Annotated in this window: 46 protein-coding genes, 1 tRNA gene and 1 pseudogene (1 of these 48 running past the window's edge); 35 read left to right on the top strand and 13 right to left on the bottom strand. The window is 39.8% G+C overall.

Annotated elements, in window-relative coordinates; translation table 11 throughout:
• The 3 genes from CTN07_RS11780 to CTN07_RS11770 all read right to left on the bottom strand — a co-directional run.
• A protein-coding gene (locus CTN07_RS11780) for a DUF8727 domain-containing protein (protein WP_005306373.1) crosses the window boundary here: on the bottom strand, positions 1–1,315 show its 5' portion. The gene continues 1,193 nt to the left of window position 1, outside the view; 1,315 of the gene's 2,508 nt are visible here — the first part of the coding sequence; its start codon is at positions 1,313–1,315; the stop codon falls past the left edge of the window.
• 523 nt (positions 1,316–1,838) lie between these two features.
• Positions 1,839–4,340: a phosphoenolpyruvate--protein phosphotransferase gene (gene ptsP, locus CTN07_RS11775; protein ID WP_005306375.1), complete on the bottom strand. Its 2,502-nt coding sequence runs from the start codon at positions 4,338–4,340 to the stop codon at positions 1,839–1,841.
• 23 nt (positions 4,341–4,363) lie between these two features.
• Complete coding sequence (locus CTN07_RS11770) at positions 4,364–4,681, bottom strand: PTS fructose transporter subunit IIB (RefSeq protein WP_036765909.1); 318 nt, start codon at positions 4,679–4,681, stop codon at positions 4,364–4,366.
• 183 nt (positions 4,682–4,864) lie between these two features.
• Here CTN07_RS11770 and CTN07_RS11765 point away from each other — a divergent pair.
• Together CTN07_RS11765 and CTN07_RS11760 are read left to right on the top strand one after the other, a co-directional pair.
• Positions 4,865–5,066 (top strand): annotated as a pseudogene (locus tag CTN07_RS11765) (DDE-type integrase/transposase/recombinase); the annotation flags it as partial.
• A 142-nt stretch (positions 5,067–5,208) separates the two neighbouring features.
• Positions 5,209–5,700 (top strand): hypothetical protein, encoded by a 492-nt coding sequence (locus CTN07_RS11760; RefSeq protein WP_036765910.1) that lies wholly within the window; start codon positions 5,209–5,211, stop codon positions 5,698–5,700.
• An 87-nt stretch (positions 5,701–5,787) separates the two neighbouring features.
• On the opposite strand, the gene CTN07_RS11755 is transcribed toward CTN07_RS11760, so the two are convergent.
• Complete coding sequence (locus tag CTN07_RS11755; protein WP_005306376.1) at positions 5,788–6,819, bottom strand: LLM class flavin-dependent oxidoreductase; 1,032 nt, start codon at positions 6,817–6,819, stop codon at positions 5,788–5,790.
• A 348-nt stretch (positions 6,820–7,167) separates the two neighbouring features.
• Here CTN07_RS11755 and CTN07_RS11750 point away from each other — a divergent pair, with 348 nt between their 5' ends.
• Positions 7,168–8,019, top strand: a complete 852-nt coding sequence (locus CTN07_RS11750) for an NAD(P)H-binding protein (protein ID WP_005306378.1) — start codon at positions 7,168–7,170, stop codon at positions 8,017–8,019.
• Positions 8,020–8,082: 63 nt separating this feature from the next.
• Here the strand turns inward: CTN07_RS11750 and CTN07_RS11745 are convergent, their stop codons facing one another.
• Positions 8,083–8,670 (bottom strand): uracil-DNA glycosylase family protein, encoded by a 588-nt coding sequence (locus tag CTN07_RS11745; protein WP_005306380.1) that lies wholly within the window; start codon positions 8,668–8,670, stop codon positions 8,083–8,085.
• 383 nt (positions 8,671–9,053) lie between these two features.
• Here CTN07_RS11745 and CTN07_RS11740 point away from each other — a divergent pair, with 383 nt between their 5' ends.
• From CTN07_RS11740 to CTN07_RS11705, 9 genes are all read left to right on the top strand, one after another.
• Positions 9,054–11,567, top strand: coding sequence for a GH92 family glycosyl hydrolase (locus CTN07_RS11740; protein WP_005306382.1), 2,514 nt, complete (start codon positions 9,054–9,056; stop codon positions 11,565–11,567).
• A gap of 152 nt (positions 11,568–11,719) precedes the next feature.
• On the top strand, positions 11,720–14,434 hold the full coding sequence (locus tag CTN07_RS11735; RefSeq protein ID WP_418005908.1) for a GH92 family glycosyl hydrolase: 2,715 nt from the start codon (positions 11,720–11,722) through the stop codon (positions 14,432–14,434).
• 528 nt (positions 14,435–14,962) lie between these two features.
• The gene (locus CTN07_RS11730; RefSeq protein ID WP_036765911.1) at positions 14,963–15,472 is read left to right on the top strand and encodes a GNAT family N-acetyltransferase; all 510 of its coding nucleotides are present in this window, start codon (positions 14,963–14,965) and stop codon (positions 15,470–15,472) included.
• 231 nt (positions 15,473–15,703) lie between these two features.
• Positions 15,704–18,133: a GH92 family glycosyl hydrolase gene (locus CTN07_RS11725; protein ID WP_005306390.1), complete on the top strand. Its 2,430-nt coding sequence runs from the start codon at positions 15,704–15,706 to the stop codon at positions 18,131–18,133.
• 382 nt (positions 18,134–18,515) lie between these two features.
• Entirely contained in the window at positions 18,516–19,115 is a 600-nt protein-coding gene (locus CTN07_RS11720) for a hypothetical protein (protein WP_005306393.1), read from the top strand.
• A 264-nt stretch (positions 19,116–19,379) separates the two neighbouring features.
• Positions 19,380–19,471 (top strand) — tRNA-Sec (locus CTN07_RS22785).
• A 104-nt stretch (positions 19,472–19,575) separates the two neighbouring features.
• Positions 19,576–21,003 carry an L-seryl-tRNA(Sec) selenium transferase gene (selA, locus tag CTN07_RS11715; RefSeq protein ID WP_005306396.1) on the top strand — a complete coding sequence of 476 codons (1,428 nt, stop codon included), beginning with the start codon at positions 19,576–19,578 and terminating at the stop codon, positions 21,001–21,003.
• Positions 21,003–22,826 (top strand): selenocysteine-specific translation elongation factor, encoded by a 1,824-nt coding sequence (gene selB / locus CTN07_RS11710; RefSeq protein WP_005306401.1) that lies wholly within the window; start codon positions 21,003–21,005, stop codon positions 22,824–22,826. The genes selA and selB overlap by 1 nt, the downstream gene beginning before the upstream one ends.
• Positions 22,827–22,986: 160 nt before the next feature.
• On the top strand, positions 22,987–23,385 hold the full coding sequence (locus CTN07_RS11705; protein WP_036765912.1) for a hypothetical protein: 399 nt from the start codon (positions 22,987–22,989) through the stop codon (positions 23,383–23,385).
• A 60-nt stretch (positions 23,386–23,445) separates the two neighbouring features.
• On the opposite strand, the gene CTN07_RS11700 is transcribed toward CTN07_RS11705, so the two are convergent.
• Positions 23,446–24,096: a YoaK family protein gene (locus CTN07_RS11700; protein WP_005306404.1), complete on the bottom strand. Its 651-nt coding sequence runs from the start codon at positions 24,094–24,096 to the stop codon at positions 23,446–23,448.
• Positions 24,097–24,383: 287 nt separating this feature from the next.
• Here CTN07_RS11700 and CTN07_RS11695 point away from each other — a divergent pair, with 287 nt between their 5' ends.
• The 15 genes from CTN07_RS11695 to CTN07_RS11625 all read left to right on the top strand — a co-directional run bounded on the left by CTN07_RS11695 (position 24,384) and on the right by CTN07_RS11625 (position 40,571).
• Positions 24,384–24,992: a 4Fe-4S dicluster domain-containing protein gene (locus tag CTN07_RS11695; protein ID WP_036765914.1), complete on the top strand. Its 609-nt coding sequence runs from the start codon at positions 24,384–24,386 to the stop codon at positions 24,990–24,992.
• Between the two features lie 2 nt (positions 24,993–24,994).
• Positions 24,995–26,911 (top strand): proton-conducting transporter transmembrane domain-containing protein, encoded by a 1,917-nt coding sequence (locus CTN07_RS11690; RefSeq protein WP_107183713.1) that lies wholly within the window; start codon positions 24,995–24,997, stop codon positions 26,909–26,911.
• Positions 26,911–27,864: a respiratory chain complex I subunit 1 family protein gene (locus CTN07_RS11685; protein WP_005303920.1), complete on the top strand. Its 954-nt coding sequence runs from the start codon at positions 26,911–26,913 to the stop codon at positions 27,862–27,864. The genes CTN07_RS11690 and CTN07_RS11685 overlap by 1 nt, the downstream gene beginning before the upstream one ends.
• Before the next feature lie 9 nt (positions 27,865–27,873).
• Positions 27,874–29,619, top strand: a complete 1,746-nt coding sequence (locus CTN07_RS11680; RefSeq protein WP_005303922.1) for a hydrogenase large subunit — start codon at positions 27,874–27,876, stop codon at positions 29,617–29,619.
• 9 nt (positions 29,620–29,628) lie between these two features.
• Positions 29,629–30,177 carry a formate hydrogenlyase complex iron-sulfur subunit gene (locus tag CTN07_RS11675; protein WP_036765353.1) on the top strand — a complete coding sequence of 183 codons (549 nt, stop codon included), beginning with the start codon at positions 29,629–29,631 and terminating at the stop codon, positions 30,175–30,177.
• Positions 30,174–31,037, top strand: coding sequence for an NADH-quinone oxidoreductase subunit B family protein (locus CTN07_RS11670; RefSeq protein ID WP_005303924.1), 864 nt, complete (start codon positions 30,174–30,176; stop codon positions 31,035–31,037). Before CTN07_RS11675 ends, CTN07_RS11670 begins: the two co-directional genes overlap by 4 nt.
• A gap of 9 nt (positions 31,038–31,046) precedes the next feature.
• Positions 31,047–31,538, top strand: coding sequence for a formate hydrogenlyase maturation HycH family protein (locus CTN07_RS11665; RefSeq protein WP_050787805.1), 492 nt, complete (start codon positions 31,047–31,049; stop codon positions 31,536–31,538).
• Positions 31,535–32,074: a hydrogenase maturation peptidase HycI gene (gene hycI, locus CTN07_RS11660; protein ID WP_080551759.1), complete on the top strand. Its 540-nt coding sequence runs from the start codon at positions 31,535–31,537 to the stop codon at positions 32,072–32,074. The genes CTN07_RS11665 and hycI overlap by 4 nt, the downstream gene beginning before the upstream one ends.
• A gap of 262 nt (positions 32,075–32,336) precedes the next feature.
• Positions 32,337–32,882 carry a 4Fe-4S dicluster domain-containing protein gene (locus CTN07_RS11655; protein WP_005303927.1) on the top strand — a complete coding sequence of 182 codons (546 nt, stop codon included), beginning with the start codon at positions 32,337–32,339 and terminating at the stop codon, positions 32,880–32,882.
• A gap of 34 nt (positions 32,883–32,916) precedes the next feature.
• A complete protein-coding gene (fdhF, locus tag CTN07_RS11650) occupies positions 32,917–35,061 on the top strand; it encodes a formate dehydrogenase subunit alpha (protein WP_107183712.1) in 2,145 nt (714 codons plus the stop codon).
• Between the two features lie 240 nt (positions 35,062–35,301).
• Positions 35,302–37,521, top strand: a complete 2,220-nt coding sequence (locus CTN07_RS11645) for a sigma 54-interacting transcriptional regulator (RefSeq protein WP_005303934.1) — start codon at positions 35,302–35,304, stop codon at positions 37,519–37,521.
• Positions 37,522–37,553: 32 nt separating this feature from the next.
• On the top strand, positions 37,554–38,384 hold the full coding sequence (gene fdhD, locus CTN07_RS11640; RefSeq protein WP_005303936.1) for a formate dehydrogenase accessory sulfurtransferase FdhD: 831 nt from the start codon (positions 37,554–37,556) through the stop codon (positions 38,382–38,384).
• Between the two features lie 13 nt (positions 38,385–38,397).
• Positions 38,398–38,739, top strand: coding sequence for a hydrogenase maturation nickel metallochaperone HypA (hypA, locus tag CTN07_RS11635; protein ID WP_036765358.1), 342 nt, complete (start codon positions 38,398–38,400; stop codon positions 38,737–38,739).
• The gene (gene hypB / locus CTN07_RS11630; protein ID WP_107183711.1) at positions 38,740–39,807 is read left to right on the top strand and encodes a hydrogenase nickel incorporation protein HypB; all 1,068 of its coding nucleotides are present in this window, start codon (positions 38,740–38,742) and stop codon (positions 39,805–39,807) included.
• 155 nt (positions 39,808–39,962) lie between these two features.
• Positions 39,963–40,571: an outer membrane protein gene (locus tag CTN07_RS11625; protein ID WP_198137223.1), complete on the top strand. Its 609-nt coding sequence runs from the start codon at positions 39,963–39,965 to the stop codon at positions 40,569–40,571.
• Between the two features lie 95 nt (positions 40,572–40,666).
• Here CTN07_RS11625 and CTN07_RS11620 read toward each other — a convergent pair whose 3' ends face one another.
• A complete protein-coding gene (locus CTN07_RS11620; protein ID WP_005303942.1) occupies positions 40,667–41,527 on the bottom strand; it encodes a hypothetical protein in 861 nt (286 codons plus the stop codon).
• An 81-nt stretch (positions 41,528–41,608) separates the two neighbouring features.
• A complete protein-coding gene (locus CTN07_RS11615; protein ID WP_005303944.1) occupies positions 41,609–43,084 on the bottom strand; it encodes a protein adenylyltransferase SelO in 1,476 nt (491 codons plus the stop codon).
• A 197-nt stretch (positions 43,085–43,281) separates the two neighbouring features.
• Between CTN07_RS11615 and bla the strand changes: the two genes are divergently transcribed.
• From bla to CTN07_RS11585, 6 genes are all read left to right on the top strand, one after another.
• The gene (gene bla, locus CTN07_RS11610) at positions 43,282–44,148 is read left to right on the top strand and encodes a class A beta-lactamase (RefSeq protein WP_107183716.1); all 867 of its coding nucleotides are present in this window, start codon (positions 43,282–43,284) and stop codon (positions 44,146–44,148) included.
• A gap of 187 nt (positions 44,149–44,335) precedes the next feature.
• A complete protein-coding gene (locus CTN07_RS11605; RefSeq protein ID WP_005303950.1) occupies positions 44,336–45,382 on the top strand; it encodes a FecCD family ABC transporter permease in 1,047 nt (348 codons plus the stop codon).
• A gap of 4 nt (positions 45,383–45,386) precedes the next feature.
• The gene (locus CTN07_RS11600; RefSeq protein WP_005303953.1) at positions 45,387–46,181 is read left to right on the top strand and encodes an ABC transporter ATP-binding protein; all 795 of its coding nucleotides are present in this window, start codon (positions 45,387–45,389) and stop codon (positions 46,179–46,181) included.
• Positions 46,178–47,200 carry an ABC transporter substrate-binding protein gene (locus CTN07_RS11595; protein WP_005303955.1) on the top strand — a complete coding sequence of 341 codons (1,023 nt, stop codon included), beginning with the start codon at positions 46,178–46,180 and terminating at the stop codon, positions 47,198–47,200. Before CTN07_RS11600 ends, CTN07_RS11595 begins: the two co-directional genes overlap by 4 nt.
• 150 nt (positions 47,201–47,350) lie before the next feature.
• Positions 47,351–47,731 carry a hypothetical protein gene (locus tag CTN07_RS11590; protein WP_005303958.1) on the top strand — a complete coding sequence of 127 codons (381 nt, stop codon included), beginning with the start codon at positions 47,351–47,353 and terminating at the stop codon, positions 47,729–47,731.
• Between the two features lie 23 nt (positions 47,732–47,754).
• Positions 47,755–48,561, top strand: coding sequence for an ATP adenylyltransferase family protein (locus tag CTN07_RS11585; protein ID WP_005303960.1), 807 nt, complete (start codon positions 47,755–47,757; stop codon positions 48,559–48,561).
• 552 nt (positions 48,562–49,113) lie between these two features.
• Here the strand turns inward: CTN07_RS11585 and CTN07_RS11580 are convergent.
• A complete protein-coding gene (locus CTN07_RS11580; protein WP_005303964.1) occupies positions 49,114–49,716 on the bottom strand; it encodes an arylesterase in 603 nt (200 codons plus the stop codon).
• Here CTN07_RS11580 and CTN07_RS11575 point away from each other — a divergent pair.
• Together CTN07_RS11575 and CTN07_RS11570 are read left to right on the top strand one after the other, a co-directional pair.
• Positions 49,715–50,395, top strand: coding sequence for an ABC transporter ATP-binding protein (locus CTN07_RS11575; protein WP_005303967.1), 681 nt, complete (start codon positions 49,715–49,717; stop codon positions 50,393–50,395). The genes CTN07_RS11580 and CTN07_RS11575 overlap by 2 nt on opposite strands.
• Positions 50,392–52,869: an ABC transporter permease gene (locus tag CTN07_RS11570; protein ID WP_005303970.1), complete on the top strand. Its 2,478-nt coding sequence runs from the start codon at positions 50,392–50,394 to the stop codon at positions 52,867–52,869. The genes CTN07_RS11575 and CTN07_RS11570 overlap by 4 nt, the downstream gene beginning before the upstream one ends.
• 60 nt (positions 52,870–52,929) lie before the next feature.
• On the opposite strand, the gene CTN07_RS11565 is transcribed toward CTN07_RS11570, so the two are convergent.
• The 4 genes from CTN07_RS11565 to CTN07_RS11550 all read right to left on the bottom strand — a co-directional run bounded on the left by CTN07_RS11565 (position 52,930) and on the right by CTN07_RS11550 (position 56,687).
• Complete coding sequence (locus CTN07_RS11565) at positions 52,930–53,289, bottom strand: hypothetical protein (RefSeq protein WP_036765363.1); 360 nt, start codon at positions 53,287–53,289, stop codon at positions 52,930–52,932.
• Positions 53,290–53,506: 217 nt separating this feature from the next.
• Positions 53,507–54,334, bottom strand: coding sequence for a hypothetical protein (locus CTN07_RS11560; RefSeq protein ID WP_005303973.1), 828 nt, complete (start codon positions 54,332–54,334; stop codon positions 53,507–53,509).
• A 19-nt stretch (positions 54,335–54,353) separates the two neighbouring features.
• Positions 54,354–54,788 (bottom strand): hypothetical protein, encoded by a 435-nt coding sequence (locus tag CTN07_RS11555; protein WP_146154886.1) that lies wholly within the window; start codon positions 54,786–54,788, stop codon positions 54,354–54,356.
• 33 nt (positions 54,789–54,821) lie between these two features.
• Positions 54,822–56,687, bottom strand: coding sequence for a hypothetical protein (locus CTN07_RS11550; RefSeq protein ID WP_005303976.1), 1,866 nt, complete (start codon positions 56,685–56,687; stop codon positions 54,822–54,824).
• Positions 56,688–57,671: the final 984 nt, after the last annotated feature.

Below are 57,671 nucleotides of genomic sequence, written 5' to 3'. Positions count from 1 at the left end.
CTTTTACTGTAGACTCAAGCCTCTTTGAGTGTTTTTCGTAGTAATTACATTCATCTTTGAGTTTTTCAATTTCATTAACTAGCTCTAAATGTTGAACCTTTTCTTTAATTTGCTTCTCTAAAGAGTTTTGCTCATTTTCTAGTGTCGCGATGTTTTCGCTTAGCTCTTGCTGTTTTAACTTAAGGGTTTGTCTGACCTCATCTTCAGTTTCGGCTGCAATACGTTTAATTTCATCTTGCGCTTCTTTACGTTTCAGAGCTACATTTTCTATTATCTGTGTGATTTCTTGCTCTTTAGCTGTGATCTGAGCTTTTTGTTCTTGTAGCTTTTGCTGAATTTTTTTCTCTTCAGCTTTAGCATCAGCTTTAACCTTGTCTATGAAATCACTCAATAAAGTTGACTTGTTAACTTCTACATAATTATTGAGAAACGCTTGACCAGAATTACTATCAAGATAGTTCTTCACTAATTCAAAACCGATATCTGCTTCACTTAAATATCGGTCTAACAAACCTTTAAGACGTTCAAGTCTTTCATCCTGCTTTCCAAACTTGTTTGCTTTTTCACTATCAGCAATAATTTGCTGAAGTCGTTCTGCTTCTTTTTTGCCCAGCCCTTTAGTCTGCTTACCGAAACCAAGTTGATTTACAACTTTTATCAGTTGATCATCGGAAACATAATCAATACTAGTTTTATCTTTACGATGAGATGAGAGTTGTTTAAATGAAGATACATATAGAACTAACTCATCGTTAATTCTTGTCTCAACTAGGCAATTTGTAATGTCGGAAATTGGAAATCTACCAATATAACCTCTACCAAATGATAAGCTTGGGTGAACATAGGGCTCAACAATATATCTATCGTCATCTGTTTGACTACTGGTTAAAGGGCCGTAGAGATGGCCGTTATCTAATATGAAGAATGGGCGAGTTGGAGGAGTAACCCCCGTTGGTAAAATACCATTCTCTTTGCTTGGAAGAGATACGGATAAGATTGGTAGAAGAGTACTTGGTGTTAAATCCGAGAATGCTGACTCATCTCGAGTCCAATAACGAGGTGAACCACTTTGCAGAGTCTTTTCTTCATCTAAATTATGGGATTTAAGAATGAATAGTTCGTTTGATTCATAGTTAGTGTCAATGTATGGGTAGCCTTTTGATACCAGTATGTCTTGCGGATAATCGTGTACAGATATTGGTATGAACTCTTCATTGTCCGAAATGCTTAGTATTGGTGTGATAAAGCCTTGATTTTCATTTAATTGTCCAGACTTTATAACAACTAGCTTATTAAGAGCCTTCTTTTCCTGCATTATATGTACCTAACCAATCGTAGATTTGTTTGAACTAATTCAGGACATTATACACTTCAATGGAAGTGCGAAGCCTAAAATATCATGCATATAAGCTTGTTTTTACTTGTTATTTGACATTTATCATACTCCTCAATATATCATGTCCAATGAGCCTTCTAAGTGTCATTACTTCCAAAGTATGTGACCCATATTCGAAGGACGGAACACTTGACAGTGATCTTTTGATAGAAGAACTTATCCGTATTCATTTAATTTAAGTGATTATCCTAAGAAGATTTTGTCCCCAAATAACTTGTACACGCTAATTATCTTGTGTGCTTGTAAATCATCTGTCTACGAATAATCCCCCCCAAACCGTCCACTGCGGCGGTCTTCTATTAATAGTTTTACTTCCCCCAGCCCAAAAATAAAAAATCCCTCTGTTGGGGGAACAGAGGGAGGTTTTAATGCAGTATCACTCAGGAGCGATACTGCTAAAACAAATGGTAGTACCTACCATACGACGGACAAAGATGTAACTTTACAGCGCAAGCTCCTGCTCAAGAATTCGAATCACTTCGGCTTCATTATCTGCATCACGGAGCATGTCGCGGAAGCTTTGGTGGATCAGTTTACGTGCAAGGCTTGAGAAAATTCGCATGTGTTGATCGCCTTGGTCTTTATTAAGCGTCAGCATAATCACAAAGTCGACATCACCCGAATCTGACTGCCAATCAATCGGCGTTTCTAGATGCGCAATACTGATACTGGAATGACGAATATTTTCTGATTTGGTATGTGGAATCGCAAAACCATGGCCTAGACCGGTTGAGAACACCGCCTCACGAGCCCATACGTCTTCTTCTAGCTTATAAGCATTATCACAGCGACCTTGAACACCCAAGTTACCCACAAGAGCTTGAATCACTTCTTCTTTGCTAGAAAAATCAGCGTGCTTAAAGACACAATCTTGTGATAGCAAAGCTTTACCTGGTTGAGCACTGCTTGCTTGGTTTAATAACTGCTCAACATCAGAGATAGTGCAGCACTGACACGCATCGGCAAAAAGCTGCTGGCAATGGGCAAAATCCAGGGTTGCAAGCGTTGATTTAGTCGCTGCAATCTTAGGTGCGCCCATACTGATTTCATCTAGACCCGCACCAACTAGCAAGGGTAGAACCTTAGCATCGGCACCCAATTCACCACATAAACCAACCCATTTGTTGTGTTGGTGAGCCGTAGTGACCACTTGGTTTAGCATGCGTAAGAACGATGGCGCTAGGCTGTTGTAGAGTTTAGCCACTTGCGCATTATCACGATCGACTGCCAACAAATACTGGGTCATATCGTTTGAGCCGATGCTGAAGAAATCGACTTCTTGGCAGAACTGATCCACGATAAAGGCAACCGCAGGGATCTCTACCATGATACCTAGCTCAAGATGTTCTGAGTAACTCACCCCTTGTGAAGAGAGTTCTGCTTTAACCACTTCCAGTTGTTGTTTTACCCAACGGATCTCTTCAATACTTTGAATCATTGGGATCATCATTTTTGCTTTACCATATTGAGCAGCACGCAAAATCGCTTTGAGCTGAGTATGGAATAGCGTTAAAAATTGTGGATAGATACGAACCGCGCGGTAACCTAAGAACGGGTTATGTTCTTCTGGCAATTGCAGATAATCGATAGGTTTATCACCGCCAATATCCATAGTACGGATGATCACAGGTTTACCGTTAGCAGCTTCTAGCACTTGGCGATAGTGGTTAAACTGCTCTTCTTCATCCGGTGCTTGGCTGCGATCCATAAATAGCATTTCAGTTCTAAATAGGCCGATACCTTCAGCTCCTTGATTAAAGGCACCTTCTGCTTCAATAGAGCATGCGATGTTGGCTGCCACTTCAATGCAATGACCATCTTGTGTGGTGGCTTTTTGTTGAGCAAAACCGTTTTGTTTTTCTTGCTGAGTTTGAGCAAGTTTGATTGCACGATGGAAGTATTGTGCAACTTGTGGGGTGGCATCAACCGCCAATACACCTAAGTTTGCATCAAGATAAACCGTTTGATTAAGCGCTTTAGTACAATCGCTCAGTTCAATACCAGATAGAGTTGGGATACCAAAAGCACGCGCCAAAATTACGGTGTGAGATGTGCTACCAGCATGGGTTAAGACTAAACCTTGCAGATGTTCGCGGTCTAAACCAAGAAACTGACTCGGCGTTAGATCGTTCGCAATAACCACACTTGGCTTATTGAGAGTAAATTCCGTAATCAGATTTTTTTCTGGGTACGCAGCAGTAAGAAGCTGAATTGCCACATCTTTAATATCCAATACTCGTTCACGTAAATAGCTGCTCGATGCATTTCGTAGCTGAGCAGAGACTCGTTCAACTTCGGCTAAAATCGCATTAGCCGTAGAGTGATTAGCCAGATGTTGTTTAATACCAGCGACAAAGGCTGAATCGTTAACGATAGCGAGGTGAGATTCAATGATCTCTTTTTCTTGTGCTGTCGCATTTGCGATTTTTTGGCTAAGAGCATGACAAACTTGCTGGTGGGCTGTTGTAAAGCGAGTCTCTTCTTGCTCGTCTTTGTGCTCGGTTGCAAAGTGTTCTGGCTCTATTTGGCTAAACACACTCAGTTGACCTTGAGCAATACCCGTTGCTAGGCGTTTACCGGAAATCAATGTTGGATTTAAGCGCGTCAAAGACTGGGGCAAAATAATATCGCTCTCATCTGCCAGAGTTTCTAATGCTTCATCACAATGGGGAAATTCTTGCTCAATATAGTGTTGTAGTGCTGCGCAAGCTTGTTCACTATCAACGCCCTCAAAACGCATTTCACACTGATCGTTAAGTAAGGTATCAGTGCCCACTAACGAAAGAACACTTTTAGCATCGCCGCTCTGTTGTGTTCTTAAATTGGTTAGGATGATTTGACATTCAAATTGCTGGCACTGCTTTTCTAAATGCGTTGCTGGACGAGCATGAATACCATTTGGTAGTGGACATTGAAATTGAAATGATTGAATTGGGTGACTCATAGTTATACTGCCTTACTTAACTATTAATGATGAGCTAACAACAACTGTTGGCATTGAGATAAAACATGGCGAGGGTGCTTAAGTGCTTCTTCGATGGAGACTTCAAGACAGCGTCGATTGGCAAAGCGGTCGCTCTGTTCAATATTAATATCAGCGGCCAGTATGACGATATCTGCGCGTTCTACATCCTGCTCAGTAAGGCGGTTTTCGATACCCATTGCTCCTTGGGTTTCCACTTTTATCGTAATACCTAGCTTTTTTGCTGTCTCTGTGAGCTTGTCGGCTGCCATGTAGGTGTGTGCAATTCCAGTAGGGCAAGCGGTGATAGCGACAACTCTCATTGTGAGTCTCCTGTTGTTATTAGTAGTCCTTGTTTCGATAGACTCAATATAGAAAGAACAGACCAGATAAAATAGAAGAGAAAGGACTCTTTTATAGCATTTTTGTAACCATAATATCTAACCGTGATTATGATCCCAGAAACGTATAGCGGTAAAATAGAGCTTTGTTTATTAAAGAGTTACATTAAAGAGCAGTGGTGGTATTACTATCTCGCTGTCGATAAGTACGGTGATATTGTTGATTTTTATCTTAGCCAAACACGAAACGAAAAAGCCGCTCAACCTTTTTATGAAAGGCTATTGGAACTAATAGATTGTCAGGGACGTCGTTATTGATAAAAGCAAAGCCAATACTCAAGCACTTTATAATATAAATATTAAATTATGAAAGAATTATACTATTCACATATTAAATATTTTATTTTAATACCAAATTAGATTAAATGAGTTTACTTTGTGAATCGTATCACAAATTATAATTGAGTATTATGATTTTCTATCCGACACTATTTTGTTGGAACGTTAAAATGAGAAAATATATTAGCTATTTAGTTTTTTTAGTTGGTGTGTCATTTTTAATAACATGGTATGCAAGTAATTATTATTCTGAGCAGATTGAAAATATTTCTTATGAACAATTACAAGGTAAATGGCGGTGTAAACTTGCTATGGGATACCGAAATGGTTCGTTAACGATCGATTATAATTTTCACAAAAACAAGACGTTTGAAGCCATGTACAACATTGTAGTGTTCGGTGATTTAAGTAAAAGATATGAGATTGCTATTTCTGGTAACTATAAGATTTTACAAAATAAAGTTAATTTTGATTCTGAAAAATTCGATCTCATAAAAGATGATGGGACATTCTCAAAAATATTTTCACAATCAGATGAAAATAATGAATCGGATAACAACCAAACTGATTTAACCATTCTTAAATTAACTCATAATAAGCTTATTTACACAACGGATACTGTAGAGAAAAAACTTAAATATGTATGCGACAGAACCCTTTGACGTATGAGTAGAAAACAGAGTGATGCTTTGATACCCAAGTATCTTAACTAACGTTACTTGGGTATGTATTTGCTACTGTTATTTAGCTTATTCGTTTGACTGGAAATGCGGGAGAACATGCTCAATAAATTGCTCAAGAAAGACTTTTTTCGTCTCAAAACTCATGCCATTTGCAATCCAAAGCGCAAACTCATCAACACCTTGCGCTTCATATTGTTTTAATTGCGCTAATACTTCTTGCGCCGTACCAATGAGTAGGTTTTGCGCCAGAGTCTCAACAGTAAACATCTCTCCAATTTCAATATCACCTACTAAATTGCCGTTAGATACCGGGTTACTCTGATTAAACCATGCGGCAAATTCAGCATAAAACGTACTAAACTCAGCCAAAATACGCGCTTTTTCTTCTTCACTATTCACAATAAAGGCATGACGCAGCAACAGCATTTTTGTGTGGTCTGCTTGGTGTTTTTGTACCGCATGCTGATAGGTATTAATGCACTCTTGAACTTTATCTTCACCAAACCACAGCGGTGTCATTTGCACATTGCATCCATGTTCAATAGCGAAATCTATGGTGTAAGGGCTTTGCGCTGCAACCCAAAGTGGAGGATGCGGTAATTGACTTGGTTGCGGTGAGATTGAGGTTTCTGGGAACTGCCAATGTTTACCTTGATGGCTATAATTGCCCTGCCACAGTTTTTGAAGCGCTTGAATACTTTCACGCATCATTTCACCCGCATCATCATTGTTCATGCCTGGTTTTAAGCGATCGTATTCGTAATGAAAAGCACCTTTAGAAAATCCCACTTCAAGACGACCATGACAGATCATATCGGTATAGGCGATCTCGCCAGCTAAACGAATCGGGTGCCAAAAAGGGGCTATCAGTGTTGCCGTACCTAAACGGATAGATTGAGTTTGATGGGCTAAATCGGCAAGGCTTAAGAGAGGGTTAGGGGTGATAGCGAAATCCATTCCATGATGCTCACCTGTCCAAAGTGTATGAAAGCCTGCGCGATCAGCCATTTTACAGAGCGTAATAAATTCGTTATAGGCTTGCTGATAACTGTCGGTGTGTGCGTTTTTTTCAATATGTAAGCATAAGGATATTTTCATAATTCTTTATCACCAATAACACTGACTATGTTTAGAAGTTATTTATTATACCCAAGTGTTTTCAATATGCAGAGTTAAAATGTTAGTAAAAATATTTTTCAACTTGTTTATATATTAATGACTTAAATGAGACTCACCATTAAGCTATTATTGATTTACAAAGCGAATGAGCTGATATCTATATTTTAAGTGTTCTATATATTTTGCCTTTATATTGAAATTTAATATCTAACCTTATGTATTTTAATCTGAAATATGAATGATAAAAATAAATACTCCACCGTATTTGATAGGATTTAAAAAACTGATGTGATATTCCTGAATTATCTTTTCAACGAGGATTACATAATGATTTTAGTAACAGGTGCGAGTGGCCATATTGGTCAGGGTGTTGTAAAAGAGCTTTTAAACAATAATGTGGAATTTGTCGCGGGTGTAAGAAATCCTGAGACTTACCATGGTATTGAGTGTGCTTTAAGAGCTTTTGATTATGATGACACAAGCATGATGCAAGAGGCGTTTCGTGGTGTCGATACGGTTATTTTTATTTCTGGAAATGCAGAAACAGAACGTCGAATTGAACAACATCGTCAAATCATAGATGCAGCTAAACAAGAAAATATTCAGCATATTGTGTATTTGAGTTTTATTACTGTGACCGATCCCAATTCGGTGTTCCCTTTTACTCGTCAGCATATTGATACAGAAAATTATTTAAATCATTCCGGTATTAAACATACGGTTATTCGTAGCAGTTGGTACATGGAAAATCTAGAGTTTGCGGTAAAAGAAGCCCTAGATACCGATATCTTTATTGATGGATCTCAGCGTGGTGCATTGAGTTTTATCTCGCGCCAAGATGTTGCAAAAGGTTTAGCAATGTTAGCGATAAAACCGGAACTGCAAGGTGAGATTTACACGTTTACGGGCTCAAAAGCGTATGCCATGAGAGACGTTGCTGAGCTTATGAACTGTCATTGCGGTAAAGGCATTGAGTTTAAGTCTATTTCAATTGCCGATTATCAACAGTCGCTGATTGATGATGGATTACCTGAGTTTTTGGCCGAATCCATTGCTCTAAATAGTGATGATATTGATAACGGTGATTATGCGATTGTTAGTCAGGATGCCAAATTGGTTAATCAGCAGCAGCCTATAGCTTTAGTGGATTATTTAACCTCAATTTGTGCATTTCATTAATGATTAGTTGTTCATTGTGAGTCAAAAACGCCTCCGATTTAATATAATGGGAGGCGTTTTTGTTTAAATTAATTGCGCTACTTTCTGTTTTAGTTTTGGCAGAATATCTTGCTCAAATTGAGGGTGCTTAGCCAGCCAAATATTATTTCTTGGACTTGGGTGAGGTAGAACAAAAATATTGTCTTTGTGGTGATCTTGATTAAAAACGGCATCGGTTACAGATAATTTTTTCTGTTTAAGATAATACTCGATAGCGTAATTACCCATTAAAATCACCAGCTCTACTTGAGTAAGCTGCGGCAGTAAAATAGGATGCCATGTTGCTCGGCATTCTGGTCTAGGCGGCTTATCACCTGCTCGTTTGCCATTTCGAATAATGGTGCCTGGATAACAAAACCCCATCGGGACAATATTAAAAATATCTGGGTTATAGAAGGTTTCTCTGTCAACTCCTAGCCATGCTCGCAGTCTATCGCCACTGACATCATCAAAGACTCGACCTTTAAAATGGGTTTTCTCCCCTGGAGCCTGACCAATAATTAAAATTTTGGCTTTATCACTGGCTTGAATCAGTGGTTTTGGTGGATAAGGCAGTTTTCCTTTACAAATCTGACATTGACGGATTCGATGAACAAGATTTTCAACAGACATAACACGACCATGTATTGTTAACAGATAAGGATATATACCCAAGTAACTTCAAGCTGTGAGGTTCTACAAGAATAACTTGGGTATATGGAGTTTGTAGGGTAGTGGATTCCCCTTTATTCACAAAACGGTATTTATGATATTTCAACGAAACAGATTGATTACGCAATTTGATGGTTCATCAAAACGTAAAATGTGATCTTCTGTCCAAAAAGTGTCTTTTAAGAATATGTCTAATGTCACAGAGCATAATTCCTGTTACAAAAAGGCAGTGAATGCGAAGTTTATCCTATATATCCCAGATAATTTATTGCTAATAATTTGACCACTAGGTTAACTATTAATAATAAGGCTTGATGATAACTCATTGAGCTAAAGGGATTTTTATGCTTATTAAACGCTTACCTCTCGCCCTTGCTATCTCTTTTGCCCTTATTGGATGTAATTCTGATAATAATACGGTTATAGATAAAACCCATCCAGAAACAGAGCAATCTATTTTAGATTATGTTGATCCGTTAATTGGCACCGATGGATTGGGTAATGTCAATCCAAGCCCTGTAACGCCAGAGGGTATGATCCAACCAAGCCCAGATAATTGGAATCCGAAGAATTGGAATGGAAAAGGATCGCCATCGGATTATCACCATCATTTAACGATGCTCTCAGGTTTTAGTACCACTCATATTTCAGGGGCTGGAAAAGGGGATCTGAACGATTTTGCTTTTCTGCCTTATACCAAATTTAATACTAAGCCTGTCACCATGGATAAGCAGAGCGAAGTCTCAGAGGTGGGCTACTATTCTGTTGATCTGATTGAAACCAAAATCAAAGCGGAATTAACTGCAACTGATCGTGTTGCTTTCCACCGTTATACGTTTCCTCGTAATGAAGATCGTAAGATTCAAATCGATCTTCAACATGAATTATTAGAACAGTACGGTAACCACTCTCGCAGTATTTACTATAAAAAGATCAGTGATCATGCAATTGCTGGAGTTAGAACCAGTAATGAATGGGGCCAGTGGCAAACCGTATATTTTTATGCTGAGTTCTCAGAACCCTTTACCGGACATGGAGTATATGTGGATGGTGAACCTAGCTCGAAAAACGAAGTCGGCTTGGCTGATTATCAAGGTTATGGCGATAAACGTGAGCGGGTACGTGACATTATTACGCACCTGAACTTTGCTAAAGGTGAGCAGCCGATTACGGTTAAAATTGCGATCTCTGGAACGGGCATTGACGGGGCGATGGCAAACCTAAAAGCCGATAATAACGGTTATGATTTTGCGTCTGTGGTTGAGCAAAATAAGCAAAAATGGGCCAATGTTTTAAATAAATTTAGCGTAGAAGGCGGCACAGAAGCCGATAAGACCTTGTTCTATACCTCACTTTATCGCACTTATATCGCGCCATTTGTTTATCAAGATGTCGATGGTAAATACCGCGGTATGGATGGCAAAGTACACCAAGCTAAAGAGGGATTTACCAACTACTCGGTTTATTCCATGTGGGATACTTTCCGCGCTGCCCATCCCCTAAAAACCATTATTGACAAAGATCGCGCCATTGAATATGCCCGTGACTTATTAAATAAGTACCAAACAGGCGGCGTGCTACCTAAGTGGGAGCTGCATTCAGATTATACGGGTGAAATGGTGGGGTATCCTGCGGTTTCTGTGATTGCCGATATTATGGTTAAGCACCCAGAAGCATTTAGCCAGCAAGAGTTCCAGTTAGCACTAAAAGCGGCCGATGTTTCTGCTAATTTTGATTTAGAGCTTACTCATGATTGGGTTCCGTATCGCGACCCGTGGAATGGTGATAAACGCTTTACTGTGATGACGCGCCACGGTCAATATGCCGAGCAACACGGTTATGTACCTGCCGATGTGAAAAAGAAACCTCAGGATGGTGGCTATGCTCAAGATAAATATGATGAGTTAGTTAATGAGTCGGTATCCTATGGTGTTGAGAATGCGTATTACGATTGGTGTATTGCTCAAATCGCTAAATTGGCAGGAAACGAAGCTCAATATCAACGTTATCTAGAGCGCTCTCTCGCTTATAAGCCTTACTTTGATTTCAACCCAACTGAATACGGTAAGTATGGTGCAACGGGCTTTATGCGTCCGAAAAACTATGACGGTTCTTGGGTTAATAACTATCCTTCTTGCGCTATTGATGATGGTGGCAATCCGATCTCTACCTTGCCAGAAGGGTGCGATATTAATGATGCAACAAGTTTTGATATTTTCTGGCCGTATCGAGCTGAACATCGTGGACAAGACTTTACCGAAGGCAATACCTGGCAGTGGACATGGTTTGCACCGCACGATATCTCAGGGCTAAAAGCGGTCATGGGCGGTGAAGCGGGCTTCTTACAAAACTTGGATGCGCTCTTTAATGCCAATTCAGAAGCTGATACATCTCAAGGCGATATGACAGGTTATATCGGTCAATTTATTATGGGGAATGAGCCAGATCACCATGTGCCATATCTTTATAACTGGACTGCTGAACCTTGGAAAACCCAAGAGTATGTAACACAGGCTATGCGCTCTTTCTTCCATCCGACCACCGATGGCCTTATCGGTAATGAAGATGTTGGGCAAATGTCTGCTTGGTACATTATGAGTGCGCTTGGTTTCTATCAAGTTACGCCAGGTCTGCCATCTTATACAATCGGTAAACCATTATTCGATAAAGTGGTTATGGATATCGATGGTGGCCAATTCACCATAACGGCAGAAAATAACAGTCCTGAAAATATCTATGTCGAGTCGGTAACCATTAATGGCAAGCCGCTTGATGCTAACCTCAGTTTTGATCATCGCGAAATTCGCCCTGGGGGCCAATTACATTTCGTTATGACCGATCGCCCCGTTAAATCTTAATACTTCAACCCAAGTAACCTCAAAGCTTGATGTTGCTTGGGAAGATTGGGCTGGCAGAATCTTTTTGTCAGCCTCCATATTCTCTTTCTTTGTTAGCACATGAGGTGTTAGCAAAGGAGATGTGCGCCTTTAAATTGAACATGGAGTTCATTATGTTTAAACCTACGCTAGTTGCTATTTCTATTGCACTCTCACTTGGCCTTGTTGGTTGTAATTCAGATAACGATAATGTTGATGCATCGGGTAAACAACCAATTGTTAATCCTGATATTGATATGGGAGCAAACCCAGCCATCGCTTTTGAGGATATGGATCTAACTCGTTATGTGAACCCATTTATTGGTACAGGTGAGCTGGGTAATACCTATCCAGGTGCAACAACGCCACACGGTATGGTGCAGTTATCACCGAATAATGGTTCGAATGGATGGGAGTATATTTCGGGCTATTTCTATAAAGATGCTCGTATGGTTGGCTTTTCTCATACCCACCTATCAGGCGCAGGAGCAGGCGATCTTAATGACATTCTTGTGATGCCGATTAATACACGCTCAGATTACATGCTTAACGAAGGCTCTGCATCTCTCAATGTTGAAGCGTCGACATTCCAACATAAGAATGAGTCAGCAACGGCTGGTTATTATACGGTTTTACTTGATAGCTATGATATTAAAGCAGAATTGACCGCATCTGATCGCGTAGGGGTTCACCGTTATACGTTCCCGCAAGATGAAAAATCAGAGCTGATTGTAAACCTTGGCTTTAAACTCAATTGGGATTATACCGCCGATTCTTACTTTAAGTGGGATAAAGAAAATAATCGTCTATTAGGTCACCGCTTCTCTGATGGTTGGGCTCCGAGCCAAAAAGAATTCTTTATTATGGAGTTCGACCAGCCGATTAAGAACATTCGTTTTGCCTATTACGATAAAGACGGCAAAGAGTATGTCGACGCTCCTGCTGGTACAACCGAAATTGGCGGAGAAATTCGTGGTAAACACCAATATGCACGAGCCTATGTTGAGTTTGATACGGCACAATCTGAACTGGTTGTAGAGGCTAAATTGGCATTGTCTAATGTCGAAATTGGTGAAAATGGTGAGTCTGGTGCATCACTGAATATGACGGAGGTTGCGGGGAAAGACTTTGATCAAGTACGTAAAGATGCAACTGCCAAGTGGGAAAAAGAGTTAGCAAAAATCAAAGTGGAAGGTGATCATGAGTATAAGCAAACCTTCTATTCTGCGCTTTATCACTCACTATTAGGTCAAACTATTCACTCGGATCTAGATGGTCGTTATCGTGCGGTGACTCGTGGTCGTGGTGCCTATCCAAATGGCGAGTTTGATAACCCAATTCTTCATGATCCGGTTCTTATTGCGGATGCGAACAACGATGGTGTCGGTGATTACACTCGTTATGATACGTTCTCATTATGGGATACCTATCGTTCCGTTCAGCCATTGTCGAGCATTATCGAACCCGACCGCTTAGCAGATGTGGTGCTATCGTTCTTATCATTTGCAGAGTTAAAAGATGAGAGTGGGAATGTTGTCGGTCGTTTACCTGAGTGGACATTTAAAGGTAACGAGACTGGCATGATGATGGGTATGCATTCCACTCCAATTATTGCTGATGTACTGACCAAAGGTTCGTTAGAGAAACGCATGATTGATCTTGGGTTTAGTGAGCGTGAGCGCCAAGATATTAAAGAGCGCCTGATCGATGCCATGATTAAAGATGGTCGTGAAGACAGTGCGGTTGATTCAATCAAAGAGTATGTGACTAAGGGCTATAAATCAGCGAAGTTACGCGAGGGTGAAGGTGATTTATGGGCTCACTCACCATTTGAAAGCAGCTGGACTGCATCTTACTCATTAGAATATGCGTACAATGACTGGTGTATTGCACAAGCGATCAAAGCCGTTCGTGGTGATAAGGTGCCTGAATATCAAGAGTTTGCTGATAGATCCAATAACTGGAAAGCTCAGTTTGACTTTGGTGGGGCTAAATATCAAGGCTGGTTTAAGGCACGTGATACTGAAGGTAAATTCATAGATGCAGGCTGGGTCGATCCTAAAACAGGGAAAGCTGTCGGTAAAGATTGGCGTCCAGATATGTTTAACTACGCCTTTACAGAATCTAACGGTTGGCAGTACTCATTTAGTGTTCAGCACGATATTCATGGCTTGATCAATCATATGACAAAGTTCGATCAAGAGGTTCAAGATCCAAAAGCTCAACGTGGTGATCTCTTTGCAGCTCGTTTGGATGAGTACTTTAGCACCTATCCAGATCGTAATGCTGGTGATAACCAATATCCAATTTTTAATACGGGTAATTTAGGTCAGCACGTACAAGGTAATGAGCCAGATCACCATGTACCGTACTTGTATAACTATGTTGGTCAGCCATGGAAGACGCAAGCTGTTGTCGCTTCGGCTACGAACGTTTGTTACAACAATACTCCAGATGGTATCTGCGGCAATGACGATTTTGGTACCATGTCTTCTTGGTTTGTCTTCCGTGCCTTAGGTTTCTACCCAGTGAGTGCATCTGCCGGGATCTACGAAATTGGTACGCCAATGTTTGAGTCAGCAAACATTGATGTTGGTAATGGTAAAACATTTACAGTGACAACCGATGGTGTAAGTCGTGATGCAATCTTTATCCAATCTGCAACCTTAAACGGTAAAGCGTTTACTCGTACTTACTTGACTCATGATGAAATTATGGCTGGTGGAACATTACACTTTGTTATGGGTGAAAAACCAAACAAAGAGTGGGGTACAGGTAAAGATGATGTACCGCCAAACTTAGGTGTAGGTAGTTTCTTACACGCAAATGAAGTGCAACATACTCAGTAATACAAAAGCGTTTATTTAAACCGTAAAGCGGATGATGTCACCATCCGCTTTTTCTTTTTTAGGGTACATTATTCCGGCCATTAATGCATTACAAAAACTAATCCGAATCTTTATTTTATATCACTTCTCAACCATAAAAAAATACCTATAATTGCGCTCATAGATACAGAGGTGAACCCTGATGTAAAAAGGGTTTGTTTGAATAAAACGCAGGTTTAAATCCACTTAATTAATGAGGCAATAGAGATGACTCGTATCGTTAATAAAATTGTTGCACTATACGTTCCAGTATTCTCTTCTATGTATAAAAGCCAAAACACTGTTAAGTAAGATTTCGGCTGAAGGGATTATCCCGAATGATAAATAGTAAAAGCTCGTAAAGGCTCTGAATGATAAGATTCAGAGCCTTTTCTTTTTGTGCCAAGAATGACTCTGAGATAATGGTCATACAGTCATACTTAAAGGTGAAAGGTTGAATTTAGGCATAACCTAACCTCTATCATGAACGAGTAGGAAGCTCAGACACTTATGCAATATCAATTATCGCAATATCAAACATCACGACTGACGGTTTCTCAGATTCTAGATGCTGATTCATTTACCAATGATAAAGCGAATATTGAGGCCATTCTTGCGGTACTTACTCCCAGTGTTGTTGAACACTTGCCCTCTTATTTTCATCATATTACGACCGCTCAACAGGCAAAAGATTGGTTACAACAACTTACTCAAGAGTCTTTGGTTTTTGCTGTCTACGATAAACAGATGCAACTATTGATTGGCTTTGTTTTCATTTATGTGGATGAAGCAGAACAAGCACACATAGGATACCTATTAAGTGAAACGGTTTGGCGCAGAGGGTATGCTTTTGAATTACTCTCTGGGTTGATTCAACATGCAAAAGAACATACATCATGGAAGTCTTTGATTGCTGGGGTGGCAAGCGATAATCAAGCATCAGCTCACCTATTAGTAAAACTTGGCTTTGTGTTTCAAGTAAAAGAGCAGGATGTGATGTTTTTTAAGTTGGTTTGTTAATAGTCACTCTTTTTGAAAAATAAAGATAAAACACCATAGACGATAAGAGCGTGATCTTGAGTCCAGAATAGGTTGTATCAAGATCCTGCGCGTGGTCACAGAGGTTTTCTTTCGTTACAAAAAGGCAGTGAATGCGAATTATGTCCTATATCTCCCACTGATTTTATTCTCGATAATTTGTTTCTAGAGCAATAACCATAAAAAAGTTTTTAAGGCTAGAGGGAACAAATTATGTCACTAAAACTGCTACCATTAACGGCTGCGATCGCTTTGGTATTAAGCGGCTGTAATTCGGATAATTCGACGTTTGATGGTAAAGATAATATCGAAACTCCGATCGATCAGAGTGTATTGCAATATGTCGATCCGTTAATTGGAACTGCAGATGCAGGGCATACGTTCCCAGGGGCAGTTGTGCCTTCTGGTATGGTGCAATTATCACCAGATACTCAATTAACTGGTTGGCACTCTTCGTCGGGTTATCACGATCCAAGTGATTACACCAAAGGCACGATTATAGATAAGGATCTTCCCTTATATGGATTTAGTCATACCCATCTTTCTGGTACAGGGATTGGCGGTTTAGGTGATATTTCGTTTCTGCCATTTAGCCATGATAACCAAAGTGAAAAAGCTTCGTTTGCTAAAGTGAATGAGGTTGCTCAAGCTGGTTTTTATCAAGTAACACTCGATGAGTCAGACATTAAGGTTGAACTTACCGCTTCAGAACGTGTTGGTTTTCATCGCTACACATTTGCTCCAGACCAACCTCAGCAGCTTAAAGTTGATTTAAATACTACGCTCAATACCGACTGGGGTAGTAAGAGTATGCGTAATAAGATCACCATTATTGATGATTACACCATTATAGGTGAGCGAGATAGTCACGGTTTTGGTGGCTGGTCGATGAATCAGCGCGTGTATTTTTACGCAAAGTTTGACCGCAAAATTAAGTCTATTCAATTAACGGTTGAAGGCGAGCCCGTTAAAGGAAATAGCGCAGAAAGTATTTCCCGCATTGTAACCGATGATGCAGGTAAAAAACGCCGTATCCAAGCCGATGTCACTGCCTTTATTGAGTTTGAACCAAGTAATGAACCTGTTGTTGCAAAAGTTGCACTCTCTCCGGTTAGCACTGAAGGCGCTGAGAAAAACTATCAGCAAGAAGCAAATATCACTTTTGATCAAGCCAAACAGCAAGCTAAGCAGAAGTGGGCTGAATCATTAAATGATATTAAAGTCACAGGTGGTAGTGCAGATCAAAAAGAGATCTTCTATACCGCATTGTATCACACCAAAATAGCACCCATGATTCACCAAGATGTTGATGGGCAATATCGAGGGATGGCCGATGGTACACAAGTTCAGAACTTTACCAATGGTGAAGGAGAGACAAACTATTCGGTCTATTCAATGTGGGATACGTTTCGTTCTTTACACCCATTAAAAACCATTACCGAGCCTGAACGTGCGGTCGAGTACGCTAAGAACTTAATTAAAAAGCAGCAAGAAGGTGGATTACTGCCTAAATGGGAATTACATGGTGATTACAGTGGCACTATGGTGGGATACCCTGCGGTTTCGATCATTGCCGATGCGATGATCAAATATCCAGAATCTTTCAGCGATCAAGAGCGTAAAGATGCACTTGCAGCGGCCCTTGCTAGTTCTAACTATCATCCAGAAGATTTTCAACACTGGCATCAAGGTTTGCTCAATAAGGTTCTAACTCCACATATTAAATATATTGCCGAGTTAGGATTTGCCCCGGCTGTAGAGCGCGATGGTGAAGGCAACTTGATCAATGGCACGACAGAGTCGGTCTCTTATGGTTTAGAAAATGCTTATTATGATTGGTGTATTGCTCAGATGGCTAAGCTGGCCGGAAGCGATGCTATTTATCTTGAATATATGAAGCGCTCAAAGGCTTATAAACGTTATTTTGATCATAATCCAGCACGTTATGCCGAACATAACAGTACTGGTTTTATGCGCCCAATTATGAGTGATGGCAGTTGGAGCACTCCTTTTGACCCTTATAACGCGGTTCATGAAACGGGAAATTATACTGAAGGTAATGCGTGGCAATGGACATGGTTTGTTCCTCATGACATCAATGGTCTGAAATACGTTATGGGGGGAGAAGCGGCGTTTTTAAGCAATCTAGACGCACTATTTAATGCAAAACCTCTAGAAGGTACTGCAGATATGACGGGCTTAATTGGTCAATATGTTCATGGTAATGAGCCTGACCATCACGTAGCGTATTTATATAACTACACATCTGAGCCGTGGAAAACCCAAGAGTATGTCGATTATATCTTAGATACCTTCTATACCACTTTGCCTAATGGCATTATTGGCAATGAAGATGTTGGAGCAATGTCGTCATGGTATGTAATGAGTGCTTTAGGTTTCTATCAAGTGTCACCAGGCAGTACGGTTTATACTATCGGCCGCCCACTGTTTGATGAAGCCGATATTCCTGTCAAAGGCGGCGTCTTTAAAGTGATTGCTGAAAATAATAGTGATGATAATTACTATGTTCAATCGGTTAGTATTAATGGCAAGCCGTTAACGGATGGTGTTTTCTTTAACCACAGTGACATTAAAGCTGGTGGTGAACTACGGTTTGTGATGACAGATCAAAAGCCTAACTAATCCTCTTACCCTATACCCAAGCGACGTTAAGATACACAGTATTGTGAGTGCAACTTAACTTAGTCGCTTGGGTATTACACCACTTTTCAGTTTAAGTGGGATGAGATAACTCACTTAGATTAATCTATATACCGTATTTAAATATCGTTAATTTTGTCATTTATATTTATAAAACAATAATGTCGATCGATTTATTTGTAAGTTAGTGTAAAGATTTAATTGTTATATTTATCATTAAATAATAGTTTATAGGATAATTAATGCATAATTTATAAACGCTGTTAAATATGAGTAAAAAATAGATAGTATAAAATTGACTAATAATATTATGAATTATAATTCCTGCGCAAAATAACAATAAGGTAGCAGTAGGTTATAATTTATGGCTAGAGTTAAAATTACTCCTCATAATTTCAAAGAAAAATTTTTACTTTCCTCAAATACAAAAATGAAGTTGACGAATATTACTATTTATCAACATCGAGTGAATGTTATCAATAATGATAGAACTGCTCTTTTTACGGTAGAAATGTCCAGTTACTATAAAAATTGGATTACGGCCTATGAGTGTTATGGCTTTGATTGTAGTGTTCTTGATTTTATTGATGATATTGCTAATAGTGTCGGGATTGATGAGAATTTGTTGAAAGCGATCATATATATGGAAACGCGAAATTGTCACTCAAACCCTTTTCATCGATCTCATCCAAACCCATTCCCTATTAATATTAATTATCAGCTTTGGGAACCCATCGTGCATCAATTAGGTTATTCGATGGAAGATATTAAATATTCTGAAATGGCGCGAGTTCATTTAGCGGCGGTAGTCTTAAAACGAATTGCGTTAAGACTTAATGAACCCTGTGTAGTAAGAGTAGCAACTTTATATAATTCTTTAAATAAACATGAAACCAGTAGTTATGGACATAGAGTCGGCGAAATTTACCTTGATAAGATATGGGAAAAATATCGTAATACATAATATTGATTAGATGTAAAATGATTTAATTATGTCCAAATCTTTATAACAAATCATTTGGACATAATTCTAAGCGGTAAGATATAACAAGACTGGCAATAGTGTTGCTTGAGGATATGATTAGCTTTAAGTAGAAACAAAGATATGGTTTGATAGCAAAAAAGTGTTTCGCTCTATAATGAAATATTCAATTCCATTATTTTTGTATGATAAATGCGTTAGATCAATAAAAAAGAGGCCAAATCCCTATATCTTTTGCGGGAATTTGGAATGAGATGAGGTCTGGTGGCCTTCTCGGTCTTCAAAACCGATGTGAGCAGTATATGCTTTGGCAGGTTCGATTCCTGCCTCTTCCGCCATTTCACGCGCGTATAAATGGTTTTATCAATGTCATTGAACAAGACATCTAAGCTGATTATTTGGCTTGGTTCGTGTTGTCTAAAACCAGCAAAGGATACGTGCCGTGACTCTCTATTCAGAGCCCGATGTAAAATCTCCCCCTATTACATCAAAGCCTAATTTTCGTTTACCCCAAGTAGAAAAACTGCTGCAACAAGCTGAGTTTCAGATATATATTGAGCAACTCAGTCGTCCTGTTGTTACCGATATCATTCGTACGCTATTTGCTAAACTTCGTCTCGACTCTCAATTTCAAGCTCAAGGCGTTGCGGCTTTTGATATTAACCAATTGGTTAGGCAACGTTGTCAGATCATAAGAGAACAACGTCAGCAGCGTGTGATTAATGCAACGGGTATTGCTGTGCATACCAACCTTGGCCGCTCACCGATACACCAACAATTATGGCAACAAGTTAGTGAACTCAATACCAGTTATTCGAATCTAGAATTGAAATTAAGTGATGGTAAGCGCGGAGAACGTAACGGTTTATTATCGAGTCTAGTTCACAGTTGGTTAGGTGCTGAAGAGTGTGTTGTGGTTAATAACAATGCGGCCTCTATTTATCTGGCGTTACATGGTTTAGCTGCAGGAAAAGAAGTGATTGTTTCCCGGGGTGAGCAAATTCAAATTGGCGGTGGTTTTCGTATTCCTGATATTTTAGCGTTATCTGGATGCACTTTGGTCGAAGTTGGAACAACCAATATTACGACCAGTGATGACTACATTAATGCGATTACTGAAAATACTGCCATGGTGTTGATGGTCCACCAATCTAATTTTTCTATGCAAGGTTTTACAGAATCTCCTGATATTTCTGATGTTGCTAAGCGTTTACCGGAACATATTGCTCTGGTGGTCGATCAAGGTTCCGGGCTTTCAAGTGAAAGTTATGCTCAAAGTGAAACCGCTCTGCAAACCTATCTAAAAATGGGCGCAGATCTGGTCTGTTTTTCGGGCGACAAAATACTGGGCGGCCCACAAGCTGGGATCATTGCAGGAGATAAAGCTCTGTGTCTGCGGCTAAGTAAAAATCCTATGATGCGAGCATTTAGAAGCAGCCGTATTGTTTTGTCGTTACTTGAACAATTATTGATCGATAAGCTAAATAAGAAAGAGAGTGGCAAAGGGATTGCTGAGCGCACACTGCAAGCATTAGCAGAGAAAAAGCACCTTGCCGAGCAATTAGCAAAACGCTGGAAACCATTTAGTTGTATAACAGAGTTGCAAATGCAAGTAGGGGGCGGCTCCATCCCAACTGAGACCTATCCTTGTCTGGGCTTAACTCTTACATTACCCGGAAAAGCACAACAACATCTTGAGGCGTTACGCTCTTTTGCTGTGCCTATTATTGGCTATCTTAACCGTAATCAATTGATCTTAAATGTCGCTACCTTATTACCACATGATATAGATATTTTTATCCAGCAGTTGGATAGCTATATCGCTCAATTTAATGTTCATAAAACAAAGACCCACAAGGAGACGTTGTAATGGTTGCGTCAAATTCATCGGTTCCTTACCAAGCCGTTATCGGATTAGCAGGCCATGTTGATCATGGTAAAACAGCACTGATTCAAGCATTAACGGGCATGATGACCGCGCGAGCTCATGAACAAGCCTTGGGTATGACACAAGATTTAGGCTTTGCTCACTTTCAAGATGACAGCGGTAATACCATTGGTGTGGTTGATGTGCCAGGACATGAGCGGTATTTGCGAAATATGGTTGCAGGGGTCTGGCACTTAAATGTGTTATTACTGGTTATTGCTGCAGATGAGGGGTGGATGCCAATGACCACTTCTCATGTTCAAGTTGCCCATGCGATGGGAATAGAGCACATTGTTGTTTGTATCAATAAAAAAGACAAAGTAGATGCCAGTCAATTGGCTGATATTGAGGATCAAGCTTTAGATAATGTGATGGATCTGACTGGATTGTTGCCAGAGATAGTGGCGGTTTCAGCACTTAATCATGATAATATTTCTACGTTACGTCAGTTATTAATTTCAACCGTCAATGAGAGTTTAGCGGCGCAATCGACAATTTCTTCGCAGCTACAACTGTATGTAGACCGAGCGTTTGTGGTTAATGGCATTGGCACTGTGATAACTGGCACGTTAGCTCACGGTACCATTAATCTAGGTGATAAAGTGCGTTGTTATCCATCAGGGATTGTTGGTACGGTTCGTTCCATCCAAGCATACCATCAAAGTTTACAGACGATCTCCGGGACCTGTCGCGTAGCACTTAATATAAAAGGCGTAAGTCGTAAAGATATTGGTCGAGGCCATCTTGTTGTCAGTGCAAATGATACGATGACTTTAGCTGATCAATGCATCATCCGGATTAATAAAAATGATGCAAAATTAAAAGAGAAAAAACAGCGGCAAGTTGAGGCCGCTATCGGGACATGGCATGGGGTAGCGAAAGTCAGCTACTTGCCACAGACTCAATTAGCTCGAGTGGTGTTTAACCATCCGATTCCTCTCTTTTTTGGTCAGCGTTTGGCTCTGATTCAAAAAGGTGGCAGTCGCTTAATGCATGGCGGTGAAGTTGTGTGGCATGACTTTATTGCAGGTCATCAAAAGCGAGCGTTATATCAGGCTCTAGATGCCTTGCCTGTAGATTTAAATATTGAGCATCAACGCCAGCTGCGACTCACTTTACAAGGCTATTTTGAACCGATTGTTGATAGCAGTGAGGGTGAATATATCCCAACCTGTGATCAAACTTATCTGGCGCCATACTGTTTTGCTTCCCATTGGCTAGATGCGTGGATACAAAATGTATTAACGCTATTGCAAGATGGTGATGCAATGGCGACCAATGAATTGAGTTCACGATTTAAGCTAGATGATGCGGTGGTTAATACCATTATGCAGCACCTTAAACAGCAACAGAAAGTACACCTTAGCTATGGGAAATGGCGCTTTGGCGCTGGAGATAATGAAGATGATCTTCCTGCTGAAGCTTTGGTGATTTTGCAGCAAATCCGTCAGTTTGGTAAGGCTGGCTTAGAGTTAAATAAAGTGACGGTCGCCGGAGGGAAAAAGTGGTTACGTCAGCTTAGTCATCAAAAATACATTACTGCTTTAGATGATACGATCTATTTTGATATGGGTTTGTATCATAATTTGGTTAAAGAGATTCTCGCTGGCCACCAAGTGTATGATCGGATCTCAATGGGGGAGATTAAAGATCGTACCGAACTTAGCCGTAAGTATTCCATTCCGCTTGCAAACCGCATGGAAAAAGATGGTTGGGTTCGCCGAGATGGTGATGAGCGAGTGATTTTAAAGATATGGCAGAGTTAACCATAAATTACTATTCGTATGAGCTGAAATTGACGTATGCTTAATGGGTATTTGCAAGGGACTTCACTGTGGAATATTCAGCTTCCAGTCATATTATACTGAGTAAGATACCCATTAAGTCGCCAAGTCGTTAAGGTACTGCTATTTAGGAGTAGTAAGAATGAAAGCACTGTTATTGGTCGCGTTATCCATTTTCGCTTTTCAGGCACAGGCTCAAGATAAGTACGTCTGTAAAAGTGGTAATAGTGAGCGTGTTATTGAAGTTGTATACACAAACCCTGATAGCTCTGTACCGTGTGAAGTACATTACACAAAGGCTTCAGGAACTGAGGTGCTGTGGCAAGCCAGTCATGAAAAGGGGTATTGTGAAACTAAAGCCCAAGCTTTTGCTGAAAAACTAACGAGCTTGGGAATACCGTGCACTGCAGCTAGCTCTGATGAGTCCATTTCTCATAAATCTATGACTCAAACAACAGCTGAACCAACTGCACAGCCACAAGCTGTAGAAGTTCAAGCTCCTGTGGAACCTTCAACCGCAGCTCCCGCTGTGAGTCAGTAAACACCATAAACCATAAGCTGGTGAAGTTATAACAAACTGGCTTATGGTTTTATTTTTTCCTTAAGCATCTGCCAATTCATGAGTCCAATACAATATCACTGTTGCTATTAGAGATAATACAATTGGCGTAATCAGCGCTATCGTTAAGGAGCCTGTCATTACTTTCGCTCCCGTAATCGCACCGAGAAAAATGGATAACCACAACAATAAGTGCCGAAAAAAAGCACTTTGTTCCCGATGCCCCATCAGTAGAAGCGCCAATGAACGTCCAGTATTAACAAGAAAGCCGGTAACATAGGTGAGAGCCGTGGCTTTATCTATAGTTGCTCGTAGCGCGATATTTTGAATGCCCATGGCAAAGCTTAAAACAAAATTGGTCACAATTGGGGCGGTATGATTGGTAATTAATGCTGTAATACTCAATAGTAGAGCGACGATTGCCATAATAATACAGCGATAGTAGCGAAAAGCACTTAGGGCCAACATTTCTCCTATCATGGCTCCAAAGACAAACAGTCCAATCACTCCTACATAGTGCCAAATGAGTGGATTACTTGGTTCATTAAGTAAGATCCCGACATGGGTTGTATTACCACTCATAAAAGAGACAAATAAGCCATTTTTTAGATGCAAAAAACCAATTACATCGACAATTCCTGCAATAAAGAGCAAATAAAACGGCATTAACGTTAATAGTTGTTTTTTTAGCATGGGATTCATTGTTGTTATTCGTACCATTAGAAAAAGTATTTAAGTTTATATTTTTTGTAAGCATAGAATAAGAGTTTAATTTATGTCGAAATGAGTGTCGAAATGAGTGTCGAAATGAGTGTCGAAAAATCTATCGACACTCTAATTACCTTGTTATTGACATGGGGTTAGACAAAGCAAGGAATAGATTTTATCTAATTAATTGAATAAAAACATAAAATACAGTTTATTCTTTGCTGGCATAGATGTTGCTTTATTGGGGCTTTTTACGATTAACTGGTAGAGCCATGAAAAGCTTTGTTATCGCCGATCCCGAAAAGTGCATAGGCTGCGGGACCTGCATGGCAGCATGTTCAACCGTTCATAAACAAGAGGGGTTACAGAGCCACCCTCGTTTAACGGTTGTCAAACAAAATGATGCCACCGCTCCTGTGATGTGTCGTCACTGTGAGGATGCCCCTTGTGCGGCCGTTTGTCCGGTACAAGCGATCACGAAACAAGATGATCGGGTTTTATTAAATGAAACTCTTTGTGTCGGTTGTACTTTGTGCGCTGTTGCTTGTCCATTTGGCGCGATTGCTTTTGATGGTAGTCGTCCGATTGCGATGGCAAATAGCTACGATATTTATATTCCTTCAACTCCTCGTTCTAGCAATCCATCAACATCAATACCAAGTACTTTTGGCCAAGACATTCTCGCTTGGGAACCGGGTGTTAAGAGCATCGCGGTAAAATGTGATTTGTGTGGTTTTCGTGATGAGGGGCCTGCTTGTGCTCAAGTTTGTCCAACGCAAGCCATTATGGTGGTTGATGAAGAGAAAATAGCTAAAGCTCGCCAAATAAAACGCGCTCAAGCTGCAGAAAGTTCAGCAGTTGTTCAAGGCGGAGAATTGTAATCATGAATCCATTAGTTTTAGTCCTGCTTGCTCTATTGGGGTATTTAGGCGCAAGTATTTTTTCTTTTTATGGCCGAGAGCACGAACAAGAGACATTGAAATTATCAGGCCTTGTCAGTGCCTTTTCTGCTTTTTTGGGGTTGCTTGCGGGTTTAACCACCATTACATCTGGCAATATCAGCTTAATGACCAACCATTGGGCGAGTATGGATATGCTTTCAGCCCTGATGGTGTGTGTTATTTCAATTGTCACCATCGCATCATCCATTTATTCCATTAATTATCTGCAGGAATACCTTGGTAAAGGCGGTTGGAAAATCAGTGTACTGTTTAACTTGTTTGCTGCTGCCATGACGGCCCTAGTTGTGGCTGCTAATGTAATGGTCTTTATGTTTTTTGTGGAGATCATTTCACTGGCATCAGTTCTGCTTGTTGTCAGTGGCGGTTCTGAAGCAAACAGAAAAGCTGGTCTGCAATATTTCGTGGTTGATCATCTTGCTAATTTATTCATTTTAGTCGCGTTTTTGATCTTAGTTTGCCATAGTCATAGTTTTGATTTTAGCGTTTTTGTTGCGACTCCAATTACCGGTACAACGGCTTCTTGGGCCTTTATTTTTGCGCTATTTGGCTTTGGTATTAAAGCCGCTGGTATTGGTTTACATGGCTGGATGCCAAAGATTTACCCGCTAGCGCCATCTCACAGTTCAACCTTAATCTCTTGTGTGATGGTTAAGCTTGGCATTTATGGCATCATCAAGTTTGGCATTATGTTCCTAGGGGCAAGCCAGCTCTGGTGGGGTATTGTCGTCTTAATTTTTGGCGCATTGTCATCGGTTCTTGGTGTGATGTACGCGCTTGCCGAACACAATATCAAGCGTCTATTGGCATATCACACCGTTGAAAATATTGGCATTATTTTAATTGGTGTGGGTGTTGCAATGATAGGTATTGCAACAGTTCATCCTGTTATTGCCTTGCTTGGTCTATTAGGGGCTCTATATCACTTACTAAATCATGCGGTATTTAAGGGACTCTTGTGCCTAGGCTCGGGATCAATTGTCTATCGCATGCATACTAAAGAGATGGATCAAATGGGCGGTTTGGGTAAAACCATGCCAAAGACAGCTCTCGCCTTTTTGATTGGTACGATGGCCATTTGTGCTTTGCCTCCCCTTAATGGTTTTGTTTCTGAATGGTTTATCTATCAGTCGCTATTTTCATTGGGTAAAGCTGGCAGTGTCACCAATTTAATCTTTGGTCCATTTGGCATGGTGATGTTGGCGCTAACCGGTGCTTTAGCCTGTATGTGTTTTGTTAAGGTTTATGGTGTGTGTTTTACTGGTGCGCCTAAATCAGAACAAGCGGCCAATACCAAAGAAGTAGGGCCTGCAATGACACTGGCAACATCAAGTCTTGCGATCGTTTGTATTATCTTAGGTGTTGGTTCGCCATGGATTGCTCCTTATTTCTCTGCGATTGCTTCATCTATGCTGAATTTAATGCCTGTTCCCGTTGCTTCTGGTGCCGCGTTATATCCTGTGATTCCAACGCAAGCCATCCTTTCTACCCCAGTTATTGCTATTGCTTTAGCGTTACTGACCTTAGTTCCTGCTTTATTGCTGATGATTTTTGGTGGTCATCGAGTGTCTCGTCGTCAACAAGGCGATCCTTGGGCTTGTGGTTATCAATATGAACAACGCATGACAGTCTCAACTGCTGGTATTACTGCACCAATGCGTCAGATGTTTGGTTTTATCTACAATAATCGACCTAAAACATCCCTAACAGAGCGTTATGTTTTGCCTTTCTTTGTCGATCTAAATGGTCAATTAAGCTGCCATAAAGTGAAAGTCTTCTGCGTAGTTCTGGCGTTATTTGTGATCGGTTTCTTCCCATTTATTTCAGGAGTAAGTTACTGATGTCTCCATTAGAAATGCCATCAGCGGGATGGATCATCTTGGCTGTGGTTCAAGCGCTATTGATGTTGCTTTTAACTCCATTAGTAACCGGTTTCTCTCGTGTTATACGGGCGAAAATTCACTCTCGTAAAGGCCCTGGTATCTTGCAAGATTACCGCGACATTATGAAGTTGCTGCGTCGTCAGTCAGTTGCACCAAGCAATGCTGGAATGATTTTTTGGCTGATGCCATGGGTATTGATTATCACTATGCTGTTGATCGCAATGGCATTACCTACTGTTACCCAAACATCACCATTTCCGATCTCTGGTGATTTGATCACAGATATCTATTTATTAGCCATATTCCGTTTTTTCTTTGCTCTTGCGGGCATTGACTCTAACAGTATGTTCGGTGGTTTAGGCAGTAGCCGTGAGCTCACGTTAGGAATTTTGGTTGAACCGATCCTTATTCTGGCTATTTTGCTGGTGGCGCTCGCGATGGGTACAACGGATCTTGGTTATATTAGTCGAGCCATGGCAACTCAAACTTGGCATCAGCCTTTAACCTTAATTTTAGCCGGCATCGTGTGTGCATTTGCTCTATTTATTGAGATGGGTAAGTTACCGTTTGATAGCGCAGAAGCCGAACAAGAACTGCAAGAGGGCCCTGTTACTGAATATTCTGGTTCTAATCTTGCGCTTGTTAAGCTGGGTCTTGGCTTAAAACAGCTTGTTGTTGCTCAGCTCTTTTTAGCGATTTTTATTCCATGGGGTAAAGCCAGCAGTTTGACATTCACTGGACTGTTCTCGGCAACGGTAATTTTGCTGATTAAGCTTTTTGTGATCTTCTTAATTGCTGGGATTGCAGAAAATACGATGGCACGTTTTCGTTTTATGAAAATTCATCGTGCTATTTTCCCGATGTTCTTAGTGGCAGTGATCGCACTGCTGTTCTTTATTCTTGGTTGGTAAGTCACGACAATGACAAGTTCTATATTTGAAACAGCTATAAATCCCCAACGTATTGGTAAAAACTATGTCGATGGCGTGAATCATTTTTTCCCATCAGCCATCATAGATGAAGAGTGGCAGACCGAAAACCAAGTTACGATTACGGTCAAAATGACAGCTTTAGTTGATGTAATGAAGTGGCTTTATTACGACCAAGGCGGTTGGCTTACTGTAACGTTTGGTAATGATGAACGCTCTCTTAATGGTCACTTTGCGGTTTATCACGCTTTGTCTATGGAAGGCGAAGTGAAAAGTTGGGTAACGGTAAAAGTTTTAGTCGATCCTGTAAGCCAAGAATTTATTTCAATTACGCCCACGATTCCGGCTGCGGTTTGGGGGGAGCGAGAAGTACGGGATATGTATGGTTTACATCCAGTAGGATTACCAGATGAACGTCGTTTGGTTCTCCCTGATGATTGGCCTGAAGATCTGCATCCATTACGTAAAGACGCTATGGATTATCGTCAGCGTCCTCAACCAACAACTGAGACAGAAACCTATCAGTTTGATAACCAATTAGGCAACGATAGCAACCGTATTGTGCCCGTGGGTCCTTTGCATATCACTTCCGATGAACCAGGTCATTTCCGCTTGTTTGTTGATGGCGAAGACATTGTTGATGCTGACTATCGCATGTTTTATGTCCACCGTGGTATGGAAAAATTAGCAGAAACACGAATGGGTTATCATGAGGTCGCTCAATTAACCGATCGCGTGTGCGGTATTTGCGGTTTTACCCATAGTGTGGGGTATAGCAATACGATTGAAAACGCACTTGATGTGGATGTGCCATTTCGTGCCAAGATGATTCGTACCGTACTGCTTGAAGTTGAACGTCTGCATAGCCATTTGCTCAACATTGGACTATCTAGCCACTTTGTCGGTTTTGATTCTGGCTTTATGCAGTTTTTCCGTATTCGTGAAAAAACCATGGAGTTAGCTGAACTGTTAACTGGCGCTCGTAAAACCTATGGTATGAACCTTATTGGTGGTGTTCGCCGAGATTTTCTTAAAGAGCAGCGTACGAAAGGTATTGCGATGGTGCGAGAGGTTCGTCAATCCTTTAGCGAACTGGTTGAAATGCTATTAGCAACGCCAAATATCGATAGCCGTATTTGTGGCGTGGGCATTTTAAGTAAAGAGATCGCTCGTAATTACAGCCCTGTAGGTCCTTTGATTCGTGGTACTGGATTTAAACGTGATGTTCGTGTCATCCATGGACAGCAGTTTGAAGCTTACAGTAAGGTGCCGATTGAGCTGCAAACCATGGAAAATGGCGATGTGCAGTCTCGTGTGATGGTTCGTATTCGTGAAGTGTTTGACGCTCTTAATATTGTGGAGTTTGGTTTAGATAACTTACCTGCTGGGGCGATTTTAACCGAAGGGTTTAACTATGTTCCGAATAAGTTTGCATTAGGCTTTACTGAAGCGCCTCGTGGGGAAAATGTGCACTGGAGTATGACCGGGGATAATCAAAAACTCTTCCGTTGGCGTTGCCGTGCTGCAACATACGCAAATTGGCCTACATTGCGCTATATGTTGCGTGGTAACACCGTTGCTGATGCCCCTTTAATTATCGGTAGTTTAGATCCTTGTTATTCATGCACAGACCGCGTCACTATTGTTGATACTAAGAAAAAACGCAGCCAAACCGTGCCGTATAAAGCGATTGAGCAATACAGTATCAATCGCAAAAATTCGCCATTTAAAATCTAAGGGGGCCTTGTGTTTAAGTTATTAAAAACGGTACTTAAAACAGGGGAGGCAACCACTAAGTACCCATTTGCCCCTCTTGAAGTGAGCCAAGATTTTCGTGGTAAACCTGAATTAAACGCTGATCAATGTCTATCTTGTGGTGCATGTACGCGAGCTTGTCCTGCAAATGCACTGATTATGGAAACCGATGAGCAAGCAGGTACTCGACGTTGGGAACTGTCGATGGCTCGTTGTATTTATTGTGGGCGCTGCGAAGAAGTGTGCCCAACAAAAGCCATTAAATTGTCGCAAAATTTTGAGTTAGCCGTGACTAATAAGGCGGATTTGTATGAATCGGCAACGTTTGATCTGGCCGATTGTAGCCAATGTGGCAGACCGTTTGTGGCCCGTAAACTGCTTGAGTATGTATTGGATACACTGGAGCTAAGTGGTGTGCCTACCGACCAATTGACACAGCGCCGTGAGCAGCTTGAAACTTGTCCTGAATGTCGGCGTCGAAATAATATGTTAGATAGTGAAAATATTAGCCACCTACGTTTTATTGAGGAGGACGTATGAAAGGTATTAAACAGTTAGTTGGTACTGCTCACACTCAAACGGTTCCAGTTGAGTTGCCTCCTCATAGCCAGAAATTAAAAGATGCATTGATTAAGCAGATCCGTCGTTCCGCCTATGTCTATCGTGTCGACTGTGGGGGGTGTAACGCTTGTGAAATTGAAATTTTTGCAGCAACGACTCCTGTTTTTGATGCGGAACGATTTGGTATCAAAGTGGTTGCATCTCCTCGTCATGCTGACATCTTGCTGTTTACGGGAGCTGTGACTCGTGCCATGCGAGCTCCCGCCTTACGAGCTTATGAAGCGGCTCCCGATCCAAAAATTGTGATCTCTTATGGTGCCTGCGGTTGCGATGGCGGTATTTTTCACGATCTCTACTGTGTGTGGGGCGGAACAGACAAAATTGTTCCAGTTGATGTCTATATTCCTGGTTGTCCTCCAACACCTGCAGCAACGATTTATGGCTTTGCGGTTGCTTTGGGGCTTCTTGATCAAAAGTTGAAGTCTAAAACGCATCAACCCGATCAAACTAAAGCTTCATTACGTCATACAGGTATTCCACTTGATCTTAAAGTGATGATCGAACGCGAAGCTCGCTTGCTAGCAGGATATGTTCAAGGTCAACGTATTGCTGATGAAGTAATAGAGATTTTAGCTAATAGCGACAGTGATACCGTAGATAGTAATATCCAGACCTATCTTGAGCAAAAGGACGACCCGCGACTTTGTGAAATTGTACATATTTTGTTTAATAAAACGATGGCGGCATTAACGGGTACAGGCCCTCAAGCATCAAGCATTTGTTCAAGTCAGTGCCAAAAAACGTGCTCTAGTTCTGCTCAAAATGACTTATTAGGGTAGAGGTGAGAGATGACTCGTAACACCCTTGAATCTCGCCATTTAGAAGGGCATGTGTATTTTTATAGCTTAAGTCGTAAGTTTGTTGATCAAAGCTATGATGTGCCTGAAGAAGCGAAACAGATCATGTATTACAGCTTGGCAATTGGTCATCATTTAGGTGTGGTCGATTGTCTTAAATCAGTACTAGATTGTGACGGCAGAGAATATCAAACATGGATTGATGCTTTACCTCATGAAGGTGAAGCGTATCGAAAAATGCAAGGCTTTCTCTTGTTTGGCGAAATTACGATTTATCCTGAACATATCAATATGCTGGCACTTGCTTTTGATAGATTAGAACCTTCAAAACAAGATAAAAAATCTCAACAATTAACCCAAGGTTTTATTGCGGCACTCGGCGCGATTTACCATGAGCCGACTATGTATCTTATGATCCGTGGAGGCGAGTCTAAAAAGCCAACCGCGGTTAGTAATAACGACACTAATGGGCAAGCCGTATGAGTGGTGGTTTACAACAAATTAATTTATCAGCTGCGTTATGGGGTGAAGCGGCGTGCAGTAATGATGATGTTGATTTAACCGTTGATAATATCGTACTGACCGTGGGTAACTCGATGATGGGTGATGATGGAGCGGGCCCTTTATTAGCCACAATGTTAAAAGCCAATCCGATTGATAATTGGAGTGTGCTTGAAGGTGGTTCAATGCCAGAAGATTGCTTACATTTGATTCGAAAAGCAAAGCCGAATCGTGTGCTGGTGGTCGATGCGGCTGATATTGGCGAAGAAGCGGGAACGACTCGAGTGATAGATCCTGAATCGATTGTTGATATGTATGTCGTCTCAACACACAGCTTACCGCTCAATTTTCTGATTGATGAACTTAAAACCTTTGTGCCAGAGGTTGTCTTTGTCGGTATTCAGCCTGCGATTGTCGCATTTTCAGCCCCCTTAACTGAGATGGTTCAAAATGCGGTATCAACCTTGTATCAGGTACTTCCTGTTTGGCAAGGTGATGGCGGGTTTGAACATGTGTAAGTATCGTTAATATCGACAGTGTCGAAGTGTTGTGACGAAATATGTCGACAGCAAAATATTGAATAAGATTGTCTTTTCTGACATTGCACTAAAAGCCCGAAGTGATTCGGGCTTTTATTTTTTCTGATTGTTTTCATGTAGTTGTATTTTATTTCTGTTGGTTTGATAAATTGGCACGCCTCATGCTTATATGGTATCGCAGTCAGTAAGCTCGGTGACAGTTGACTGATTGCGATGTATCGACATCAATAAAGGATCCACCATGAACCGGTTTGTTTTTGCAGATCCAAATCTGTGTATTGGGTGTCGAACCTGCGAAGTTGCGTGTGTTATTTCTCACCAAGCAGATAGCACAGTAGCAGGGTTAAATGCTGTAGATTTTTCGCCTCGTCTTACTTTGGTGAAAAATGCTCATGTGACCACCCCTGTTATGTGTCGGCAATGTGATGATGCGCCATGTGCTCAGGTTTGTCCTAATAACGCCATCGTTTTAGAAGATGGTTTTGTCAAAGTGATTCAGTCACGTTGTATTGGTTGTAAGACTTGCGTTATCGCTTGCCCTTACGGCGCAATGAATGTGGTGACAAAAATGGTTGAAGAGACAAAAGGGTCTGCGTTGTTTAAACGTCAAGTTCCTCAATCTCAAGCGCTAAAATGTGATTTATGTAACCACCGAGAAGAAGGTCCTGCTTGTGTGCAGGTGTGTCCGACCGGTGCAATTCGAATCATTGAGTCAGAAACTTTGACTGAAGACAGTAAACAAAAGCGTGAAGCTGCTGCGTTAAATGCCGTTGCAATTTGTCGCTGATATAAATTAATAACCGTTACTACCAAAGGTTAGTATGAAAAAGTCCATTGTTGTTTGTCCCTACTGTGGTACTGGGTGCAAACTAAAGTTGGTCGTTGAAAATAACAAAGTGATCGCAGCAGAGCCTGCTGATGGTCGTACAAATGAAGGTCAGTTGTGCCTAAAAGGTTACTATGGCTGGGATTTTCTTAACGATACCAATCTATTAACGCCACGCTTAAAACAGCCGATGATTCGTCGCACTCGTGATGCTCAACTTGAAGGGGTTTCTTGGCAAGAAGCAATTGATTTTGCAAGTGAAAAACTACTTGAAATCAAAAAGAAATATGGCCCAGAAGCCATTATGACAACAGGTTCAGCTCGTGGTCCAGGTAACGAAGCTAACTATGTGATGCAGAAATTTGCGCGAGCGGTCATAGGGACTAATAACGTCGATCACTGCGCTAGGGTGTGACACGCTCCATCAGTCTCCGGTCTGGAGACAACAGTAGGTAATGGCGCAATGAGTAACGCTATTCCCGAAATTCAACATACTAAATGTTTACTCATATTCGGTTACAACGCGGCAGATTCTCACCCGGTTGTAGCAAGACACATTTTAAAAGCTCGTGCTAATGGGGCGAAGATCATTGTTTGTGATCCTCGTAAGATTGAATCTGCTCGTATTGCAGATCAATGGTTAGCCCTAAATAATGGCTCGAATATGGCATTAGTTAATGCGTTAGCAAATGTCATTATTGAAGAGGGGCTCTACAACAAGGAATTTGTGCAAAACCATACTGAAGGCTTCGCCGAGTTTCGTGAAATAGCGTCTCACTATCCGCCAGAATCAGTTGAACAAGTAACAGGTTTAACTGCACAAGAAATTCGTTTAGCTGCACGTACTTATGCTGCTGCGCCTGAAGCGATGATTTTGTGGGGGATGGGTGTTACCCAATACGGTCAAGCAGTTGATGTTGTTCGTGGCTTAGCAGGGCTTGCATTGCTAACTGGTAATTTTGGTCGTCGTGGTGTGGGTTGTGGCCCAGTTCGAGGTCAAAATAACGTGCAGGGTACATGTGATATGGGCATGTTGCCGCATCAGTTCCCTGGTTATCAAGACGTTACCGATGATGCCGTACGTTCTAAGTTTGAACAAGCTTGGGGTGTTTCGTTATCAGGAACTCCTGGCTATCGCTTAACGGAAATGGGTCACAAGGTTGAAGAAGGTATCTGTAAAGCGTTCTACATCTTTGGTGAAGATCCTGCACAAACGGAAGCCGATCTTGCAGCAATGCGCGACACTATGCGTAAAATGGAGTTAGTGATTGTTCAAGATATCTTTATGACGCAAACGGCTGAATTTGCTGATGTGATTTTCCCTGCAACCAGTTGGGGAGAACACGAAGGTGTATACAGCAGTGCTGACCGTGGTTTCCAACGTTTCTATAAGGCGGTAAAACCAACGGGTGATGTGAAACCCGATTGGGAGATCTTCAGCTTATTAGCAACGCGCATGGGTTACCCTATGTCGTACAACAATACTGAAGAGATTTGGGATGAGCTACGTAGTCTATGTCCGCTCTATGCTGGTGTTACCTACGATAAGATGGCTGATTTGAAATCGGTTCAGTGGCCGTGTCCAACCGAGGATCATCCGGGTACATCGTATTTATTTGAAGGTAATCAGTTTAGTACGCCATCAGGTAAAGGGATCTTTATTGGTGCAGAATGGCGTGCTCCACTTGAACAACCTGATGCTGAGTATCCGCTAGTACTTTCAACGGTTCGTGAAGTTGGTCACTATTCATGTCGCTCTATGACAGGTAACTGTGCTGCTTTACAAACGTTGGCCGATGAACCTGGTTATGTCCAGATGCATCCTGATGATGCTAAAGCGTTAGGTATTGCCGATCAGCAGTTAGTTTGGGTATCTTCCCGCCGAGGTAAAGTTATCTCTAGAGCTAACTATAATGAGCGTGTCAATAAAGGCGTGGTTTACATGACTTACCAATGGTGGATTGGTGCTTGTAATGAGCTAACTATTGAGCATTTAGATCCCATATCAAAAACGCCAGAGTTTAAATATTGTGCAGTAAAAGTTGAGCATATTGATGATCAATCTTGGGCAGAAAATTATGTTCAAACCGAATACAGTAATTTAAAAGCGCGATTACGTAATCATGTAATTAATGCGTAGCTAATTATTTTACTTAAATAATGGCGCATTTATGGAAATAAGGTTTCCAAGATAAAATATTGCTATTTTTTATTTTGGAACCTTATTAATTATTATTAAGAGTAATTAATAGCTTTGCCTTATAAGTCAGAAGAAAATTAGTAAATATCATCATTTTTTATGTGGAATTGAATTGAGTTTTCCGCTTGGTTGATTCAGATCAATGCTTGGTTAGTAAAATGCTTGAGAATTGTATTACAAATGCTTGAATTTTTATTTGCTATTCGGGCCAATTTATCTGCAAGAGCTAATGGTACCATGGAACGCTTTGAAGCCGACTTGATGAGTTTTTCAAAAGCCTTATTATCCATCAACGATATTTCAGGCGTAATGACGTTTTTAAATAACGAAGATTTGCTATTTATTCAAGTTGATAGGGTTAATTTACTACTAAAAAATAATATTGATGATACGCCAACACTTTACTTTTTAGATAACGGCAATGAACAAAAAAATTATCAGTATAATCAACATTCTTTAGCGCTACATAAGATTGCTTCTTGTGAGTATTATCATGATATCTCTGGTCATGAACTGTACCAGACGTTTCCTCAATTAGTTGACCACCCTGCTTACTATGATGTAAACCGATACTGCAAAATACCGCTTTTAATTGCAGGTAAACCATTAGGTGCTATTGAGTATATTAATCATAAATTAGCAGACAGTATTGAATCTGAGAGACAATTTAAACTGTTTAATAATATGATCGCTGCCATGATAGAGCATATTATTGAACATCAACTTGCTTCTGATTTTACACAGCAATTAAGTAATGAAAAAAAGAACTTCCAAGTATTAGTCGATATTACCAATACGGTTATTAGTCAAAGTACAAAAAAAGAATTAATCAGTTCTTTATTACATTTTCTTTATCAACATTTTGCTATGACTGAGCTGTCAATTATTCAGCTACAAGATAATCATTATATGCAAATGTTTTGTGGGTTAAACAATAATAATACTGAATTTCATTGTCATTTTTTTAATGATGATAAAATGATTAAACATGCAATAGAGAATAATAAACCTGTATTACTTGATCACAACCAATTGGAACAAATTCGCCAAGATGAAAATGGTCCTTATTTTCCATCAAAAGTAAAAAGTGCTTGTATTGTTCCGATGGTTTTTCGTGGGTTAACTATTGGTTATATCTGCTATATGAAAAGAGAAACACTCAATTATCAGCAGTATGATATTGAGCTGGTTCAGCAAATAGCCTCTCGTGTCGCTTTGGCAATGCACAGTATTAAGGCCCATCAAGCTACACTACCAAGGACCGAAACAGAGCAGTATGTCAGTATTGAAGAAAGCTATGATGAACATGCGATTTTTGATGACATTATTAGCCAAAGTGAAGCAATGAATCAGGTACTGGAAAAAGTTGCAATGGTGGCCAGTTGTGACAGTACGGTATTGATTTTAGGTGAATCGGGGACAGGAAAAGAGTTAATTGCACGTGCGATTCACAAAATGAGTTTACGTAGCAAAACCCGAATGGTGAAAATGAATTGTGCCGCGATTCCTGCCGGTTTGTTTGAAAGCGAGCTGTTTGGTCATGAAAGAGGGGCATTTACAGGAGCAATCAGCCAACGGGTTGGTCGATTTGAGCAAGCCCATAAAGGGACTCTCTTTTTAGATGAAATTGGAGATATGCCCCTTGAATTACAGCCTAAGTTATTACGGGCGTTACAAGAAAACGAAATCGAGCGAGTAGGTAAAAATCAGCTTATCTCCGTTGATGTTCGTATTGTTGTTGCGACTAATGTTGATTTACTGGCAATGGTTGATGCCAAACAGTTTCGTAATGATCTTTATTATCGGTTAAATGTTTTTCCGATTGAAGTTCCTCCGCTTCGACAGCGGGCTGAAGATATCCCTTTATTAGTCAAACATTTTGCTCGTCAATTAGCCCAAAAAATGGGTAAGAAAATCACTGCAATTGCAGCGAGTGATCTTGAACTGATGCAACGTTTTTCTTGGCCTGGAAATGTCCGTGAATTGCATAATTTTGTTGAACGTTCCGTTATTTTAACGCGAGGCCATGTACTGAATATTCCGGTTGATGAGCTAATTTCGCTTCAACCTCATATCGTGCAAAATTCTAGAAAAATGGAATCCCAAGCATCACTATCTAAGACATCACTTAAACAGGCTCAAGAATTACCGCAGGTAGCATCAATTGATGATCTAACAAGCTCGGGCTCAGAGAGTGTCTGTTCTGTCGATACAGCGGCAAAAAATGAAGTAAAAAAGGTGAGACCTATTGTTGATCAATCCATGATCATCAACGCATTAAAACGGTGCCAAGGGGTCATTGCTGGGCCTAATGGTGCGGCTAATATGCTGGGCTTAAAGCGAACAACTCTACTATCTCGTATGCAAAAAATGGGTATCAGTAGTCAAGATTATCGTTAACCACATTCGAGTTTTTGAACCAAGGAATTATCATGAATACCTGTGAAGTATTGCCTGATATTGATTTTGCAAACAGCTGTGAACGCTCCATTGTTCGCTATCGAAAAGGACAAGATGAGCATCGAGAATGGGATTTTATTATAGAAGAAATGCCTGTTGCCGTTGCTTTTAATGGGGTGGCCTACACGGTCATGATGTGTACTCCTAATGACTTAGAGTATTTTGCTATTGGTTTTGCTCTATCTGAAGGGATTATTGATCACCATCGCGATATCCATGACATTGAAATCACCAAGCTGGAAAATGGTATCGATCTTAATGTGATTGTTGCCAATCGTTGCTTATTACGTTTAAAACAAAAACGCCGCTCTCTTGCCGGATTAACTGGGTGTGGAATTTGTGGAGAAGAGAAGCTTGATACCGTTTGTCGAGCATTGCTTCCTGTTACTTCCCACGCTGAATTTGATCTCTGCCATTTGGAACCGGCGTTAGCCCAACTATTGGCTAAGCAGCAACTAAATCAGTTAACAGGATCTGCTCATGCTGCGGTGTATTTAACACCTGAGGGTTGCATTGAAGCAATTTTTGAAGATGTGGGTCGTCATATCGCTCTGGATAAATTAGTTGGCTTTATTAGCCAACGTCAATTATCGGGTGGGGCAGTATTAGTTACTAGCCGTGCCAGTTTTGAAATGGTACAGAAAGTGGCATCAGCAGGTGTTGAGATCTTATTTGCGATCTCATCAGCAACCAAGATGGCAGTCGATTTAGCAGAGCGTTTAAATGTGACTCTAGTTGGGCATTGTCGTCATGGTCGTGCTGATGCTTATAGTCATAGTGAGCGAATCGTTGGCATGTTATAGGTGGTGATGACAAATGCACGAACTTTCTTTAAGTATCAATACGGTTGATGCCGTTGTGGCTCATGCTAAAGCCCAAGGATTTCAGAAGGTAACGCTGGTTGAGTTAGATATTGGCGCTTTGTCATGTATTGAGCCTCAGGCGTTAGCAACTGGATTTGAATTTGCTTGTCGAGAGACAATAGCTGAAGGGGCTAGGCTTAAAATTAATCATATTAAAGCCACTGCTTGGTGCTCCCACTGCAAAAAAAATATTGAGTTACAACAGCGAGATATGTGTTGCCCTTTGTGTGGTGGTTATCAATTAGCGATAGAAACTGGCGAAGAATTAAAAATTAAACAAATTGAGGTTGCGTAAATGTGCAGTGTTTGTGGCTGTGGAGATAGCCAAGTAGAAGGTCATACCCATCACCATCATCATGAGGATAAAACCTCAACACCAACCGTAATTGTTCATCACCATTATTACAATCAAGGGGATGTTCACTTACATATTTATGGTTCAAACGGTGATGTTAAATCATCTAATCCTGGACAGGGTCATCATCACAGTCATACTCATGACCACCATGACCACCATGACCACCATGACCACCATGACCACCATGACCACCATGACCACCATGACCACCATGACCACCATGACCACCATGACCACCATGACCACCATGACCACCATGACCACCATGACCACTATCCAGAACAACTTGAATCGGGTGATCTTCATTATGGTAAGGGTGAGGCACAAGTCCATGTCTCTGGTGTATCCCAGCGTCAACTATTGACTTTAGAGCAAGATATTCTGGGTAATAACAATCACCTTGCGGCTTATAATCGTCAACATTTTTCTGAACACCAACAGTGTGTATTAAATCTGGTTTCAAGCCCAGGTTCAGGTAAAACGACACTCTTAACAGAAACGTTAACTCTACTTTCGAAACAGTGGCCTTGTGCGGTCATTGAAGGCGATCAACAAACAACCAATGATGCAGATCGTATTCGTGCGACTGGGGTTGCTGCTATTCAGGTGAATACGGGCAAAGGGTGTCATCTTGATGCACAAATGGTACATGATGCTTATCATCAATTAGCCAGTAATGAACGTGGTTTTATCTTTATTGAAAACGTAGGTAATTTAGTCTGTCCTGCAAGTTTTGATTTGGGTGAAGATTGTAAAGTAGCCATTTTGTCTGTGACCGAAGGAGAAGATAAACCGCTTAAATATCCTAATATGTTTGCTGCGGCGAAGGTGATGGTCTTAAACAAAGTGGATCTACTGCCTTACCTTGATTTTGATATTGACACCTGTATTGCTAATGCTCGTCGAGTAAATCCTCAGATTCAGATCATCAAATTATCAGCAAAAACAGGTGAGGGTATGGCGGCTTGGCTTACATGGCTCAATGAGCAATTAGTACAAAAATAATATTATGGAGATAAATACATAGCCGTGACGAATAATTACATTAAAGCACATTAATGTGACTTACCTTTTTGCTTCCGTCATTTACACTGTGTTCAGTTAATAAAACAGTGTGTTTATTTTTTTATTTGTGATTCTGTCATAAAAATAAGTAAGAGATGATGAAGAGTATGAAAGGTCTATTGATTGTTGCTGGTGTACTAAGTTCTTTGGTGTGTGGTAGTGCTATGGCTAAAGCAGGTCCGTACATCGGCGTTAATATTGGTAGCGGTGGTATGGATACTCCAGATCTTGAGGTTAACCAAACCAGTTCTTATGAATTAAGAGGTTTAGCTGGTGGTATTGATGCTGGTTACCTTTGGCAGACACAGCAAGTGGAGTACGGTGTAGAACTTGGTTTCGACACTTATGCTAAAAATAAGTACCGAATTGGTGACTTTTTTCGCATGGATTATAAGGGCTACAATTTAGATCTTTTAGGTGTAGCGAAATATAATTTTTCTTCTCAATGGAATGTTTTTGGTAAGGCTGGCCTTGCATATGTGAACCAGAAGCTAACAGTTGATGGTCTTGGTCTGATTGGCAAAAATAAGAACGAAATTAAACCTAAGGTTGCTTTAGGATTTGGTTATGACTTCACGCCAGAACTGGGTATGAATGCTGAATATAGCCATGTATTTGCTGGGGATGCTAACAGCCTAAAATCAGATGGAACTAAAGTAGCTTCTGTAGATATGCTAACACTGGGTGTGCAATACCGATTTTAATTTATCTTTTTTACCCAAAAAAGCTTTTCTTGACCCGCTAAATTAGCGGGTCTTTTTATTTTTATCAGGCCATGTTACCTATATTGTTTAGAGTATTACTCTAACTCAAAATGTTCATCACATGTTGTTTGGCTGGGCTGATTACCTGAGTCATAAGCACAATGATCGGTTTCAAGAATTTGATACTCTTGACGGTATTGAGTTATGAGTTCGAAAAATTCTTCCTTAGTTACCTTACGTTCTCGATAGTAGCTGGCATAGGTTGGTGTGTTCATGAAAAAACCTTGAGCTGTTCTCACCCGAGTATCATTTGGTGGGAGGCTTGTCAGTTGATTTTGCATTAAACTGCCATCAGACATTCTAACTTGGTATAACACAGTATCATCACCAATAAGTGTCGTATGAGTATCCATCGTCATACCGAAGGCAATATATGGTCCAGTTAGGTTCCCGTCACAGTCACTAGCACTTTGATCTGCACTAAATATCTTTTCATTACCATTTATACCACAGACACCATTGCCAATAACTTGATTATCTGAGTCACATTCATCAACATTTTTAGGTGGATATAAGAAGACATTTCGTTGTTTGATACTATTGCCAATAACCTCTAAGTGTATAAATCCCATGTAATGATCATATTGATATGGCCAACTGTTTGATACTTGAGGGTTTCCATCTGCACCTAAGAGTGTATATTCACCAACCCACCATCCATCTTCTCTTTGCCATTGCTCAAAGTCGAGTAAATTAATATTCTCTAGGTCGCATTCAGGTTCTATAAATAACTCAGGTTCTGTATTACTTGATGGTGGAAATTCTGCCGATGGGGTTTCTTCTGTTGGTGTATTTTGTTCCGGAGCATTGGATGTCGTAAATAAGTTATCGTTATCGTCATTACAACCCATTAGAAGTAATGAACAAAAGCCTATGCTCATTAAGCGCCAGTTCATTATGTTTCCTCATATCTGATTGATTTCATCTCCTGTAATTTTAATGGCGTAATGATTAGGTATGTTGCTTAAAGTTGAGACTCAAGAAGAACAACTGATCGGCAGATGCTTTCCCCAGTATGGAGGCTGCTGAGCTAGATGTTCAAACTGTGGATGTTCAGAAAAAGGGTCGCGTAAAACATGAAGTAGAGCTTCAATTTTCTCATAGTGGCCTCTTTCTGCATGTTCTATTGCTTGTTGAGCAAGGTAGTTGCGTAGAATAAATTTAGGGTTAGCCTGTTTCATCTGTTCCAGACGCTTAAGATCGGTTTGCTGAGTCAGTTCTTGCTTTATTCGCTTTTTATAGGTGGTTAACCAAGGGGCTAATGCCATCGGATCATCCACTATGTCTTCAAATTTTGGCATAGCTTCGGCTAACGCCTCATAAGGAATGGAGGATAGCGTTCTAAAAAATAGCGTATAATCAGCCTCTTGTTCAGCTAGTATAGTGAAAAGTCGGTTACCTAATTCACTATCACTATCATCATTTAATGTAAGCCCTAACTTACTTTTTATCCGCTGTGAATACCGTTGTTGTAAATGGACTTGGTAGTGTTCAAGTGCTGATTCAATATGGTTTTTATCGACAAAAGCAGAGAAAGCATAGCCTAATGCCGTTAGGTTCCACAATCCAATGCCTGGCTGTTGATTAAAGGCGTATCGGCCTGAGTAATCTGAGTGATTACAGATAAAGTTAGGCATGTAATCGTCTAAAAATGCATAGGGGCCGTAATCAAAGGTTAACCCAAGAATAGACATGTTATCAGTATTCATTACACCGTGAGCGAACCCTACAGCTTGCCATGCTGCAATCATTTCTGCTGTCGTTTCACAGATTCGATCAAATAACGCTTGATAGGGGTTTTCTTGCTGTTTTAGATCTAGGTAGTGGTGATCAATAACGTAATCCATTAATCGCTTTAGGGCTGGATACTGGCGAGTAAAAAAGAGATATTCAAAGTGACCGAAGCGAATATGGCTTTCTGCAACTCGAATTAAAGTTGCTCCATATTCTTGCTGCTCTCGATAGACGGGAGTTTCACTGCCTATAATCGCAAGCGCATGAGTAGTTGGAATGCCTAAGCCAGACATAGCAGCACTGGCTAGATATTCTCGAATACTAGAACGAAGAACCGCTCGACCATCACCCATACGAGAATAGGGTGTTTTACCTGATCCTTTTAAGTGAAGATCCCATTTTTGCCCTCGATCTGTGACGACCTCTCCTAATAGTAGTCCTCTGCCATCACCTAAATCGGGATTGTATTGACCAAATTGATGTCCCGTATATTTCATCGCAATGGGGTTAAATTGCGCCAATTGTTGATTACCACTGAATATGCGAACAAACGAGGGTGTATATAGCTCTTCAGGATTAAGATCAAGTAAAGCCGCGACCTCAGGGTTGGCGCTGACTAAGAAAGCATTATCAAGGCCTATTGGCGTAACAGCTTGGCCAAATACATCAGGGAGTTGACGGTAGGTATTATTAAATACTAATTGATCTAAGCGCTTCATAGTTATCTCGTTTGGTCTGTACTCATCTTTAAGATGGCTTAAGATCGCTAAGAAAACAACCCAGAGAGAGTGAGGGTATTTAAGTTCGTTTACAAAAAAATCACAGTAAAATAGAGAGTTAGTGATTACAATTGGAAATGCTTATAACATTAATAGATGAGAATAATTACGTGATTTCAAACGGTCATAAAAGTAGTCTGATTGCGGTTTTAGGATGTTCGCTATTACTTAGTACAAGTGCATCTGCAGAGCCATTTACATCACAACAGCAAAAGGCTTTGGTTAATATCATAAAACAACAAGAAAAAGCATTAAATGGCACTATTGGCATGGCTGTTCTTGATACGGATTCAGGATCTGTTTGGAACTATAATGGTGAGATGCGTTTTCCAATGATGAGCACATTTAAAAGCTTAGCATGCGCAAAGTTATTGGCAGACTCAGATAAAGATAAGTCAGTACTTACTTATCCAGTGGTAATTAAAAAATCGGAGCTTGTAACGTATTCTCCCGTGACTGAAAAATGGGTTGGAAAGCGTTTTACACCTAAACAAGCGTGTGATGCGACCATGACCTTTAGCGATAATACTGCCGCAAACATCGTACTCCATGCCGTGGGTGGCCCGGAGCAGTTAACTGAGTTTTTACGCAGTCGAGTTGGGGATAGCACTACGCGGTTAGATAGAACAGAGCCGACCTTAAATGAAGCAAAACTCAATGATCCTCGTGATACGACAACGCCAATTGCCATCGCTGAAACCTTGAATAAGCTGATGCTAAGTGAGCATATTTTAACGAAACCATCTCAGCAGCAGTTAATTACCTGGATGGAAGGGAATCAGGTTGCTGCACCGTTATTACGTTCCGTTTTACCTAAGGGATGGAAGATTGCGGATCGCTCGGGTGCCGGTGGTTTTGGATCCCGAGGTATAACCGCAGTCGTTTGGCCAACGGAGCATGAGCCAATGGTTGTGAGTATTTATATTCAACAAAGTTCGGCATCAATGGATGAGAGAAATAAAGCAATTGCCACAATAGGTAAGCAAGTGTTTACTTACTTTTAACGAGAACCTGTAATTAAAAGTAGTTAGTCAATCTATTAAAATCTAGCGGTATACCCAAGTGACTTCACATTCTTCAATCACTTGGGTCCTTCTTAATTTATATCTATAGAGATGCAACTGTATTTTGAGTTAATATTCTTTCAATGTATACTTGATTACATATCGGAATAATTAAACTTAAACCTCTATGAAATTACTGTCTCGTATCAAACCTGTTGAGATACGAGGAGATCTGCGTTTATCTATCAAACTTACCGCAGCGGTTATGACTCTGCTGGCGATCTCTTCTCTACTGCTTGGGCGCTATGCCATTTCGTTTCATGATCTTGTTGCTGCTTTGCAAACCGCGCTTGGACATCCAGATCTGGAATCCAACCATTATGAAGTGATAAAAGCAGTTGTGTTTCATGCTCGATTACCTAGAGTCATCACTGCATTAATTGTTGGTGCAGGCTTAGCCATCGCTGGTAGTGCTTTCCAAGCCGTTTTTCGAAATCCACTCGTCTCCCCTGGATTATTAGGTGTTCTCAATGGGTGTGCATTTGGGGCTGCGCTAGGATTGGTGTTACAGGCGGGACTCTATGGCGTGCCATTGTTAGCTTGTTTATTTGGTTGTTTAGCCGTTGCGATCGGAGTCTTGATTGCTAAACGTATTGGGGGCGATTCTATTCTTCTTTTGATTTTAGGTGGCATTATCAGCAATGCGTTGTTTGCAGGCCTATTGTCATTAGTAAAATATATGGCAGATCCTGAAAATCAGCTCCCGGGTATTATCTATTGGTTACTAGGCAGTTTAAGCTCCGTATCTTTACCTTTGCTTGAAGTGACATTGCCTATTATGGTTATTGCAATGGCTCTGCTGCTGGTTTTAGGCCGAGTATTAGATGCTATGTCGCTGGGAGATGATGAAGCATTGAGTCTTGGGATCCCCGTATCAACAATGCGTTATGGTGTTATCTTTTTGGCAACGATTATTTCTGCTATTACTGTCTGTATTGCTGGTGTCGTTGGCTGGGTTGGCCTGCTGATCCCTCATCTTACTCGTTTGATCTGGGGGGCCAGTCATCGCTTTGTTCTACCTTTAAGCGCGTTGCTTGGCGCTATCTTTTTATTAATTGCTGATGATTTAGCGAGAATGTTGACAAGCAGTGAGATCCCTCTTGGTGTTGTCACTGAATTACTGGGTGCGGTGATATTCTTTTTTTTACTCACTCGAACGTGGCAAGCGAGATAAGACAATGTTATTTAACTGCCAACACCTCTCTTATTCTATTGATGAACGTCATATTTTACGTAATGTTTCCTTGCAACTAAGTGCTGGAGAATCGGTAGCATTATTAGGGACAAATGGCGCAGGGAAAAGTACCTTACTTAAATTGATGCTTGGAATACTCACGCCTCAATCAGGGAAAATTGAACTGCATAATAAGCCTCTTAATCAATGGCGTCGAAGAGATATCGCCAAACATATCGCTTACGTACCGCAGCAACATTCTCCTCACTTTCCCTATACTGTAGAGCAAGTTATTGAACAAGGTTGTTTGCCTCAAGCTGGATTATTTCGCGTTATAACCACAGAGCAAAAGCAATTAATAGAGCAAGCAATGATACAGATGGATGTAATGTCATTACGCGCTCGTAATTATACCCAACTATCTGGTGGTGAGCGGCAACGAACGTTACTGGCTCGTGCTCTGGTCCAACAAACACCTATTATTCTACTTGATGAGCCAACAAACGGTTTGGACTATGGCAGTCAACTTCGTTTATTAATGTTGTTAAAGGAGATTGCTCATTCAGGGCGAACCATTTTAACCATTACTCATAATCCAGAGCATGCCTTAATGTTTTCTGACCGGGCTATTGCTCTTCATCAGGGAGAAATTATTGCTGATGGCCGTCCACATCAGGTTATAGATACGCAGCTTATTCATCAACTATATGGTTTATCCGTCAATCAGCTAGATTTCACTGAGGGGCGTTTTTTTACTCCTTTTTATAGCCAAAATAATAATACTAAGGATTTTTTATGAAGCTAAAGGCGACAGTCGCATTGGTTTGCTCATTGATTTCAGTATCTGCAATGGCAACCTCAACAACACGAACGGTTATTGATGATACGGGAGCAAAAGTTGTGTTGCCAAATCATCCAATTGAACGCGTTGCAGATGCTTGGTATTCACACACAACAGAGCTTATGGCATTGGGTGAAGGTGATAAAATTGTTGCAACGATTAATCATCCTGAAAGTCGTCCTTGGATGTTTAAAATTCAACCATCACTTAATCATGCTCTTTTGGGCCAAGGGAAGATCTTTAATATTGAATCGCTACTTAATCGTGATGTTCAACTTGCTTTTGTGATGACTGGAAACCCTCAACGTATCGCAATGGAAAGTGTTAATATTCCAGTGGTTCAAGTGCATTTCACTACATTAGACGGTTTGCAGAAAACTATGTTGCTTACCGCCAAAGCAATGGGCAGTGAAAAAGCAATGGTAAGAGCGAAAGAATACAATCAATATTTGCAGCATCAACTTAAACGCATTAAGAAAAAAACAGAAAAATTAACCGAGCAACAGCGGCCAAAAGTTTTGCATATTTCATCTTTAAATCCGTTAAAAGTCGATGGGCAGGGAACCTTAATTTCTGATTGGATTTCTATTGCTGGTGGTCGTAACGTGGCTGAGGTAAAAGGGACTATGCAACCTGTATCTGCGGAGCAAATCCTAGCTTGGCAACCCGATATTGTGATTTTGCAAGGCGATGCGGGAGACATTAAACAGAGTTCTGAAGCATCTTTGCTTGAACAATTAAAAGCGGTTAAAGACGGTCATGTTTTACGAAATCCTTTGGGTGTCTTTACTTGGGATCGCTATGGTCCTGAAAGTGCGTTACAAATTCAGTGGGCGGCGAAAGCATTTCATCCTGAATTATTTAAACATGACAATTTAGCAAAAATCACTCAAGAGTTTTATCAGCACTTCTTTGATTATTCATTAACACCAGAGCAAGCATCTCGAATCTTACAGGCATTACCACCACGTTCTTAATGCTGGATATCGATGAGTATGCTTATCAATGATTAAAATAGAGTTGTTGCTTAATTGTTTGAAAAGGCATCATTTTACTTTTACCTCTAGTATTTGGTAAGAAAGAAGCATACTCTTTTGCGTATATCTCTTTTATAGGAATATTTCACAATGACTAACTTCCAATATTACTTCCACAAACTACCTTGTTATAACTGTAAGAAAACCAAAGTAGATACAGATCTAGGTTGGTTAACTGCTGGTATGAAAGATGAGATCCTAGAGCAAGTTAAGGTTCTTATGAATGAAGGTAATATCGAGCCTGATTTCTCTGTAAAAGTAACATGTACTGAAGATGAAGCTCGTGATTACTTGCTGCTTAATTACTACGGTTACTCTGATGATGAATTAAAACACGGTCATATTGAGTCGGAAGATGCTGAAGAAGTTGCTGATGAAGTTTCTGAGCATATGACTGCTGAAGGCGTGGCTGTATTTGACCATGAGATTGCACTTCAAAGCTGCATAGATTGTGGTGTACTAGACGATTAAGACTTCTAATTAGGTACAATTCAATGCTGTGGTCTCTTGCTGAGCATATCTCAGAGAAAGCATTGCAGGAGGGGGCTCTGTTCCCCCTTACTGATAATGATACTTTGGTTGAGCAAGATGGTATTACGTATGTCGGTAATATCATCACAGGTAATATGAAGAAAAAATATTCACCTGACGTTGCTAATCACGATCCATTTTTGCCGCCTTATAATCCTGAAACCTATTTAGGAAGTATGGGCCGCGAACATGTTTGCCTACTTAATAAATTTCCAATTATTGTTCCTCACCTACTTGTTTGCGCTAAACAGTATGTACCTCAAACTTCACCGCTAACAGAAAGTGATTTTTCCGCTTGGATTAAGGCTTTTACTCGAGATGATGTATTAGGATTTTTTAATTCAGGACATATAGCAGGTTCGAGTCAAATGCATCGGCATATGCAGTTAGTTCGAACTCATATTCCATTAGAATCTCGAATTGTGAATAAGCAATTACCATTTAAGCATGCTTTATTTCAGTTTGATAAACTTGATCCGGACTTTTTGTATCAATGCTATCAAAGCGCAATGGTTGAGTTAGATCTATACGTATTAAGTCATTCAAACGAGTATCAAGAGTGTAATCCTTATAATATCTTGTTGACTCAACATTGGATGCTTGTAATCCCTCGTAGTAAAAATCAGGTAGAAGACATTTCAGGGCATGGTATTAATTTTAGTGGGCGATTTTTAGTTGGATCAGATGAACAATTATCCTGGCTCAGAGAGTATGGTTTTATTCATTTTCTAACCGAATGCTGTCAAAAGACCTCAGTGAGCAATGATTGATATATTGGTTATTAAGCTGTGAACGGTTATACACTGCCACCAGATGTGATGGCAGTGTTGCTTTTTTGGATCTTGAATCACGTATAGAGTTCTGACTACTACATTTTGAAATCATTTTGGTATATCAATCTTCATACAAAAATATTTCGTTTTGTGCATCTACGTAATTAGCTGGATCACTTGGATTATTCGTTGTCGTGCACCCTGCAAGAATAAGTGCGGTTAAAATAAAAAGGAATTTTTTCATTAGCTATCTCCAATTTTCATGATGAACTTCTTATTAAAGTGTTAATGAATAATAGGCGAGTGCCAAATTTATTTTTAATATTTATCCTATCTTAAAATTTCGTTTTAATTAGATGGCTTTCAAATACTTTCTTTTGTATATATTTGAAAATCAACATTTTTTTGCATTTGTTCTTTTTTGAATGTTTTTTTTGTTAAATAAAAAATATTTTGAATTTATATTTTTATGTTTCTTTTGATATTCAATTTTTCGAATTAAAAAATAGAAAGATGCCCAAGTAATAATAAATTAAATTAGGCAGCCTATTATTTTAAGTGCGGTTGTAAATGTTTAGCCATAAATTTAGCTATGATAGGTTGAGCATTTGCGGTGGGATGTAATCTATCTTTCATCATTAAGTTATCTTGTTCAATGATCTCGACTAAGAAGAATGGCAGCAGAGGGATCTGATGTTTTTGACTCAGATCCGGATAGATCTGGCGGAACATTTGGTTGTAGCGTTTGCCGTAGTTAGGTGGGATCTCTATCTGCATTAGAAGTGGTTTTGCATCATGTTGCTGAATTTTTTCAATCATCTGAGACAAATTCGTCTTTAAAATTGAAGGGGCAAACCCTCTTAAACCATCATTGGCTCCGAGTTCGATTAACACCCAGTTAGGTTGATACTGCTGTAGAAGGGCGGGTAATCGAGTTAGACCATTTCCACTTGTATCTCCTGAAATACTGGCATTAATTACTGTGGTTGGTTGTTGCTGTTGTTCTAATATAGAAGGAAGAAGCGCGGGCCAACTTTGTTCGGGTTTCATTTGATAGCCAGCACTTAAACTATCACCTAAAACAAGCAGTGTCTGGCTATAGCTTAGGGTTGAGCTTACTAATAAAAAGAGTAGAGAAAGGATTCGTATCATGTCTGTATCTTCCGTGATAAAAGCGCATGCAATAACAAAAAGAGTAATAACGACGTCATCGTCTATGACCATTTTGCAGGATATTTCGCTTGAGGTCGAGCAAGGTGAGTCAATTGCATTGGTGGGAGTGTCAGGGGCTGGTAAGTCAACATTGATGACACTGCTTGCCGGATTGGATCTCCCATCAAGTGGTACTGTTGAGCTATTAGGGCACAATTTAACTGAATTAAACGATGAACAGCGTGCTGCTTTACGCAGTAAGAGTGTAGGGTTTGTTTTCCAAAGCTTTCTATTATTGCCGACATTGACAGCATTTGAGAATGTGACGTTGCCTTGCTTAATTCAAGATATCCCCGTAGATATTGAGCGCGCAAAACAGTTATTAGCGCAAGTTGGGCTAGATAAGAGAAGTGATCACTTACCCTCTCAACTCTCTGGTGGCGAACAGCAGCGAGTTGCTCTGGCCCGTGCCTTTATGAGTCAGCCGAAAATTTTATTTGCAGATGAACCAACAGGTAACCTGGACCAGCATACGGCAGCTAAGGTTATTGAATTATTGTTTGAGTTAAATCGTAGCAGTGGAACAACGTTAATATTAGTGACTCATGATAATCAATTAGCCCATCGCTGCGATAGAGTGCTTACACTTGATAACGGGAAGCTGAAGGAGACGTTATGAATAAATCCATGGTCTCTTCAAGTAACATTTTTTTTCTTTTGCGATGGAGCTTGCGAGAGATTCGTCAAGGGCAGCTTTGGCTCGTAACTTTAGCGCTTAGCTTAATTATTGCTTGTGTGTTTGCGTTGTCGGCTTTAGTTGCTCGGATTGAAGGAATTATTACAGAGCAAGGTCGTTCAGCTCTGACGGCGGATCTTGTTTTAGTGTCAGCAAATCCAATTGATGATTCGATAATTAAACTTGCTCATAATTATCAGTTAATCACGGCGCAACAGACTCGCTTTGGTACGATGGCATTTAGTGATTCCGCCATGCAACTAGTCAGTGTTAAAGCGGTTAGTGATAACTTTCCATTGAAAGGGAATTTAATACTTGGAGCGTCATCAGATACAACCCAATACCATCATGTAGTGCCCCATCAATTGTGGTTATCGGAACGCTTATTCTCTTTACTCGATGTAAACGTGGGGGATTCATTAGATATTGGTGATACGACATTAACGATCTCTGGACGTATTGTTGAAGATCCTGAATTATCCTTTAATCCGTTTAGTCAAATGCCTTCAGTATTAATAAGTCACAGTGATATTGAGGCTACAGGCGCGATCCAACCTGGTGGTAGAATCAGTTATCGTTGGTACTTTTCAGGAACTCAAGCAAACTTGGATCAGTTTAGATCGCAAGTCTCTTTAACAGCAAGCCAACGATGGCAAACAGAAAGAGAAGCGGGGAGAAGTGGTGATTTTATAACGCGCGCTGAGCAGTATTTATCGCTGACTTTGGTGCTGGTGATCTTAATGGCTGCGGCAACCTTAGTTCTCACTTGCCAATATTACTGTTCAAGTCGAAAAGCTTCGGTGGCCATGATGAAAAGCCTTGGTGCTCAAAAAGCTTTTTTATGGCGTTGGCTTCTGATCCAGATCGCTTTGTTATTTGTTTTTGCTGCATGTATTGGTTTATCCGTGGGGATTGCATTGGAATGGCTATTGCGTTATCCACTGCAATCGTTACTGCCCCATTCTATCCCTACAATCGGGTGGCAACCTGCCATATTAAGTTTAGTCGTTGCTTTTTGTATCTCTCTTCCTGCGCTGGGAATTCCTTTAATCCGATTGGTTAATATAAAAGCGTGTGCGGCGATAGACGGCAATGAAACTCAAATGATTCAATCTCATCGATTCACATTCTCTTGGTTATTACTTTTAGTACCTGTTATCACGGCTGTTGCTTGGATTAATACCAATATATTTGTTTGGTTAACCCTACTTGGACTGCTCTTACTATTGGGGTTACTTGCGTTATTTGGAATGGCTGCTCTACATATGATGGGAAGAGTCCGACTGAATTCTTCTTATCAATTGGCCGTAAGACGCATCAATCGCAGCAAAGTAAAGGCGGCAACTCAATTAGCAGCATTGACGAGTTCTCTGATGTTAGTTGCTGTTATTGCACTATTGCGTCAAGAATTACTGAGTGATTGGCAGCAGACGTTGCCAGAAAATGCTCCTAATGTTTTTGCTGTTAATATTGCACCATCTCAGCAGCAACAATATTTACAAGATCTAGATCAATTGGGTTTAGAACGCTCATCTGGCTATCCTGTGGTGAGAGGACGGTTAACAGCGATTAATGATCGTTTTTTTGGAAAAGAAGAGCCCGATAAGGACAATGCTGCACAATCGCCTGCTAACGATGATGAAGCACTAAATCGTGAACTCAATTTTACTTGGACCCAAGTATTGCCAACTCATAATCAGCTAGTACAAGGTGAATGGGGTAATCGAGTAGATGGCGTCTCTGTTGAATCAGGAATTGCGAAACGTTTAGGAATCCAGTTAGGTGATCATCTTACGTTCAGTGTTGGCAGTTTTCCTTTTACTGCGGTTGTGACCAGTATTCGAGATGTTGAGTGGCGCAATATGAAGCCAAATTTTTACTTTATTTTTTCTCCTGAACTTTTAGCCAGTTATCCTGCTGCTTGGCTTGTCAGTTTTCGTATCGAATCAGATCAAAATCAGCAACTTAACCAGCTTGCGGAACAGTATCCAACGGTGAGTTTGCTGGATTTACGGTTGATGGCAAATAGAATTCAAGGTTTACTCTCTCAAGTGAGTTGGTCTTTGTCTGTACTTGCCGGGTTAGGTGTGGTGAGCGGTTTAATGCTAATTATGACACTGCTGCGTTTAAGTCTTTCTGAGCGTCAACTAGAGGTTCAGTTGTATCGAACTTTGGGTGCAAGCCGAAAGCGAATATCAGATACGCTTTGGTATGAGTTTGGCACAATAGCTTTATTGGGTGGAGTGATAGCTGCGGGTTGTAGTGAGTTTGTTGTTGGTATTCTTTTAATTTATGGTTTTGAATTACCATTTTACCCTCATATTAGTATTTGGTTTATCTTACCTCTTTTTGCTCTGCTGCTTGTTTATTGCGTTACTCGAAGCCAAATAAACCAACTGCTAAAACCATTAAAATAGCTACTGTTTCTGTCCTGTGTAACGCTAAATTAAGAATCCCCAGATATGCTGGGGATTCTCTTAATACTTTCGTTTGTCACTTAATATCTTAGTGAGTGGTTCATCACTTATCATCTTATTATTCTTTTTATAGAAGGTAGATTCTCGACTATTAGCTTCTGCCACACTGAAAACCTTTTCTATTTCATAGGGCGTGCCTTCAATAACGTGATTTAGAAAAGTTGCAATACCTCGTTCAAAGCCAATGGTTTTAGTCGTAAGAATGGGATCGGAAAAGTGAAATTTGACTAAGGGTTTATGGTCGTTGCTGGTGATCTTTTCTTTATGGATAGTATTAAAGCCAAACTTTTGTGCCTGTAGAGGGATCCCTCCAGGAAGTAACTCTGCGGGTAAGGTTAATGCTGCTTTTATTAAAGTCATTCTATCCTCCTTGATAAGAACCTTTATATCTAACTTGGAATGAGCTTGCTATTGCACGATAGTGTTTTCTTTGAATCTGAATCAGTGGTAGCGTTCTAAATCCTGCATTTAGAAATCATTTGGCTTTACATTTAAGAATGGCATAGAAAATAGACTAAGTTCAAATTGTTTTATTTAACCCCAAGTAACCTATAGTCACTTGGGGTATCTTAAATAACTACAATTTCCAAAGCACTTGAATGCCTGCACTAAAGTTAATTATCTGTGCTTCAGGAAGTGTCGCATCCATTGCTTGTTTCTTCCCATTACTCTCGATAATAACTCCCGTAAATTTAGGACCATCTTCTTGGCGATATTCGTAGCTTAATGCAGTAAATAACCCTAAATGAATTCCTTTCATCAGTCGGTAGCTGATCCCGCCTGATAAAGATGAACGATAACCAAAGGTATTAAAAGTGACACCATTTAATTCTGTTGCCGTATTTTCTGTCTGGCTATAAAGAGGAATACCCGCTTTAGCCTGGACATAATAATGCCAATTGTTGTATAGGTTACCACTATCATATGCAATACCTACATTAGCATAAATATCTGTTGTTTTTTCTTCCCAGACTCCAGTGAAAATACTTTCAGTACTAGAATCACGTCCGTAGCGTTTATATGTTTGGTAACTTAGAGTCGGACCAGCCACAATACGCCATTGAGGAGTAAGCTTGTATTGTAACAAAACATCTGTCATGGCTTTAATATATTCAAATTGATTTTTTTGGCCATTGTTCCAGTGCTCATTACTATGATTTGGTGAAAATGTTCCCAATGCATCAATAGAGAAATCCCATTTATTATTAATGGAATAGAGTCCACCTGTATTGATTGTTGGGCTTGTAACACTTACTGATGAGTTAGATTTTGAATAAAACTCTTTATAACTAGTATTCTCCATACCAAGAGAAAAGTAGGAATAACCCTCGTTTTCTTGATTTTCTGCGTGAACAATACTTGGAATACAAGATGCAATTAATAATAGACTAAGTTTTTTTTTCATTGGTTATTTTTATATGATATTAGTAGTTAATCTTTGTTGATGTACTTTCAGCTGATATAAATCGAATATGTTTAGCTAACAACATGTTATCTTTTAACCTAAAATTTATTTCTTTAGCAGATATATTGTTATGTTCAATAGAGCCTGAAGTTTGTTCTAAAAATAAGCTCCCATTAAAGTAATAAGCTTGCTTGAAGTTGATAACAACATTTCTAGTACTAAAAACACCATCTGTAAAAAAATTATGTACTTTAGCTACATTTCGATCAAAATACTGAGTAAATATATTTTTTGAATTACTATATATTTCAGTTTTATGTTCTGCCTTGAGTTGATAGTAAAAAATAGGTTTTGAATTATATTTTATGTAGTAATCAGTCTTAATGTTTTCTAGGTATATTGAAGCACCATTAAGTGCAAATGCACGAAATGGTGCTAATAATGCAAAAACCAAGAGATATCGTAGACTTTGCATATCTATTTGTGATTATTTCTCACAGAATACCCAGTTGTTATTACTATCTTTTTCTCTACAAGATAGAATAATATTCGTATTTGTATAATCACTACTAAATAGATGCTTAGCCGGTTGTCCACTTACAAATAGCATCTTATTTGAAGATAGGTCTTCATATCCGTACCAAAAATTGGTATCACCTTTCTCATAACACATAGGTTGATTCATGTATTTTGAAAGATTTTTATCAATGGTACAGTTATACTTATTTTCTGTTATCGTAATATCGTTACGAGTAATTGGGTTTTGATAGAACTCTTGTAAATTAATTGTCAGTTCACCATCAACCTTACCATTTTGATCTAGTACTGTATAAGTAAACGGATTTTTTTGGCCATCAGACGATTGTAAATGATGATTTAGACTATCTATCATGGCCTTAAGGTTCTGTTTATCTGCACCAGTAAGATTACTAAATTCTTTATCATCAAGATTAATCTGTGTTGCTGCAATGCTTGCTGCTTGTTTTAATGCCGATAACGCAGTCCTTAAGTACTCAGGGCCGCTGTTACGCAGTGTCATAAAACTCTGATCGGCAATTAAAGAAACTGGATCTTCTTCTGCAGTAGCAAATTCACTATTAACAGTAGTCTTTTTTTCTCCGACTACAGTGAAATAGTCTTGAGCAATAGTTAGTGGTATCGTTACACGTTCTCTTTGTGGAATGAAGTATTTATCTGATCCAAGATCATAGGCTGCTGCTGTACTTAAACTATTCGCAATAGATAGTGCGATTACTCGTAAAGATTGTGCTCGCTGATAGTTTAGTTGAATTTTACCTTCTGTATCATAAGAAGCTACACGGTTAATGTTAGTGAAGCTTTGACCTAAGGTGTTACTTGCAGTCATTAAATTTTGAGCTAGTGAATATAATATTTTAGCTTCTGAGTCTGTTGAACCTTTTTCTAATTCATTTGGAACTAATAGTGGTCCATTTGCTTTAAGCAGAGAATCAAGAACTTGCGGTAATAGATCTTCTGTTTCGTTGGCTAGGTTCGTGTTTTCATAGTTAAATGAAATTCTTTCTTTTACTTCTGGCTCATTAACTATTTTTGCGATAGTTAGTACTGCTTTTAATACTTCAATATCAGCATTGTCTGAGGCACCAGAATCTAAAATATCTTGGTACTGTTGTACTTTATCGACGAAATTAATTTGTTGCATCTCTTCAGGAGTAGAAGTTGATAGTTTATTAATATCAGTCACTATTTCCTGAACTTGTGGGCTATGGTATCCCGCAAGTGCACCTGATGTGGTTAGGCTTTGGTGCAAATGAGCTAACGCTTGTTGCTCAGTTACAATTGTTTTTGGGTTTTTAACTAATGTCTGAAGCTGCTTTTGAAGTTCACTTGCTGACATTGTTAATAAGTTATGATCTTTTGTCGAAAGTGGTGCTTTAATGTTAGCATTTTCAAGGTTAATGCCGTTTTCAGAATTTCCATCATTATCTAAACTCTGCAAAAGAACGGCAATATTCTCATATCTTACGTTCTGTTGTTTCGTCATCGATATTGGATCTATGATAACAATACCATTTTGGTTTATTTGTGATTTTTTTATAATAGCTGAACCAATGTTCAAATCATTAATAAAGAAATTACATTGAGCATTATTTACTGTTGTAAATTCACCATTATTATTTGTCTTACCATCCTCTGTTTGATCACATTGATAGTTTAATCCAGTAACAGCGGAGTCAATATAGCGCACAGTAATAATTGCGCCACCAGCATCTGTTGGTGTCTCTTGTTTTTCATCATTGCCGCCACCACCACAGCCAGCTAAAGACAGAGAGCTAATAATAGCTAAGCTAATGAGTTTTTTATTGAAAATCATCACATATTCCATTTATAAATAATTTTCCTCTTATTGTATTCTTATTGTGAATTTCTATGTAGCGGAAAATTACCTTTGAGTGATTGGTTGCTTATACTTGACGCTATTAGGCTAGTTGCTATTCGCTTCGATGCTTATTTGGTGTGAATTATAATTTCTACAAGAGAGATTTTATACATCAATTACTTACAGCTGACCGTTTTTTGTCTATAAAGTAAGGTTGTTAATGAAAGCGATTAGTCAGCTGATAACACTTTAAAGTCTATTGAGAGGAATTATTTGAATACTAATTGCCTTAAAATCTAATGAACAAAAATAAAGTTCTAAAAAAATGTCCAAAAATGAAAAGATTTTTAATGAGTGTTTTTGCTTAAATAATGCATAACTATATCCGCAAAAAAAGGCTTTTGTATGACAAAATACAGTGTTGTAAATGGTTTTTTTGTGATGGATAGCGCATAAGTCGCTAAATAACTGAGGTTTTTTTACAGTTTTTCGTTCCTTAAACCTAGTTTTAGATAAATTTAACGTTGATTATGCAAAAAAGAATATTAATTTCTAAATTGTCATTTGTGTCTGAAACTGCAAAAACTCATTCCATTTTTAGTGTTTTTATTTATCAAATCTAGCGTAATAATAGCGTCATCTTCTGAGGCAAGCTAAGAAGTTATATTTTCTTACTTTCTAACATGAATCTAAAAGCTTATTTATATAATAGTAATTTGTTATATAGCGAAATTATTAAGAGTGTGACGCCTTAACAATCCTTTCAATAAGCATAACAATATTTAAGTTAAATCCAATTTAAATACCTTTTCACATCTATTTAATTTGGGTTTATCGAAGCGCGAAAAAACCAGGTATATATTTATGAGCAATATAAATGTAATGCGCGCTCTTATCGTAGAGCACCAAAATATTGAAGCGAACAGCTACGCAGACCGTACTACTCAGTCTCTAGCTCAAGAATTAAAAGATCGCTCA

The organism is Photobacterium damselae, from assembly GCF_003026815.1.
Taxonomy (GTDB): domain Bacteria; phylum Pseudomonadota; class Gammaproteobacteria; order Enterobacterales; family Vibrionaceae; genus Photobacterium; species Photobacterium damselae.
The sequence above is the reverse complement of the archived record's forward strand: the minus strand, read 5'-3'. Positions and strand labels throughout refer to the sequence as shown.

Coding starts and splice junctions, on each gene's coding strand:
- CTN07_RS11760 (WP_036765910.1), top strand. CDS start 5,209: ATGAGAAAATATATTAGCTATTTAGTTTTTTTAGTTGGTGTGTCATTT.
- CTN07_RS11745 (WP_005306380.1), bottom strand. CDS start 8,670: ATGTCTGTTGAAAATCTTGTTCATCGAATCCGTCAATGTCAGATTTGT.
- CTN07_RS11620 (WP_005303942.1), bottom strand. CDS start 41,527: ATGAACTGGCGCTTAATGAGCATAGGCTTTTGTTCATTACTTCTAATG.
- CTN07_RS11550 (WP_005303976.1), bottom strand. CDS start 56,687: ATGATTTTCAATAAAAAACTCATTAGCTTAGCTATTATTAGCTCTCTG.
- CTN07_RS11680 (WP_005303922.1), top strand. CDS start 27,874: ATGACAAGTTCTATATTTGAAACAGCTATAAATCCCCAACGTATTGGT.
- selB (WP_005306401.1), top strand. CDS start 21,003: ATGGTTGCGTCAAATTCATCGGTTCCTTACCAAGCCGTTATCGGATTA.
- CTN07_RS11750 (WP_005306378.1), top strand. CDS start 7,168: ATGATTTTAGTAACAGGTGCGAGTGGCCATATTGGTCAGGGTGTTGTA.
- CTN07_RS11720 (WP_005306393.1), top strand. CDS start 18,516: ATGGCTAGAGTTAAAATTACTCCTCATAATTTCAAAGAAAAATTTTTA.
- CTN07_RS11695 (WP_036765914.1), top strand. CDS start 24,384: ATGAAAAGCTTTGTTATCGCCGATCCCGAAAAGTGCATAGGCTGCGGG.
- CTN07_RS11690 (WP_107183713.1), top strand. CDS start 24,995: ATGAATCCATTAGTTTTAGTCCTGCTTGCTCTATTGGGGTATTTAGGC.
- CTN07_RS11735 (WP_418005908.1), top strand. CDS start 11,720: ATGTTTAAACCTACGCTAGTTGCTATTTCTATTGCACTCTCACTTGGC.
- CTN07_RS11730 (WP_036765911.1), top strand. CDS start 14,963: ATGCAATATCAATTATCGCAATATCAAACATCACGACTGACGGTTTCT.
- CTN07_RS11590 (WP_005303958.1), top strand. CDS start 47,351: ATGACTAACTTCCAATATTACTTCCACAAACTACCTTGTTATAACTGT.
- CTN07_RS11705 (WP_036765912.1), top strand. CDS start 22,987: ATGAAAGCACTGTTATTGGTCGCGTTATCCATTTTCGCTTTTCAGGCA.
- CTN07_RS11655 (WP_005303927.1), top strand. CDS start 32,337: ATGAACCGGTTTGTTTTTGCAGATCCAAATCTGTGTATTGGGTGTCGA.
- CTN07_RS11770 (WP_036765909.1), bottom strand. CDS start 4,681: ATGAGAGTTGTCGCTATCACCGCTTGCCCTACTGGAATTGCACACACC.
- CTN07_RS11725 (WP_005306390.1), top strand. CDS start 15,704: ATGTCACTAAAACTGCTACCATTAACGGCTGCGATCGCTTTGGTATTA.
- CTN07_RS11645 (WP_005303934.1), top strand. CDS start 35,302: ATGCTTGAATTTTTATTTGCTATTCGGGCCAATTTATCTGCAAGAGCT.
- CTN07_RS11600 (WP_005303953.1), top strand. CDS start 45,387: ATGTTATTTAACTGCCAACACCTCTCTTATTCTATTGATGAACGTCAT.
- hypA (WP_036765358.1), top strand. CDS start 38,398: ATGCACGAACTTTCTTTAAGTATCAATACGGTTGATGCCGTTGTGGCT.
- CTN07_RS11615 (WP_005303944.1), bottom strand. CDS start 43,084: ATGAAGCGCTTAGATCAATTAGTATTTAATAATACCTACCGTCAACTC.
- CTN07_RS11575 (WP_005303967.1), top strand. CDS start 49,715: ATGTCTGTATCTTCCGTGATAAAAGCGCATGCAATAACAAAAAGAGTA.
- CTN07_RS11755 (WP_005306376.1), bottom strand. CDS start 6,819: ATGAAAATATCCTTATGCTTACATATTGAAAAAAACGCACACACCGAC.
- CTN07_RS11595 (WP_005303955.1), top strand. CDS start 46,178: ATGAAGCTAAAGGCGACAGTCGCATTGGTTTGCTCATTGATTTCAGTA.
- hycI (WP_080551759.1), top strand. CDS start 31,535: ATGAGTGGTGGTTTACAACAAATTAATTTATCAGCTGCGTTATGGGGT.
- CTN07_RS11685 (WP_005303920.1), top strand. CDS start 26,911: ATGTCTCCATTAGAAATGCCATCAGCGGGATGGATCATCTTGGCTGTG.
- ptsP (WP_005306375.1), bottom strand. CDS start 4,340: ATGAGTCACCCAATTCAATCATTTCAATTTCAATGTCCACTACCAAAT.
- CTN07_RS11560 (WP_005303973.1), bottom strand. CDS start 54,334: ATGAAAAAAAAACTTAGTCTATTATTAATTGCATCTTGTATTCCAAGT.
- CTN07_RS11570 (WP_005303970.1), top strand. CDS start 50,392: ATGAATAAATCCATGGTCTCTTCAAGTAACATTTTTTTTCTTTTGCGA.
- CTN07_RS11605 (WP_005303950.1), top strand. CDS start 44,336: ATGAAATTACTGTCTCGTATCAAACCTGTTGAGATACGAGGAGATCTG.
- CTN07_RS11665 (WP_050787805.1), top strand. CDS start 31,047: ATGACTCGTAACACCCTTGAATCTCGCCATTTAGAAGGGCATGTGTAT.
- CTN07_RS11700 (WP_005306404.1), bottom strand. CDS start 24,096: ATGCTAAAAAAACAACTATTAACGTTAATGCCGTTTTATTTGCTCTTT.
- CTN07_RS11670 (WP_005303924.1), top strand. CDS start 30,174: ATGAAAGGTATTAAACAGTTAGTTGGTACTGCTCACACTCAAACGGTT.
- CTN07_RS11580 (WP_005303964.1), bottom strand. CDS start 49,716: ATGATACGAATCCTTTCTCTACTCTTTTTATTAGTAAGCTCAACCCTA.
- CTN07_RS11625 (WP_198137223.1), top strand. CDS start 39,963: ATGATGAAGAGTATGAAAGGTCTATTGATTGTTGCTGGTGTACTAAGT.
- CTN07_RS11565 (WP_036765363.1), bottom strand. CDS start 53,289: ATGACTTTAATAAAAGCAGCATTAACCTTACCCGCAGAGTTACTTCCT.
- hypB (WP_107183711.1), top strand. CDS start 38,740: ATGTGCAGTGTTTGTGGCTGTGGAGATAGCCAAGTAGAAGGTCATACC.
- fdhD (WP_005303936.1), top strand. CDS start 37,554: ATGAATACCTGTGAAGTATTGCCTGATATTGATTTTGCAAACAGCTGT.
- CTN07_RS11740 (WP_005306382.1), top strand. CDS start 9,054: ATGCTTATTAAACGCTTACCTCTCGCCCTTGCTATCTCTTTTGCCCTT.
- CTN07_RS11585 (WP_005303960.1), top strand. CDS start 47,755: ATGCTGTGGTCTCTTGCTGAGCATATCTCAGAGAAAGCATTGCAGGAG.